This is a genomic window from Paenibacillus xylanexedens (assembly GCF_007676705.1).
In the GTDB taxonomy this organism is placed as follows: domain Bacteria; phylum Bacillota; class Bacilli; order Paenibacillales; family Paenibacillaceae; genus Paenibacillus; species Paenibacillus xylanexedens_C.
Genome location: NZ_VEBF01000006.1, coordinates 173,015 through 230,685 on the forward strand (window position 1 = coordinate 173,015; position 57,671 = coordinate 230,685).

Annotated in this window: 45 protein-coding genes and 1 riboswitch (1 of these 46 cut by a window edge); of the genes, 15 read left to right on the plus strand and 30 right to left on the minus strand. The window is 45.5% G+C overall.

The genetic code is table 11. The annotated features are described in order from the left end of the window. Positions 1-517: the 3' portion of a UbiD family decarboxylase gene (locus FS628_RS24980; RefSeq protein ID WP_145325673.1), read on the plus strand. The gene continues 101 nt to the left of window position 1, outside the view; 517 of the gene's 618 nt are visible here — the last part of the coding sequence; its start codon lies off the left edge, out of view; it ends in the stop codon at positions 515-517. Positions 518-581: 64 nt separating this feature from the next. On the opposite strand, the gene serS is transcribed toward FS628_RS24980, so the two are convergent. Then, positions 582-1,880, minus strand: a complete 1,299-nt coding sequence (serS, locus tag FS628_RS24985; RefSeq protein ID WP_145325674.1) for a serine--tRNA ligase — start codon at positions 1,878-1,880, stop codon at positions 582-584. Between the two features lie 388 nt (positions 1,881-2,268). On the opposite strand from serS, the gene FS628_RS24990 reads away from it, so the two are divergent. Beyond that, a complete protein-coding gene (locus tag FS628_RS24990) occupies positions 2,269-3,504 on the plus strand; it encodes an MFS transporter (protein WP_145325675.1) in 1,236 nt (411 codons plus the stop codon). A 198-nt stretch (positions 3,505-3,702) separates the two neighbouring features. Here FS628_RS24990 and FS628_RS24995 read toward each other — a convergent pair whose 3' ends face one another. Together FS628_RS24995 and FS628_RS25000 are read right to left on the minus strand one after the other, a co-directional pair. Further along, on the minus strand, positions 3,703-4,122 hold the full coding sequence (locus FS628_RS24995; RefSeq protein WP_313958630.1) for a hypothetical protein: 420 nt from the start codon (positions 4,120-4,122) through the stop codon (positions 3,703-3,705). A gap of 199 nt (positions 4,123-4,321) precedes the next feature. Then, on the minus strand, positions 4,322-5,611 hold the full coding sequence (locus FS628_RS25000) for a phospholipase D-like domain-containing protein (RefSeq protein WP_222125290.1): 1,290 nt from the start codon (positions 5,609-5,611) through the stop codon (positions 4,322-4,324). Positions 5,612-6,085: 474 nt separating this feature from the next. Then, positions 6,086-6,198: riboswitch (TPP riboswitch) on the plus strand. 220 nt (positions 6,199-6,418) lie between these two features. On the opposite strand from FS628_RS25000, the gene FS628_RS25010 reads away from it, so the two are divergent. From FS628_RS25010 to FS628_RS25030, 5 genes are all read left to right on the plus strand, one after another. Continuing rightward, positions 6,419-7,459, plus strand: a complete 1,041-nt coding sequence (locus FS628_RS25010; RefSeq protein ID WP_145325678.1) for an ABC transporter substrate-binding protein — start codon at positions 6,419-6,421, stop codon at positions 7,457-7,459. 222 nt (positions 7,460-7,681) lie between these two features. Then, a complete protein-coding gene (locus FS628_RS25015; protein ID WP_105601532.1) occupies positions 7,682-7,972 on the plus strand; it encodes an MTH1187 family thiamine-binding protein in 291 nt (96 codons plus the stop codon). Continuing rightward, positions 7,972-8,730, plus strand: a complete 759-nt coding sequence (locus tag FS628_RS25020; protein ID WP_145325679.1) for an ABC transporter permease — start codon at positions 7,972-7,974, stop codon at positions 8,728-8,730. The genes FS628_RS25015 and FS628_RS25020 overlap by 1 nt, the downstream gene beginning before the upstream one ends. Positions 8,731-8,875: 145 nt before the next feature. After that, entirely contained in the window at positions 8,876-9,790 is a 915-nt protein-coding gene (locus tag FS628_RS25025; protein WP_186327958.1) for an ABC transporter ATP-binding protein, read from the plus strand. A 105-nt stretch (positions 9,791-9,895) separates the two neighbouring features. Further along, a complete protein-coding gene (locus tag FS628_RS25030; protein WP_260871181.1) occupies positions 9,896-10,702 on the plus strand; it encodes a TatD family hydrolase in 807 nt (268 codons plus the stop codon). A gap of 121 nt (positions 10,703-10,823) precedes the next feature. Here the strand turns inward: FS628_RS25030 and nfsA are convergent, their stop codons facing one another. The 9 genes from nfsA to FS628_RS25075 all read right to left on the minus strand — a co-directional run bounded on the left by nfsA (position 10,824) and on the right by FS628_RS25075 (position 18,508). Then, complete coding sequence (gene nfsA, locus FS628_RS25035) at positions 10,824-11,567, minus strand: oxygen-insensitive NADPH nitroreductase (protein ID WP_145325680.1); 744 nt, start codon at positions 11,565-11,567, stop codon at positions 10,824-10,826. Then, positions 11,560-12,159, minus strand: a complete 600-nt coding sequence (locus tag FS628_RS25040; protein ID WP_145325681.1) for a TetR family transcriptional regulator — start codon at positions 12,157-12,159, stop codon at positions 11,560-11,562. The genes nfsA and FS628_RS25040 overlap by 8 nt, the downstream gene beginning before the upstream one ends. A 156-nt stretch (positions 12,160-12,315) precedes the next feature. Further along, a complete protein-coding gene (locus tag FS628_RS25045; protein WP_145325682.1) occupies positions 12,316-13,476 on the minus strand; it encodes a YhgE/Pip domain-containing protein in 1,161 nt (386 codons plus the stop codon). A gap of 356 nt (positions 13,477-13,832) precedes the next feature. Next, positions 13,833-16,319, minus strand: a complete 2,487-nt coding sequence (locus FS628_RS25050) for a heavy metal translocating P-type ATPase (RefSeq protein WP_440131312.1) — start codon at positions 16,317-16,319, stop codon at positions 13,833-13,835. A 217-nt stretch (positions 16,320-16,536) separates the two neighbouring features. Continuing rightward, on the minus strand, positions 16,537-16,737 hold the full coding sequence (locus FS628_RS25055; RefSeq protein WP_017691004.1) for a copper ion binding protein: 201 nt from the start codon (positions 16,735-16,737) through the stop codon (positions 16,537-16,539). A gap of 55 nt (positions 16,738-16,792) precedes the next feature. Next, complete coding sequence (locus FS628_RS32795; protein WP_260871182.1) at positions 16,793-17,194, minus strand: metal-sensitive transcriptional regulator; 402 nt, start codon at positions 17,192-17,194, stop codon at positions 16,793-16,795. 123 nt (positions 17,195-17,317) lie between these two features. Then, positions 17,318-17,806, minus strand: coding sequence for a GNAT family N-acetyltransferase (locus tag FS628_RS25065; RefSeq protein ID WP_186327959.1), 489 nt, complete (start codon positions 17,804-17,806; stop codon positions 17,318-17,320). 123 nt (positions 17,807-17,929) lie between these two features. Beyond that, positions 17,930-18,115, minus strand: coding sequence for a hypothetical protein (locus tag FS628_RS25070; protein WP_017691007.1), 186 nt, complete (start codon positions 18,113-18,115; stop codon positions 17,930-17,932). Between the two features lie 105 nt (positions 18,116-18,220). Beyond that, positions 18,221-18,508: a hypothetical protein gene (locus FS628_RS25075; protein WP_145325684.1), complete on the minus strand. Its 288-nt coding sequence runs from the start codon at positions 18,506-18,508 to the stop codon at positions 18,221-18,223. Positions 18,509-18,643: 135 nt separating this feature from the next. Between FS628_RS25075 and FS628_RS25080 the strand changes: the two genes are divergently transcribed. After that, positions 18,644-18,829, plus strand: a complete 186-nt coding sequence (locus FS628_RS25080; protein ID WP_076329734.1) for a hypothetical protein — start codon at positions 18,644-18,646, stop codon at positions 18,827-18,829. Between the two features lie 65 nt (positions 18,830-18,894). Here the strand turns inward: FS628_RS25080 and FS628_RS25085 are convergent, their stop codons facing one another. From FS628_RS25085 to FS628_RS25115, 7 genes are all read right to left on the minus strand, one after another. After that, positions 18,895-19,506, minus strand: a complete 612-nt coding sequence (locus tag FS628_RS25085; RefSeq protein ID WP_145325685.1) for a hypothetical protein — start codon at positions 19,504-19,506, stop codon at positions 18,895-18,897. A 250-nt stretch (positions 19,507-19,756) separates the two neighbouring features. After that, on the minus strand, positions 19,757-20,515 hold the full coding sequence (locus FS628_RS25090; protein ID WP_145325686.1) for a nucleoside phosphorylase: 759 nt from the start codon (positions 20,513-20,515) through the stop codon (positions 19,757-19,759). Between the two features lies 1 nt (position 20,516). Further along, positions 20,517-21,188, minus strand: coding sequence for a sulfite oxidase-like oxidoreductase (locus tag FS628_RS25095; protein WP_145325687.1), 672 nt, complete (start codon positions 21,186-21,188; stop codon positions 20,517-20,519). 47 nt (positions 21,189-21,235) lie between these two features. Further along, the gene (locus FS628_RS25100; protein WP_017691011.1) at positions 21,236-22,159 is read right to left on the minus strand and encodes an ABC transporter permease; all 924 of its coding nucleotides are present in this window, start codon (positions 22,157-22,159) and stop codon (positions 21,236-21,238) included. Beyond that, positions 22,143-23,210, minus strand: coding sequence for an ABC transporter permease (locus FS628_RS25105; protein ID WP_100528174.1), 1,068 nt, complete (start codon positions 23,208-23,210; stop codon positions 22,143-22,145). Before FS628_RS25105 ends, FS628_RS25100 begins: the two co-directional genes overlap by 17 nt. Next, positions 23,207-24,706, minus strand: a complete 1,500-nt coding sequence (locus tag FS628_RS25110; protein ID WP_145325688.1) for an ABC transporter ATP-binding protein — start codon at positions 24,704-24,706, stop codon at positions 23,207-23,209. The genes FS628_RS25105 and FS628_RS25110 overlap by 4 nt, the downstream gene beginning before the upstream one ends. 123 nt (positions 24,707-24,829) lie before the next feature. Beyond that, a complete protein-coding gene (locus tag FS628_RS25115; protein ID WP_145325689.1) occupies positions 24,830-25,861 on the minus strand; it encodes a BMP family lipoprotein in 1,032 nt (343 codons plus the stop codon). Between the two features lie 278 nt (positions 25,862-26,139). Here FS628_RS25115 and FS628_RS25120 point away from each other — a divergent pair, with 278 nt between their 5' ends. The 3 genes from FS628_RS25120 to FS628_RS25130 all read left to right on the plus strand — a co-directional run bounded on the left by FS628_RS25120 (position 26,140) and on the right by FS628_RS25130 (position 30,755). Continuing rightward, positions 26,140-27,561, plus strand: coding sequence for a hypothetical protein (locus FS628_RS25120; protein ID WP_145325690.1), 1,422 nt, complete (start codon positions 26,140-26,142; stop codon positions 27,559-27,561). A 241-nt stretch (positions 27,562-27,802) separates the two neighbouring features. Beyond that, the gene (locus FS628_RS25125; RefSeq protein ID WP_145325691.1) at positions 27,803-28,393 is read left to right on the plus strand and encodes a DUF5317 domain-containing protein; all 591 of its coding nucleotides are present in this window, start codon (positions 27,803-27,805) and stop codon (positions 28,391-28,393) included. A gap of 529 nt (positions 28,394-28,922) precedes the next feature. Continuing rightward, positions 28,923-30,755 carry a bifunctional diguanylate cyclase/phosphohydrolase gene (locus FS628_RS25130; RefSeq protein ID WP_145325692.1) on the plus strand — a complete coding sequence of 611 codons (1,833 nt, stop codon included), beginning with the start codon at positions 28,923-28,925 and terminating at the stop codon, positions 30,753-30,755. Between the two features lie 132 nt (positions 30,756-30,887). Here the strand turns inward: FS628_RS25130 and FS628_RS31510 are convergent, their stop codons facing one another. After that, complete coding sequence (locus FS628_RS31510; protein ID WP_017691019.1) at positions 30,888-31,055, minus strand: hypothetical protein; 168 nt, start codon at positions 31,053-31,055, stop codon at positions 30,888-30,890. 305 nt (positions 31,056-31,360) lie between these two features. Between FS628_RS31510 and FS628_RS25135 the strand changes: the two genes are divergently transcribed. From FS628_RS25135 to FS628_RS25150, 4 genes are all read left to right on the plus strand, one after another. Further along, on the plus strand, positions 31,361-32,191 hold the full coding sequence (locus FS628_RS25135; protein ID WP_145325693.1) for a sensor histidine kinase: 831 nt from the start codon (positions 31,361-31,363) through the stop codon (positions 32,189-32,191). Between the two features lies 1 nt (position 32,192). Further along, positions 32,193-32,849: a response regulator gene (locus tag FS628_RS25140; RefSeq protein WP_145325694.1), complete on the plus strand. Its 657-nt coding sequence runs from the start codon at positions 32,193-32,195 to the stop codon at positions 32,847-32,849. 197 nt (positions 32,850-33,046) lie between these two features. After that, a complete protein-coding gene (locus FS628_RS25145; protein ID WP_145325695.1) occupies positions 33,047-34,762 on the plus strand; it encodes a copper resistance CopC/CopD family protein in 1,716 nt (571 codons plus the stop codon). 377 nt (positions 34,763-35,139) lie between these two features. Then, positions 35,140-35,916, plus strand: a complete 777-nt coding sequence (locus FS628_RS25150) for a YcnI family copper-binding membrane protein (protein ID WP_260871183.1) — start codon at positions 35,140-35,142, stop codon at positions 35,914-35,916. 232 nt (positions 35,917-36,148) lie between these two features. On the opposite strand, the gene FS628_RS25155 is transcribed toward FS628_RS25150, so the two are convergent. The 10 genes from FS628_RS25155 to FS628_RS25200 all read right to left on the minus strand — a co-directional run bounded on the left by FS628_RS25155 (position 36,149) and on the right by FS628_RS25200 (position 57,420). Further along, entirely contained in the window at positions 36,149-36,421 is a 273-nt protein-coding gene (locus tag FS628_RS25155) for a hypothetical protein (RefSeq protein WP_145325696.1), read from the minus strand. Positions 36,422-36,473: 52 nt separating this feature from the next. Further along, positions 36,474-37,814, minus strand: a complete 1,341-nt coding sequence (locus FS628_RS25160) for a hypothetical protein (protein WP_260871184.1) — start codon at positions 37,812-37,814, stop codon at positions 36,474-36,476. Positions 37,815-37,830: 16 nt separating this feature from the next. After that, complete coding sequence (locus FS628_RS25165; RefSeq protein WP_145325697.1) at positions 37,831-38,112, minus strand: hypothetical protein; 282 nt, start codon at positions 38,110-38,112, stop codon at positions 37,831-37,833. 407 nt (positions 38,113-38,519) lie between these two features. Next, entirely contained in the window at positions 38,520-39,776 is a 1,257-nt protein-coding gene (locus FS628_RS25170; protein ID WP_145325698.1) for a DUF445 domain-containing protein, read from the minus strand. A 229-nt stretch (positions 39,777-40,005) separates the two neighbouring features. Further along, the gene (locus FS628_RS25175; protein ID WP_145325699.1) at positions 40,006-40,989 is read right to left on the minus strand and encodes an NAD-dependent epimerase/dehydratase family protein; all 984 of its coding nucleotides are present in this window, start codon (positions 40,987-40,989) and stop codon (positions 40,006-40,008) included. A 152-nt stretch (positions 40,990-41,141) separates the two neighbouring features. Continuing rightward, entirely contained in the window at positions 41,142-41,411 is a 270-nt protein-coding gene (locus tag FS628_RS25180; protein WP_145325700.1) for a 2TM domain-containing protein, read from the minus strand. 68 nt (positions 41,412-41,479) lie between these two features. After that, the gene (locus FS628_RS25185; protein WP_145325701.1) at positions 41,480-44,506 is read right to left on the minus strand and encodes an efflux RND transporter permease subunit; all 3,027 of its coding nucleotides are present in this window, start codon (positions 44,504-44,506) and stop codon (positions 41,480-41,482) included. Positions 44,507-44,523: 17 nt separating this feature from the next. Beyond that, positions 44,524-45,315: a thioesterase II family protein gene (locus FS628_RS25190; RefSeq protein ID WP_145325702.1), complete on the minus strand. Its 792-nt coding sequence runs from the start codon at positions 45,313-45,315 to the stop codon at positions 44,524-44,526. Further along, positions 45,312-51,854 (minus strand): non-ribosomal peptide synthetase, encoded by a 6,543-nt coding sequence (locus FS628_RS25195; protein ID WP_186327961.1) that lies wholly within the window; start codon positions 51,852-51,854, stop codon positions 45,312-45,314. The genes FS628_RS25190 and FS628_RS25195 overlap by 4 nt, the downstream gene beginning before the upstream one ends. A 1-nt stretch (position 51,855) precedes the next feature. Further along, complete coding sequence (locus FS628_RS25200; RefSeq protein ID WP_145325704.1) at positions 51,856-57,420, minus strand: type I polyketide synthase; 5,565 nt, start codon at positions 57,418-57,420, stop codon at positions 51,856-51,858. Between the last annotated feature and the right edge of the window lie 251 nt (positions 57,421-57,671).

Sequence of the window (57,671 nt, forward strand, 5' to 3'; positions counted from 1 at the left end):
GTTCTATGTTATGGGTATTATTACTCCTATTCTTGATGAATTAGATGCAGATCCAGCCATTATTGTTGGGGGACACGCTGTTGAACTATACACTTCTGGAAGTTACAAGACAGCTGATGTTGATCTGGTCATGATCAGAGATGATTTAGCCCGAAGTTTATTTGATCATCTGGGTTTCGTCCGCGAAGGAAGACATTATTATGTCTCCGAAATGGACATCCCTATCGAAATACCTTCTGATACACTGGAAGGTTCAAAAGATAAGATTATCAAATTATTAACACCTGAAGGCTACTGCTACGTAATTGGAATAGACGACCTTATTTTGGATCGATTGAGAGCCTCCGAGTACTGGACAGATGCCCGAAGCTTGGAATGGGCACGTTACCTGATTTACAGTCAATTTGATACGATTGATTTAACATACATGAGAAAAGTTACAGCCGAGGAAGATCCCAAATTGGCAGCTCGACTTGAACAAGAGTACCAGTGGGTAACAGATCATATGTTTAATTAGAAGGAACCCCGGTCAAGGGGTTCCTTTTCTGATTCTTCACTTCCATAGGCGTTACCTAACCTCTCTACTTCACTTCATTCTGCTCTGGCAAAATCAAGCTCTCGGCACCGCCCATATAGGGCCGCAGGGCTGCCGGAATGCGGATGCTTCCATCTTCCTGCTGATGATTCTCAAGCAACGGAATCAAGATACGCGGCGACGCCACCGCCGTATTATTCAGCGTATGACAATAAGCCAACTTGCCTTCGGCATCCACGCAACGAATATTCGAACGGCGAGCCTGGAAATCATGCAAATTCGACGACGAATGGGTTTCTCCATATGCACCGCGGCTTGGCATCCAGGTCTCGATGTCGTACTGTTTGTACGTTTTCTGCGACATATCTCCGGTACACACGGCCACAACACGATAAGGCAGTTCAAGTAATTGCAGCAATTCCTCGGCGTGTCCCGTAATCTCTTGCAACATGCGCTCCGATTCTTCTGCATCAGGGGCACAGAGAATGACCTGCTCGACTTTGGCAAACTGGTGCACACGATACAATCCGCGTACATCACGTCCGCCAGAGCCAACCTCACTGCGGAAACATGTCGATACCGCGGCCAGCTTCACCGGCTCTTGAACATCGACAATCTCATCCGCATAATACGAGACCAGCGGCACTTCAGAAGTTCCCACCAGCCACTTGTTCTCCCCTTCGAGTTCGTAGACTTGATCTCGACCGGTTGGGAAGAATCCGGTGTTCACCAGCGCATCCTCCCTGACCATCAGGGGAACCTCCATTGGTGTAAACCCGTGCTTCAGTAACAGATCCAGCGCAAGTTGCTGTACTGCCCGATGCAATAATAGGCCAGCACCTTTCAATATATAGCTTCGCGTACCGCCAATCTTCACTCCACGGGGAATATCGATCAGATCGTGCAGTTCCCCAAGTTCTACGTGATCTTTGGTAGCGTACTCGAACGCTGGTAACTCTCCCACACGTCGCAGCTCTACATTATCTGCGTCCGACGAGCCATTGGGGGTATCTGGAGATACGATATTGGGCACCAGCCATTGCAACTTGGTTACTTCCTCCTGCACAGGGGCAAGCTTGGCTTCCACCTGTTCCAACTGTGCATTGAGCTGCTTCACTTGCGTCCGCAAACCCTCAGCCTGTTCCCGTTTACCAGCCTGCATTAGCCTGCCAATGTCCGCAGATAACGTATTGCGCAACCTGCGTCCTTCTTCTGATTCCTGCAAAAGTGTTCTGCGTTCTTCATCCCGCTCTAACAATGTACGAATGTTGATCTTGATTTTTTTACCGTCTGCCGCCGCCTGAACCTCTTCTGCATGTGCCCGAATCCACTTCATTTCCAACATGGTCACCGTCTCCTTTGGCTGTAAAAATACAAAGAGCGCCCTCATCCCTTGGGACGAGGAGCGCTCTGCTCGCGGTGCCACCCAACTTGCTGAATCAGGATATCCTGATTCCAGCCTCTTGGTCCGCGATAACGGGCGGTTCCGGTTAACTTGGGGAAATATCGCTCCCCTGGCGAAAACGCCTCCGAGTTGGATGCTCTTCAACGGCATGTTCCGATCTGTAATTGTTGTGTCTCAGTATATACGAACGCCGGACCTATTTGCAACCTTCTGTATCTATCAGGAATTCATGGCACAACTTAACATGTCCTGTTATGATAGACTTTGTCTCCAAGATTGCGCTTTATTGTGATCCTCAATTTATGTATATAAGTAGAAGGAGTTCTGTATGAAAAAATTACTTTGGATCGGATGTCTATCCTATTTCCTTATTGGACTTGCCCACGTTGTGCTCGGTTCCATTCTGCCGGTTGCACTTGTACATTACGGCAAAGATTATAGTCAGGGCGGGACGCTGATCTTCGCTCAATTTGCCGGATTCCTGGGCGGTGTATTGTTATCCCCATGGCTGAACCGACGCTTCGGTAAACGGGGAGGCCTGTTAATCGCCACAGCACTGCTCTGTATCGCAGAATTAGCCTACATGCTGCTGCCACCCTGGGGCTGGATGTTCGTCATCGCACCCGCGGCCGGCTTCGGATTCGGAATGGTTGAAGCTGTCATTGGCACGATTATCATCGCTGCTATCAAAGATAATACGGCCGTTGCCATGAGCCGACTTGAAGTGTTATTCGGAATCGGGGCGATGGTCATGCCGCTCATTGCCAGCGGTCTGATTGCTGCCGGATACTGGCGCCTCTCTTTTCTCGTTGTTGCGATCTGTGCAGCGCTGACCTTTGTCTTCTGGGCGAAGGGATCATTCGGTGAACTGGATCAAGTATTGGATCGACGGAAGCCAGTGGATGCTTCGGGACATACTCACACTGCCCGGACATCAGGTGAACTGCATTCCGCAGCAGTCAGCACACCCGGTCCAACCTATCGTGGCCGTAACCTGACTCTTCTGGTACTATTCGTCCTGTTCTTCTTCCTGTATGTTGGCACGGAGATGAGTCTTGCGAACTTCATGCCAGCGATCCTGATTGAGAAAATGAACATGAAGGAAGCTGGAGCAGCTCTTAGCGTCACCTGTTTCTGGATTGCCATGTCTGTCGGACGACTCTTCGCCGGATATATCGCAGAGAAATTCCAATACCGCGTGTATGTCCTGTACAGTTGTCTCGCGTCTGTTCTTTTGTTAATGGTATTCCCATTTACAAACCAAATCTGGTCTGCATTTCTCATCATCTTACTGCTTGGACTTGCGATGTCAGGCATCTTCTCCATTGCCCTTGTCTTCGCTAGTAAACTGCTGCCTGGAACAGAAGAATCCACACCAAGCATCTTGATTGCCTCAGGCGGGGTCGGCGGTGCTATTCTGCCTTTGACCACGGGATGGAGTCTTGATCATCTGGAGGTTAATCAATCTGCATGGATGCTTGCCATCTTTGCAGTTGGCCTGCTTGTCATTAGCGTGATCACGTATCAATGGCAGAACAAACGTATAGCCGATCCTGCGACTTAACAGTTATGTATTTATCCTTTCCTGAGGATTACCTATTAAATATATCAAGATGTCCACCTTCATGACCTGATGGTGGACTTCTTTTTTTGTAGTGTTATTCTGTTCTAACGAGACTAGCACACACTATAACCTCGAATGCTTGCGTTGCACAAGATTGCCCAGGAAATACTGTGGGCCCAGCTGCATCACACACTTTTGTTAACAACAGGCAACAGGCCTGTTATCCTTGATGAATTTACCGAATACATATCGCACGAGGGGCCCCAAAATGATCAATTGATATGGAAGCCCCAGGCTGAAGTTACGAGCGATTGTATGAAGGTACGTACGGAGTACAGATGCCCCATTTAATTGATCCGCCAGATATGCTGAAACCATCCCATACAAGGACATGATCAGAACCATGCCAATCACCATGACAAATGACATGGCGAGCACACCCAGCATCTTGTTGGACTTTTCAAAGGGCAAGGAAAAGGCAATCTTTCTCGCTATAGGTCCAACAATGAAGGACTCCACCAGAAACGCGATGACAAAACACATTATGAATTGAAGCAGTATCTCAAGCGGGGACATCTTACCGAGTAACCCACTGTGCCATAAATTGAAAGTCATCATGACGACGACCATTCCTATACACATCATTAATCCGAAAATAATTTGTTCCTTCTTGCTTGTTGGCAATTCTCTCATCCTCTCTGTTTACCTTCGTAATTATAGAGATGACGAACCCCTCCACATAAGTGAACATTCCGTGAACAATTAAAATTTGTGAAAGTAGCGCAAAAATTCAACTCAAAAGAATGTGGGTTCTTTCCTACAACAGAAATTTCCAGAGAAAAGACAGTTTGGATAAAGCTGTGATTGCCATTCGTTTGAAAACAGAGCCTTTCTGATTCGTAGATTCTGCTGGATGCTCACCTTTATTCACACGCGTACTATGTGCACGTTTGATATCCATAGCCTCTGTTAGTTCGTTGGCGAATGCAGAACCAGAAATGACCACAGCAGATTCGGTATTTAGAAAGGCGGATCTGGGATCAAGATTATAAGAACCAACCATGCTGAGGTAATCATCCATGACAAATGATTTGCCGTGTATGGAATAAGGGCCTTGGTATTCATAAATGGCCAGACTGGTATCAAGCAACCGTTTCTTAGAGCTTAAGTATCCCGCGAAAGCCAAAGGGTTAGGGGTCTGCTGAATTGAATTGGTTAGCATGATCCATTCTGCTTTTGGATTCATCGACAGATGTACTGCTTTCTTCATTTTCTTGGTGGGAATGGCATATGGCGTCTGAAGGTACACTTTCGACTTTGCTTGATTGGCAAAATGAACAAATGCTCTCCACATGGTCGGATCTTTATACAGCCTTTGGATTGGATTGTGAATGAAAGCGACGTGGTCGGAATGAAGAGCTCCTTGAGCCCATTCCTTCGGCAACACTTTAACAAAAGGATCGCTCTGAGCCCAAGCTTTTTTATATAACTGAGCCAGCCGAGCCAGCTCTTTTAACCCCTTTGCATGATGCTGACGTTTTGCATGTTTTTCTGGTTTGGTGAATGGATGGTTCCATAACCGATTTATATATTTTTTCATTTCAACAACCGTGCTGTTCGTATTATGGTTTGGATTGTAAACAAGGACATCCCGATCGAATACATAGTCTTTTTGGGGTTGCAATGCCATGTATCTATCACCAATATTTTGGCCGCCAATGATGCCATATGTGTTGTCGACAAGAAGGATCTTGTCATGCAGACGGTTATGCCATGTCCATGGCATAAATATGTGGAGTGGTTCATAATACCTTAACTCCACATTGGGGTGAGCTGCAATGGCATCTGGAATATCACGCAATTCTCCGCGCATGTTGTGAAAAATCCCGTCTAAAATGATTCGAACATGAACACCCCGATCAGCTGCATCGAATAAAGCAGCAAAAAAGAGTTGAGATGTTTTTCCTTTTTGGATGGAGTAATAAGCCAGGTCGATGCTTGTTTTCGCCTCTCGAATGGTCTGGATTCTCACCTGACCGGATTGAAAGCCGTCCTCCAAGAGCAATACGCGATCTGTCGTACTTCCTGCTGTTAACGATTTTTGCATATCCGTACTTTCAATAGTAGATGGAGACGGAACCAAAAATAAAAGGTAAGCTGTGAAAAAAACGTAGACACAATAGGACAGAATAATTGCGAATATGGTTTTAAGGATCATTCAGTACGCCCCCATTTTTATGTAAAAAGTAATTATTTGTATAGCAGTACTATCTCCTTCTGTATCTAAATTATGTTGTTTAAATTAATCAAGCGACTCCGGTCAAGGTCAAACGATCAAAAGCTCAGCTCGGAGCGACTCAGAAACAGGTAGGCTATGACCCGAAATCCGATGTTTGTGCACTCAGTCAGATTTCCTTATATGATTCGCCACGATAATTGATAAAAATCACACATCTAGAGAGGTCGTTATATGCATGTATAATGGCCTCTTTGATTAATTCATACGTGCCCCCATCCAGTTCCTGACTGGACATGCATGGGCCTCTGGCCTATAATTACACCTAGTAATGCCCGTAACTTCATAGTTTCCCAGGGGAGTCGGAATAGGCCGGCTGAGAGTGTATCCCACCAAGATACTGACCCTTAGACCTGATCTGGATCATGCCAGCGTAGGAATCGGAGTATATCGAATTGGCCCAGCCTCTTTGCTGAATGCCACATCTCTAACGCCTGCACGCGTCCCGGATTAACGGGGCGCTTTTTTAATGTTCTTTTATATAGCCAGAGAGCTAAAAAAAGTGACGTTATCCGGATCATAGCTGGTATAAATCTGTCGATTTATGCAAGAAGCTTGGATATGAAGCCAAGGAGTACCCGTGCCACTGGCCGGACAACATGAAGGAGAGAAATGAAGATGAGATGGCGTAAAATGATGGGCCTAATGCTCTTGTGCGTACTACTAGTGGCTGTGGCTGCATGTGGCGGCAAAGAAGCTGCACCTTCAGGAGAAAACGGCAGCAGCAATACCGAAAACAGCAATGAAGGTGAAACTGCCGCCATGAAAGATATTAAAGTGGTGCTCGACTGGACACCAAATACGAATCATACCGGCCTGTATGCAGCTGTAGATCAAGGTTTTTACAAGGCTGAGGGCTTGAACGTAGAAATTGTACAACCAGGTGCCGGTGGCGCAGATACAATGGTTGCCTCCAATGAAGTGCCTTTTGGCGTAAGCTATCAGGAGAGTGTAACTCAAGCCCGAACACAGGGTGTTCCATTGGTATCCATCGCAGCAGTTATTCAGCATAATACATCCGGGTTCGCTGCTCCGGCGGATCGGAATATCAAATCACCGAAAGACTTTGAAGGCAAAACCTATGGCGGTTGGGGTTCCCCAGTGGAAGAAGCCGTGATGCAATCCATTATGGAAGGCGACGGAGCCGATGTATCCAAAGTGAAAAATATTAACATGGGTGATGCCGACTTTTTCACCGCAGTGAAACGGGACATTGATTTCGCGTGGATTTTCTACGCCTGGACAGGTATTGAAGCCGAACTGCGCGGAGAACCGATCGATATGTTATATGTGAAGGATTATTCAGAAGCATTAGATTACTACACGCCTGTCCTCGTAACGAACGAGCAGACGATCCAAAACGATCCTGAACTGGTGAAAGCATTCCTGAAAGCCACTTCCGAAGGGTATCAATATGCGATTGATCATCCCGAAGACGCAGCCAACATTCTGATCAAGGCCGTACCGGATCTGGACAAGGAATTGGTACTGGCAAGCCAGAAGTGGCTCAGTCCGAAGTACACGGATGACGCCCCTCGCTGGGGGGAACAGAAACAGGAAGTATGGCAGAATTACACCGACTGGATGTTTAGCAAAAAACTACTGGATGAACAGATCGATGTGAGCAAGGCATATACGAACGAGTTTTTACCCCAATAAAATTTCTCATATAAAACGAACTTAATATTTACACGAGGACGGAGAGGACAGAAATAACATGAAAAAGCGAAGCGGTCGCCTTTATCACCGGATTTTCCCTTTGGAGAAGGGAATCAAAAAATCTGGGGATAACAGCGATTGGAAGGTTATTCTGTCATCGAAGTGGCAAGTGTAACAGTCATTAGTTCATTTTATATATTTCGAAAGGAGCCGTGATCTATCATGGCAAGCACACTGCTTAGCATTCAAGTTATTCCGAAAACACCAAATGGCGAGAACTCTTACCCTTACGTAGATCGCGCCATTGAAGTTATTCAGCAATCCGGCCTGAAATATCAGGTGAACCCGCTCGACACCACCATGGAGGGGGAACTGGAGGAACTGTTGGAGGTTGTCCGTAAAATGCACGAGGTACTCGTGGAGGCTGGCAGCCCAAGCATCATCTCCCAGATCAAAATCGCCCATAGCCCTACTGGCTTCAGCATGGATACCCTGACGGAGAAATATCGCTAATGCATGCTTATTTCAAAAGCGTATGGCCGCCCTTCGTGGCGGTTATTCTCTTTATAGCGATATGGCAGGGGGCCGTTTCCCTGTTCCATATTGAGAAATGGATGCTGCCTGCACCGTCCGACATCGCCCGCGAAGCGGCAACCCAGGCCGAACGGCTTGGCATGCACGCCTCCGCAACCATTCAGTTAACCCTGATCGGATTCGCGGCTGGCACAGCGGTTGGATTGCTAATTGCGATGGTGCTGCATTTGGTTCCTTTTCTCAAGTCGGCCCTGTATCCTTTACTTATTCTTAGTCAAAATATCCCGACCATCGCGCTGGCGCCGCTCCTGTTAATCTGGTTCGGATTCGGCCTGCTGCCCAAGCTGATTACCATCATCCTGGTCTGCTTCTTCCCCGTTGCGGTGGCGGCTATGGACGGCTTGACCCGTACTGACGCGGCCATGATGAACTATATGCGCATGGCTGGTGCCAAGCGTCGTCATATCTTCTGGAAGCTGGAGCTTCCCCATGCGCTGCCATCAGTATTCTCCGGTGTCAAAATCGCTGCTACCTATAGCGTGATGGGTGCCATCATCGCCGAATGGATTGGTGCAGACAAGGGCATTGGTTATTATATGATGCTGCAAAAGTCAGCTTATCGCACAGATCGTCTATTCGTGGCAATCATGATTATTGTCGCGCTCAGCTTACTGCTCTTCCTGCTCATTGCACTGCTGGAGAAGCTGCTCGTGCGCTGGCGTCCACAGAAGAGATAGTAAAACGTGTGGATATACCAAGCAGTACACAGTGGAATGATGCCATAGCAGTTGTGAATAGCACGTATGCACATTTCACAAGGTGAAGCTGTGACGACATTTAAATAAGAAGATGTAATCTGTATATTTAGGAAGTGATGATCATATGAATCGGCAACAGGACGAACAAGTCCAGCCTGGACGAGGAGCACGCGCAATGGAGCCAAATCACGGTGAAAAGCTCCACCCGGCTACCCCTAATCGACCTGCCAATACTGCTAATGCTCTTGCTCCGGTTCCGCCTGCACTGGACGTCGTTGACGTTCATGCGTCATTCCGCGAACGGCGGAGCAGGCTACCCGTTCTGAACGGCCTGTCCCTGACTGTCAAGCAAGGCGAGTTTGTCGCTATCGTTGGGCCATCCGGCTGTGGCAAAAGCACCCTGTTCCATATCATCGGCGGTCTGCTGAAGCCACAGGAAGGCCAAGTGCTTATGAACGGTCAGCATGTAACGGGACAGCGTGGCAAGATTAGTTATATGCCACAACAGCCTGCTCTCTTCCCTTGGCGTACCATTGAAGACAATGTACTGCTTGCTGGTGAAGTAGCTACAAATGCTCCACCTCGTGCGGAAGCACTTGCGGAGGCTCGGAAGTGGTTAAGAAGCGTGGGTCTTGCCGGGTTCGAGCAAGCCTATCCTCATATGCTGTCGGGCGGAATGCAGCAGCGTGCTGCATTTCTGCGCGCCCTACTCAGTCCGCAGGAACTCATGCTGCTGGACGAACCTTTCAGCGCGCTGGATGCATTGACACGTAGCGACATGCAGCGCTGGCTGCTCGATATCTGGGAGCAGAACCGCCGCTCGGTGCTGTTCATCACCCACAATATCGAAGAAGCATTGCTGCTTGCGGATCGGGTCTATGTGTTATCCAACCGACCTGCAACGGTGTTGCACGAGGTGCATGTTCCTTTTGATCGCCCAAGACGAGAAGAAATTGCGGAAGAATCCGCATTCCTTGAACGTAAACGGCAGATTGCACAGTGGATGAGAGAAGAACAGCAGAAAGCCCGCCTATCTTGATAGTGCGGGTTTTTAAGTTATTATTTTCCTTTAATGGGTGATCCGCCTCAAGAAATTCTGCGTAACATCGTTAAAATATATATGAACACAAGGAGGAATTCCCTCATGCATTCTCAAGCCTTTGCATCATTAATTGATGCTCATATTCACTTGGATCAGTACACCCCTGACGAACAACGTGAGATGCTGCTCACTTTCCCTTCTCGGCAGGTTGAAGCGGTCATTGCGGTATCCATGAATCTAGCTTCTGCCCAGGCCAACCTGGAGCTTGCAAAGCAACACCCCCGCACCATCTATCCGGCCTTCGGTTTTCATCCGGAACAGGAACTGCCTTCCGCTGCAGAAATCGACCTGTTCTTCCAATGGATCGAGAAGCATATTGGACAAGCTACAGCCATAGGAGAAGTCGGGCTCCCCTATTACAACCGTCAGGAAGCGGAGCAGGCAGGGCAGCGCTTCGATCAGAGCGGGTATATCGAGTTGCTTGAACGTTTCATCCAGCTCGCCATAAAGCACAACAAACCACTTGTCCTTCATGCGGTATACGAAGATGCGGATATCGTCTGTGATTTGCTGGAGCAAAATCAGTTCCGACGCGCCCATTTCCACTGGTTCAAGGGATCTCGCGAAACCATAAGGCGCATGGCTGATAATGGCTATTTCATCTCTTTCACGCCAGATATTCATTACGAAGAAGAGATTCGTGAACTCGCCCGGCAATATCCATCGGAGCAAGTCATGGCCGAGACCGACGGACCTTGGCCCTTCGAAGGGCCGTTCCAGGGACGAATGACACACCCGGCCATGACCAGACAGGTCATTCAGGCATGGAGTGAGATCACCGGCATGGGAACGGAACGGGCAGCTCGTCTCTTTTATCAGAACACAAAGCGTTTCTACGGCTTAACTTGAGTACAATCAGGTAGCAGCAAGTACACTCGCTCGTCCTGCCAATACAGCACAACACATTACAGCTCAGCACAAAGAAGCCAGTCGGCTTGATCCCGACTGACTTCTAATATTCATATATAATTTATCGCTTCAAGAATCCTTTGCCTTCCAGAAACGGTCTCACTTGCAACCTTGTCGGCTCAGTCAGGCGCTTCGCCATCAGTTCGGACCATGGAGTCGTTCTTTCACCGTTGGTCCGTTCTTTCATGTACGCCGTCGTTGTCTCATCGTAGCGCTCAACACCTCGCAGGCTCTGCTCGGCATTATAGCGATTATGATGCAGAACTGCATCCAGTGGCAGACGTGGCCGAATTCCCGTTTCCTGATCTGCAACACCAATACACATGCCATACACCGGATATACCCCCTCCGGCAATCCCAACAGCTCAGCGACTTCCTCAATCCGGGTACGAAGCCCGCCAATATATACGATTCCGAATCCGAGTGACTCCGCTGCAAGAGCGGCATTCTGGGAAGCCAGTGCAGCATCAATCGTGGCTACCATGAAATTCTCGGTTGAATCGGCATACGATTCCTTTTCAGGAAGATGACGTTTCGCAGCATCACTCAATCGATATAGGTCAGCACACCATACGAGAAACACCGGACATTCATTGACGTAGGCCTGATTGCCTGCCAATTCAGCCAGCTTGGATTTCTGCTCTATGTCAGACACAGCAATCACGGTATAGGCCTGCACACTACTTGAAGAGGAAGCCATCTGCCCAGCCGCTACGATGGCTGCAAGCTGCTCATCACTCACCGGGTCTGGCTTGAATTTACGTACAGAGCGGTGCTTCATCATCAATTCAATGGTTTCATTCATGGCTGTTCACTCCCAATCCTCGAAGTACGAACTCAATCGTCTGCTCAGCGAGCTCGTCTGTATTCATATCCTGATAATCAAAGCCAAATCGAGAGTTCTTGGCCCGTTTGTGTGCCAAAGCCACACCCATCACCTGAAGCATCGCATAAGATACGGACTCGATCTGGAACAATCCCTGGTCCTTTCCTTCTTGCAGAAGCTCCCTCACTCGGGTCCAGACAGGGTCCAGGAAACGAAATACGGTAGCTGTGCGATGTGTACGAAGTGTAATTTCAAGCTGCACAATATCGCTCATCTCCCGATCCGTCATCGTGAACTTCACAACTTCACCAATAATTCGTCGGATACCTTCCACAGGCGAGGACATGGACTCTTCCGCCAGCGAGTTCATCATATGCCCAGGGAAAAAATGCTCAAATAAGGCTTCAAACACCTTTTCTTTGCCGCCAAAATGGTATGAGACCAGTGACACGTTCGCACCCGCCTCATCACAGATTTGACGAACACTCGTCCCGTCATACCCCTGCTGTGCAAAAAGCTTCTTGGCTGCAAGCAATATCCTCGTTTTGATATCCAATTCCGGTTCCGTCATTCCGTCCCGCTCCCTCTTGTCCGTTCATTTCATCCGCTCCAGCTCAAGGGCTGTAGTCAGGTACTGTATCTGTCTATTATATTACACCAAGCACCCCGATGAAAATCATCGGGGTGCTTGTCCTATCCTATGAAGCAATGGTATACATCTGCTGTATTAGTTGTTTGCTTGAGCCGGGCTTGGAGCCATAGCTGGCATGCGTTGTTTTTTCAACAATGTCACGACCAATGATAAAGCAACTGCAACCAACAGTACAATCACGATGGAGCCCGCAGCGGATTGTACTCCTGGGCCTCCCAACTGCACGCTCAGAATACCCTGAACGGCGTATGTTGCAGGCAGGTACTGGCCAATGCCGCTATAGAAGCTGTTCAGCAATTCACGCGGTACCATGGCACCGGAGGATACCAGTTGCAAGGACAGTGAGATGATGTTGAACAGACTTCCTGCTGGTCCAAAGCAGATCAGGAAGAACTGGGAGAAGAACATGAACGTGCACAGGAAGAGCGCCTGGAACAACCAGAATGCGACGAATCCTTGTTCAATCTGTCCGCCCAATGCCACGATCAGTGATGATCCCAGCAGGGAAACGACCAATGCAGAACCCACGTTAATGACTACTCTCGCGCCAAACAAAGTCAAACGGGAATAGGTAGATGACAACATGCCCATCGCTGTCTGGAGATTCATCCCCATGATCATCGCCCCTACATACGAAGCCAGTACCATCATCATTGGCACCATCTGATTATTCATCCCGTTAACCGGATTGATGGACGTTGTCGTTCCTTCCACTCGGGTAGTCAGGTTCGTAGCGGCTTCAGCAGCCTGATCCGCAGGCGCACCTGAAGCGGTCAACACGGTCTGTACCCCTTGTGCTGTAGCTTGTTTGTTAATCGTGTTTGTCACACTTTGTGATACACCTTGCATCATACTTTTAATCGTAACCGGGTTCGCTTCATTAATGGTGTATTTAATCTCAGCGGTGGAGCCGGCCGTCTGAAGCAATTCGTTAAATCCAGCCGGGATATCCAGCACCATGTGTACTTGGTGATGATTCAGCTGGTCCAACGCTTCAGCCGCACTCAGATTGGATATGGTATGAAAAGGCAGTGTTCCTGCGAGTGAATCCGCTATTCCTTTGGACATTTCGCCGTCCTCGTTCACAATCGCAACCGTCAATTCCTTCGTACGGTCATTTACTCCAGAATATGCGGTCATCCAGATCACGCTAAAGATCACTTGGAACATAAGTGCTGTTACGATCCCTACAATCACTGGCGGTTTTTTAAACAATGTACGTAAAGCCTGTAACATAAAAGGTGTCCTCCATTACTCAAATAGTTCAAATTTGATTTAAACAGTTGTTTGAATCAAACGATCGTTTAAATTTTATGTGAATATGTCCCTATTGTCAACTCATTTTTGAAAAATTCAGAAAACATAAGCTTTATTCATGAATGTAATTGATCTATTTTCATAAAGGAGCATTACGCTATCCTTTTCCCCTAGAAAAGGACATCTATAGCAACTGTATCAGCGATTCAGGATGAAACTTTTGGCGACTCAACTGTATTTTTCTCAACAAAAAAAACGGTCCGCCGCAGCGAACCGCACATATATCCTCACTTTATTACAATGAGACCTTGGATATCGATATAAACAAAGATCGTTCAGTCATTTCTCTTCAGTTTCATGCGTTGCAGACGCAGGGAATTTAGTACAACCGACACGGAGCTGAACGCCATCGCCGCCCCTGCCAGCCATGGAGCCAAGAAGCCAACTGCCGCAATAGGAATACCAATAACGTTGTATCCGAGTGCCCAGAACAGATTTTGTTTGATGTTACCCATCGTACGCCGGCTCATCTCAATCGCATCTGCAATGCTGTTCAGATCACCACGCATCAGTGTAATATCTGCCGCTTCCATCGCTACATCCGTTCCTGTTCCGATGGCCATCCCAATATCAGCTGTAGCGAGTGCCGGAGCATCATTAATACCATCACCCACCATAGCGACTTTCAGGCCACTCTCCTGAAGTTTCTTCACTTCCGCGGCTTTACCTTCCGGCAGCACCTCAGCCAGCACTTTACCGATCCCTGCCTGTTCTGCTACAGCACGAGCAGTGCGTTCGTTGTCTCCCGTAATCATGATGACATCGATCCCCATCGCCTGAAGACGACCGATGGCTTCGCGAGAGGTATCCTTGATAGTGTCAGCCACCGCCACGACCCCTGCCCAATGACCATCCACCGCTACCAGCATCGCTGTACGCCCTTGTTCCTCCAGACGGTTCATCTGCTGAACGGTTTCCTCAGAGACATTCACCTTCCCATCCGCAAGCAAACGACGCGTGCCGACCAGAATTTCCTGCCCTTTTGCTGAAGCTCGCACACCGTATCCCGGTATGTTCTCGAACTTCTCTGTTGGGGTTAACTCCAGACCCTTGGCACGAATACCTGCAACAATCGCCTCTGCCAGCGGATGCTCGGAACTCTGTTCGGCCGCGCCTACACGCTCAAGCAGATCGGATTCCGTCCAATTCGGAGCCGTGATAACATCGGTAAGGACCGGTTTACCTTGGGTTACTGTACCTGTTTTGTCGAGCACCACGGTCTGAATCTGTTGTGCCGACTCCAGATGTTCGCCGCCCTTGAACAGAATACCATATTCAGCCGCGCGTCCTGACCCAGCCATGACAGAGGTTGGCGTTGCCAGCCCTAGTGCACATGGACAGGCAATGACGAGCACAGCAATGGCTTTTTCAAGGGAACCAGCGAAGTCACCCGGACTTGCGAACAGGTACCAGATCAGGAATGTCAACGCGGCAATACCAACGACAATCGGAACAAATATGCCTGATATGACGTCTGCAATCCGCTGGATCGGTGCTTTGGAGCCCTGAGCTTGCTCAACGACTTTGATAATCTGGGACAAAGCCGTGTCGGAGCCCACTCGGGTCGCCCGAAGACGTAATACCCCATTCTTATTCAGCGTTGCCCCTGTAACAGGATCTCCAGGCTTTTTATCCACGGGGAGGCTTTCTCCGCTAAGCATGGATTCATCTACTGAGGATTGCCCTTCTTCAACGATACCATCCACCGGGATGCTGTCCCCCGGCTTCACCAGGACCAAATCACCTACCGCAACATATGCGGCAGGAACCATCACTTCCTGTCCATCACGAATGATACGAGCTTCACGTGGAGCCAGTTCAATCAGGCTTTTGATTGCCTGTGAAGAGCGACCTTTCGCCACAGCTTCGAACCATTTTCCCAGTAAAATTAACGTAATTAGAATCGCACTTGTCTCATAATAGAGTTCTACCGAAGGCATGGCGGCTGTGCTCGTTCCCATTGCGCCGTGATCCATCGTCGTAGAGGGTAAATACCCACTGGATAGCGTCAGATACAGACTGTAGAAAAACGCTGCGCTGGTACCCAGTGCGACGAGGACGTCCATATTGGCGCTACGGTTGCGTAGTGCTTTGTATGCTCCCACATAAAACTGCCACCCAATCACGAACTGTACTGGTGTGGCCAGTAGCAGCTGGAACCAAGGGTTCATGAACAGCTCAGGTACATAGATTCCGGATGTGAACGAGAAATGCCCGACCATTGCCCACAGCAAAGGAATCGATAACAAAGCAGATATCATCCATTTCCACTTTTTGCGTTGTAGCTCCCGCTCACGGACAGATGTGGTCTCTTCTTGCGTCAGTTGTGGTTCAGCACCATACCCCATCTGCTTGATCTTGGCGGTAATATCCGAAGGTTTGAGTGCGCCGGCCGCATATTCGACATGCCCTGTCTCCAGCGCCAGATTCACATTCGCCTGAGATACCCCCGGCAGTCGGGAAAGACCCTTTTCAATCCGAGCAGAACAAGCAGCACACGTCATACCGGTGATATTCAAATCAACCGATTCTGTCACCGTACCGTAGCCCAATGCTTCCACCTTATCTCGCAAGGCACTCACGTTGGTTATCTTCGGATCATAGGAAACGGTCGCCTGTTCAATGGCAAGATTCACATTGGCCTGCTGCACTCCTTCCATACGAGACAAGCCCTTTTCGACTCGCGTTGAACATGCGGCACAGGTCATCCCCGTGATGTGTAGTGTTGTCTTTAATCCCGGTGCGTCTGCCATAGGCGGCATTGGTGTGGGTTCGGATGATCTATCCATTGGCTTATTCGTTGAGTTATCCATCATGTCAGCTCCTTTCATGTCGATTCAATTTATTGTATGTTGTATCCGACATACCCCCAAGGGGTATGTATCAGACAGAAAATTAGGCTTAAACCTGACTCTTGGGAAAAGGTACTCTGACCTCTTTTTCGCCCATGAGCATGTTCGGTTTAAGCCTGTGATCCCGTTAGACTACATCGTATCCCTGATCTTCAATGGCAGCTTTGATCTGATCCACATTGACTGTCTGCTCATCATATTCCACGGCTACCGTTCCTGCTGCCAGATCAACCTTACCACTCGCACCGGTATTCTTCACAGCTTCTTCAACTGATTTCACGCAGTGATTGCAGGACATTCCCGTAACGTTCAACGTAACATTAGACATTGTAAATTCCTCCTTGGGGTATATTAAAATGATAGCTTGATTGAATTGACCTAACTTACTTCATTAACTTCCGCATCGTAACCAGCAGTTCATCCACAACCTCATGTTCACCAGCCTGAATGCGCTCAACGATACAACTCTTCATATGGCCTTCAAGCAGAAGCTTGCCTACCGAATTAAGAGCAGACTGAGCCGCGGCAATCTGTGTCAGCACATCATCACAGTACGTATCCTTCTCAATTAATCCCTTGATTCCGCGAATCTGACCTTCTACACGGTTCAAACGAGATACCAGGTTACTCTTCATCTCCTGCGAATGGTGACTCTTGCGCACATGCTTCCCATCACTGCCCTCGGCATGACAGGATGCCGCTTCTGGAACTGTATCCGAAGCTTCAGTTGTTGAATCAGTTACGGAGGATTGCAAAGGTTCCTCGGGATGGCTCTGATGATCCATCATGAACACCCCTTTTCTTTCGTTCTTTTCTAAGAGTAACATACCCCATGGGGGTATTCAATACTATTTTGGTATTTTGATAAAAATGGTTGAATTCTCTAACTTTAAATAGAGCGGTGCATCTTACAATGTATATTCCATCCTGCTGCTGCGGACTACAAGCCCCATCTGTTCGTAGAAAGCCTGCGCGTCAGAGTTAAACGTGGAAACTGTTAATTCCAAGCTGTCCGCCTGAAGCTCTCTCCCTAACTCGATGAATGCTTCTAGTAACTGTTTACCTGTTCCTTGGCCCCGATGTTTGGTATCCACTACAAGTTCATGGATGTACAACATCTTGCGATCCACCATCAATGGGTTATCCTGAATTACACTTAACTGCGCACTCCCATAACCCAGAATCAAGCCCGTCCCCGAAGACTCGGCAACATACAGATAACGCTTGTCCGTTTCCAGTAGTTCGGTGAATTCCTTTTCCTCCATTCTGGTCTCTAACGCTCTGTATATATCCGGGCGCGCCTCGACATGCATCTGGTGCAGCTCATCCATCAGCAATGACACACCCGAGTAATCCCTCGGTTCTGCCTTTCTGATGTAAATCGTCCCCGTACTCATACCCATCACTCTTTCATCTAATGAATTTTACATTATTATACAACGAAAAAGCAGATACCATCAGGGTACCTGCCTCGCTAATTTTGTTTTCATTTCACAAAGTGAATGGAATGCGCATGTTGATTATTTTTTTGAAGAAGCATTTCCTTCATTAAAAGCAACAGGTGATGGCTTCGCTGCCCACTCGTCTGCCTGCGGCTCAATGTCCACTCCGCTCAAAATCTTCTTTTTCTCCATCAAGGAATCCCCGTCTTCATCAAGCTTGTTACGAATTTCCGCCTCGTCCTGAGGTTGATTGTTCTGTGTCATCGTAGAATCCTCCCTTATGTGTTCATCTTCAATATGATGTTCCTTTATATAACTTACCCATTTTTTGCTTTATCATTCTTTGCGAGGGACATGCCATCCCACATGTTATGTGTTATTTGAAGTAAACATTAACTTTATTAAGCTAAATCCATCTTTAAACCCCTGCTCATACATTACTGACTCTGCTGTACCCTGAAGAAGAGTTATTACATTACAATAGTCTAAAAATAAAGCCATCCCCTCTGGCTTAACATATTCACATAGCTCCATAAATAAACGATCACTTTCTTGACTCAATCTTTTATATTCTTTTGAATTATAAATCACAAGATTTCCGATACTCTCAATACGAAGAGCTTTGAACTGGTTAAATATTTCTTCGAAGTCCTCCATGATCCCCTCCACAAAAGTGACGTCACTATGAATATAAATACTAAAGTGACATCACTTAGATGTCAATATGATTGTATATTGAATTATTTTGTAATGATACAATATGAACATTACTTTTTGAGGAGATTTTATTTCATGGCTACAGATAAAAGAGTCTTTACACTTAGGCTGCGAGAAAAGAATTTCGAGAAAATTAAAGTGATTGCGGACAAAAACAAACGATCTATCGCAATGCAGATTGAGTATCTTATTGAACAACATATTGAAGAATTTGAGAAAGAACAAGGTGTTATTTCCCCAGATACACATAATGACGTATAGATTCTGCGCCCGTTGTACATGCGCATTATCCATACGTCATTTTTCATGATATATTCTGTTCCCCGTTAATCGAAATCAACCTGTTTATCCAAAATGATTTCCTCTACTTTGTATTCCAACTCTGGTATTGAGGGAATCAAGGAGAATCGAACGTTTTCCAGAGAAGAAGGAAGGGCAGGAACCACTCTGAAACTAATTTGCGTCTCCCCACCTCCTCCACGACTGCCATGTCTCATGGTTACATGTCTCTGTTCGCTAAATATTTCTAGAGCCAAATGTGGAACCATTTGTATACGCTCAGCGTCATTCCCCTTATATTGAATTTCCACGTAAACGAGGCTTTCGCCTTCATATTGCATTGAATGCGTGATCATATACTCACACGAATCTTTGATCATTTTCTTCATGATTGGCACCACACTCATCAATTGGAGAGGTTCACTTGGATAGTAGTGTCTTTGCGGCATCGGCTGCACGCTACGGAGAACATATCGGATATCTTCCTCCTTCATATCCAGTAACCTCACCCATTCATCGATGGTATTTTGAGGGGGTTGGTATTGGACAGCTCCGGTTATGTCCTTTCTGGCTGCAACCAGTTTCAAAAGTTGCTCATCAATCCGCTGTACCTCATCACTGTATTCATTAGGAATTTCACGTAATTCACTCCAGCCCATACTTTATCACTCTCCCAGTTTAATGACATGCCATGCAAATACAATTCGCTATCGTACCTGCATCCCCTCTTCTTTTTCAGTTTATTTAAAAGGCTCCACTTAACCATAAACGGAGAACTCAAAAAGGACGCCCCCTAGGTCATATTCATGACCTTACGGGACGCCCTTTTTATATTGTCCACCTCAAATGGACATCAACTACTGGTTTGCTTGTAACACTGAGCAAGAATGCATACTTGCCTTAACCAACCTACGCCTGATCCTGGCGAGCAAGCGCAGCTATCGCACGTAGCGCTGCATTAATCTCGCGCTCCACCGCTTGTCCAACCGCATCCGTATGCGGATCATACTCGGCTGCCAGATCACTGTCCGCGAATCCATCGATCGCGACAATCGCTCCGGCGCGAGCGCCACGCAAGGTGCTGACGATGTAGAGCGCCGCAATTTCCATCTCGGCCGCAAGTGCTCCAGCCTGCTTGTATTTGCGATGTGGGATCTCTTCCACGCCTGCGAAGAATGCATCCAGCGTTACGGTGATACCAACGCCCACTTTGCCTGCAAACGTCGTAGCCTCCTCGCTCCCATGCTCACGAGCAGCCTCGATCAGTGCTTGCGTCACCCCAATATCCGCTACCGCTGGGAAACCATCCGGCACCAGTTGGCGGGTCAACCCGTCCGAACGAACGGCCGCTGTACTCACAATCACACTGCCTGCCGGATAATCGGCTGTATACGATCCCGCTGTACCTACACGAATCAGGGTTGTAACACCCGCCCGAATCAATTCCTCGAAACATACAGCTGCTCCAGGCGAACCTACACCATGGCTGACCACAGCGATCTGTACCCCTTCATACAAACCAACAAACGTGCGATACTCCCGACTGAACGCCAGTTCTCTCGCCTGCTCCAGCTTGCGGGAAATCTTCTCTGCACGTGCCGGATCACCACAGACGATGGCATATGCCGGCATGTCCTCCGAATGAATCTGTAAAATAGGCATCAACATCTTAATCGAACTCCTTCTTCGTCCACTCGTCTTCCGGAATCGGCAGATCTTCACCCGAGAAGCGTTGTTCCTTGAACGGATCGGCAAAATGGTGAAAACCATTCACTTCCCAGAATCCGTTACGGTCTTCTGTCATAAACTCCAGACCACGTATCCACTTCGCACTCTTCCAGAAGTAAAGTTGTGGCACGACCATACGCAGCGGAAAACCATGCTTGGGCGTTAGTGGCTCGCCGTTATATTTGAATGCAAGCAGTACATCATCATGCATCAATTCTTCAAGCGGTACATTCGTCTCATAATCATGATCTGCATGGATCATGACGTATTTTGCTTCTGGCTTAACCCCAAGAAGCTTCACAAAATCAGAGAAGCGAATACCTTCCCATGACGTATCGAATTTTGACCAACGGGTAACACAGTGAATATCACTCACCGTGTTCACCTGAGGCATCGCCTGAAGCTCAGCTAAAGAGAACACCTTCTCTTCTTCCACTTCACCGAACACCTTCAAGTCCCATGTGGAAAGGTCATATTCCGGCACTTCCCCTTCATGCAGAATCGGGAATTTCTCCGTCAGCATCTGTCCCGGCGGCAGACGATCTCCGTGATCGTTGCCTGTTTTGGTTGCCGGGGTTTTACTTTTTTTCAAACGTTCAGCCTTGTTATGCAAGTGGGATTCCTCCTTCTTTATCTGCCTTTAACTTAGGCATTCAGGAATTAACGCGAGCTTCCGCCCGCTTTCAGTGCATCCTGTGCATAGGTACGGTCTTTGAAAAAGAACATCGCGACCAGCGTCACAATATACGGCAGCATCAACGTGAAATGGGTTGGCAGGGAGAATCCTTGAAGACGAATACTCAATGCTTCCATGAATCCGAACAGCACACTGGAACCCATGACGCCAAGCGGATTCGCTTGTCCCAGCATCGTTGCCACCAGTGCGATAAAACCACGACCAGCAGTCATGCCTTCGGTAAACATCGTCACCTGACCGAGCGACAACTGTGCGCCAGCCAGAGCACACAACACGCCGCACATCAGAACGGCACCATACTGGATGCCACGTACCTTGATTCCGATGCTCTGTGCTGCAATCGGGTTCTCACCGACCGAGCGCAGACGGAAGCCGGATACACTTTTGAATAGATAAAATTGCAATGCAATCACGAGCACAATGCCGAGGTAGACTAGCGGACTATGTCCCGATATTACATCGCCCACCCACGGAATGTCCTTTATCAGCGGAATATCCCACTTGGGAAGTCCCACCATGTCTTTGTCGTAGTATGCGCCTTTTACATCAAAAATCGCACGCAGTGCAAAGGTCGTCACCCCCGCAGCCAGGAAATTGAGCGAGATTCCGACCACGATGGCGTTGGCCTTCAGATTAATACTTATAAAGGCAAACAGCGCCGAGAATAACATCACAATAATAATGGAAAAGAGTACAGCCAGTAGTACATTGCCAAACAGATAATTACCGACAATAGCGGAGAACGCACCGATCAGAACCAGTCCTTCAAGACCGACGTTGAACAGACCGACACGAGAACATAAAGCCCCACCGAGCGCTGCAAGCAGGATTGGAGTCATAATCCGCAAGGTTGAGCCAAACATGGCTGCATCAAACAGTTGTTGCATTGGACTTTTTCTCCTTTCTCCGCTTCAGGAATGAATAACCGATCTGGGCTGATACAAATAACGTCAAGACCGCCTGGATAACACTGCCGACTTCCAGCGGCACATCCGTATTCCGTTCCATCCCCATGGCGCCTGTCTGTAGCGCAGCCAGCAGAATGGCTGCCACAGCTGTACCGAGTGGATGCGAGCGGGCAAGCAACGTGGCCATAATACCGCTCCATGCATAGCTTGCGGATGACAGCGAGCCATCAAGGAAACGGTACTGGGTACCGAGCACTTCTCCTGCACCCGCGAGGCCTGCAAGTCCGCCACTGATGACCATGGACAGCATCATCATGCGAATGCGGCGAACACCACCGTAGGTTGCAAATGAAGGATTGCTACCAAGCATACGGATTTCGTAACCGGTCACTGTTTTGTGAGTGAACCAGTAGATTAGAATGGCCGCTACAATGGCAATAATGAAGCCGGCATGCAGCCCCATGCCTTGGAACAGCTTCGGTAACCAGATACTCTGATCAATCATCGGAGTCTGTGCCATTGCCGCTGATCCTGTACGGTCCTTGAATGGATAGGAGACCATGTATCCCCCGAAATAAATGGCTATATAGTTAAGTAGTAAGGTTGTGATCAACAGATTCATGCCGAAACGAGCATCCAGCCAACCTGCAAACAGGGACCAGATTCCCCCGGCAAGAATACCTGCCACAATCGCAGCAATACACACGAACCAGCCTGGTCCTGGCAGATAGAGCGCGGTGAGCGCAGCACTGAGTCCGCCAAGAATCATCTGGCCTTCGGCTCCCATGTTAAAGAATCCGGCACGGAATGCCAGCGCTACACCCAGTCCAGCCAAGATGATTGGTGTGGAACGAGCCAGCGTATTGGTGAAGAAGTAGAAGTTGCCGAAGGCCCCTTTCCACATCTCCGCATACGTATCCACCACATTACCGCCAACGATCAGAATCGCCACAGCCCCTGCAATCAGACCGATGAATACGGCAAGCAGCGGCTGTACGAGTCCGCGAAGTGTTTCTTTTACCCGATTCATATCCGCTCTTTCCCTCCTGCCATTAACAAGCTGATCTGTTCCTCAGTCGCTTCCTCTGCTCTCAGTTCTCCGGCAATTTCGCCTTCATACATCACAATAATCCGATCAGATAATTGCAAAATCTCGGACAACTCTGATGAGATAAGCAGAATGCCCGCACCTTCACTACGTTTGCGTAGCAATTCGGCATGAATCGTCTCCATCGCTCCGATATCCACACCACGTGTTGGTTCGGCTGCAATCAGAAACGGTGTATCCTGTGCAAATTCACGAGCAGCAATCAACTTTTGCAAGTTTCCTCCGGACAGAAACTGTGCCTTGGTCTCCGCAGAACCCGTCTTGATGCTGAACTGTTGGATCCAACTCTCTACCATCGTTCTAGCTGCTTTGGCTTTGATGATGCCACGTGACTGCAAACGATGATGGTGGCCCATCAGTCCGTTCTCGCGAACACTCGCATCCTTGGCTGCTCCCCACATGTAGCGATCTTCCGGAATATGAGCAAGTCCATGCTCCCGGATGCGCCGTACAGGCCAGTTCGTTGTATCCTGCCCGGAGAGCAAGACGCGACCACTGTCCGCCTTACGCAGTCCGGCAATGACCTGAATCAGTTCCGACTGGCCGTTACCCGAGATGCCAGCTATACCAACAACCTCACCTTTTCGAACCTCCATGTGGATCTCCTTGAGCGCTGAACGATCCTTCGCTCCGGACAGATTGACTGCCTCCACTTGAAGCACGGCTTCGGCTGGAACCGATGGCTGCTTGTCCATACGCACAAGTTCACGACCAACCATCAGACGGGACAATTCCTCCACATGTGTATCTTTGGCTTCCAACGTACCTGTCACCTGACCATCCCGAAGCACCGTGATTCGGTCGGCTACATCCATAACTTCTTGCAGCTTATGTGTAATCAGTACAAAGGTTTTGCCCAGCTTGGCGAGCGATTTCATGTTCGCGAGCAGTTCCTTCACTTCCAGCGGTGTCAGTACCGCCGAAGGTTCATCCAATATAATGATGTCTGCACCCTGATGCAGCACCTTTAGAATTTCAACACGCTGCTGCATGCCAAGCGGGCACTCGGACACTTTTTTCCACGGGTCCACCGGCATGCCATATTTTCTGCCAAGCTCGTTTACCTGAGCCGCTGCTTTTTTGCGGTCAAATGCACCTGCCTTAGCCGGTTCACGTCCGATCACGATGTTCTCCGCCACCGTAAAGGAAGGGAACAGCATGAAATGCTGATGCACCATGCCGATGCCACTTGCCATAGCTTGGGACGGCGTGGCAAAATTCACCTCGCGTCCACGGACTTTGATCGTGCCTGACGTGGGCTGTTCCATACCATACAGCATGCGCATCAGGGTTGTTTTACCAGCTCCGTTCTCACCCACAAGGGCATGAATCTCTCCCTCACGCAAATTAAAACGGATGTCCCGGTTAGCGGTGAAGCCGCCGTATTTCTTCGTAATCTGCTCCATCTCCAACAGCATATCTCGCGTTCGCTCCCCTCGGTCTCGGTCATTTAATAGCAGCAAAACCGGCTGCCTGATCGGGCAGCCGGCTGATCCATTCCATTACTCAATCATTGTATAGAACATTCGAGACATTCGAAACTATTGTTGCAATGGATCTTTAACTACGATTTTACCTGATACGATATCATCGTTGATTGCTTTCACTTGGTCGATTACTTCTTGTCCAACGAAAGCATTCAATGGAGATTCACTATCACGTGTAACGTAAGTCAGGCCTACACCGTCTTCTTTCAAGCCGTAGTTTACTGCGCCTGCTTTGAAGTTGCCTTCTACGAAATCTTTCACAGTCTCATAAGCAACCGTATCCGTTGACTTCAATTGAGACAATACGATATGTTCCGGGTCTTCAACCGTACGGTCCGTATCCTGACCGGATGTGTAGAAGCCTTTTTCTTTGGCTGCTTCGAACACGCCGAGATCGCCTACAGCGGATGCGCCAGCGATGAAGTCAGCACCTTTGCCGAATTGTACCAGCGCCAATTCTTTGGCTTTGGCCGGGTCATTAAATCCACCTACATAGTTCACGAGGAATTCTGCATCCGGATTCACGGATTCCAATCCAGCTTTGAAACCTTCCGTATATTTCTTGATCAATGGTACATCCATTGCTGCGATCATGCCGACTTTGTCTGTTTTGGTGGACAATCCAGCAGCTGCACCGAGCAGGTACGCCCCTTCATATTCACGGAAACCAACGCTACGAACGTTAGGCAGATCAACGGTTGTATCTACAATCGCAAAGGATTTGTCCGGGTTTTCTGCAGCGACTTTCTTCAATGCATCTTCTGCCTGGAATGTTGCTGTAATAATCAGATCATAATTCTCAGCAACCGCAGCGCGCAGATTTTGTTCAAATGCTGCCGGGTCTGTCGATTCAATGGTCTTGGTGTCTACTTTGAATTCTTCGCCTGCTTTTTTGAAGCCTTCATCCATCTGTACAAAGAAAGGGTTAACCCCTATTTTTTCGGGAAGTACGAGGGCCATCCGAAGAGATTTCTCCGAATCACTGCCTTGGGCGGATTGTTCGTCTTTTGAAGCCGAATTCCCACAAGCTGCCAACAAAATAGCCAACATGATGATCGATAAGACGAACGATAAACCTCTTTTCATTTTGAAAATACCCCTTTTCAACATTCTTTTTTCTTATCCTAGCGGATACTGTCGATCCTTGTCAATAAATCTTTGAGCGTATACACTCAAATAGAATATAATTGACGATTTGCTTACGACCATGCTCTGGAAACCGCTTTATATCAAGCTTTTTTTTCGTTGACATCCAGCGCGTCTCCGTGCTAAAGTCAATCCAATTATTCTAATCTGATAGGATTTGTCAGAATTATAACCCAGAGCTGATTATTTTCCAACCCATTTTAAAGGAGGCTATTCATTTGAAAAAAATCACCCAGATCACACTGGCGGCTCTACTCGCAGCTCCGGTAACACTCGGCAGCCTAAACTTGCCCGCTTCCGCTTCTGCAGCATCTGCAACTCCGGCTAAACCAACCACCTCACAAAGCGTCAAAGGACCAGTAGCTCAGGCCCCAGTCGCTTATACGGAAAGCGCAGCGGATTTTGCTCAATTCTTGCAAGCGAAATACAACATTCAACTGCCGCAACAGATTACCAAAGGTGATTTCATTCAAGCCATTGCAGCCATCACGGAAACAACTCGAGCAAGCGACAGTGAAGCCCAGGCTCCGGCCTTTACCGATCTGGCATCTGGTGATTCTTCTTATGATGCTGCCGTATCCTTATACAATAATGGGGTTCTTACGGGTACAGAAGTACGTGCCAAAGATCAACTGAGCACTTATGCAGCGGTCTTCATCGCGGTGAAAGCCGCCGGATTCAAGGAACTTGCTTACACGTACCCCGCAGAGAAAACAGCCAAAGCTCTTGCCAAGGTTGGCATTAGCCCGAACCGTGTTCAGGGACAAGCTGCACAGGAACTGGCAGCAGCCATCGATACGGGCCTGATTCCCGAAAGCCTGTACCCTTCTCTCCTTAAAGGTGGCGTAGCAAGCAAGGATTTCGCTAACACACTGCTTGGACGTGTCCTGATCAGTCAAGGAAAATATAAACACGAGATTGGACGTTCCGGCGATGCGGACATTTATTCCAAGCTGTATGCTGCATATCGCACAGCAGATCTAATTGAATCACCTGAACTGAGAAAGATTGTGGATCAGGCTTTGCGCGATGATCTCGTAACAGGTTACAACCTGAAGGATAGCCGCTTTGATTCCAACTTTATCGATGAGCTGACACTTACTTACGGCCACGATAATATCCAGCACGCTGTACAGTTGATTGGTTTGCTGCGAAGCGAAGGTATTGATGCTGATGTGCAATTCCAACCCAAGACATCTGCCTTCATTTATTTGAAGGAATGGGGCGAACCGAAGGAAACGCCAGACTATAAAGTGACACAGATCGAGAACGGCAATTATATTGCCTCTGCGAAGGAATATGACATTCAATTCGAGTTCAACAATGCGGCAGACAAAGTCCGCTTCAATGATATTGTGCTGAAATATGCCAAGAAGAACAGTGAAAGTACATCTCCACTGATTCTCAGTTCGTGGTGGCAACCGTTGTATTATTCACCAACCGCTTTGGCCAACTATCCGGTCATTTCCAATAATAAGATCGCGCTTGGCAATTACTATGCTCAGTCCTTCTCTCTGAAAGAGAATGCCAAAACCATTCGTGAAGGGTTCTTGAAACTAGCTCCTGATGCCGACATTACTACGTATGACTTCTGGGTAGATCAACCTTTCTTCAATTATCTGAACGGTGGATCCGAATAACATAAACTCCCTTTCCATCCGAATTTAAGCTCGTATTTTGGCAACACAAGCAGCCGTCTTTACCGAATTTTAGAAGGGTTTCGACCCATAGATTCGTAAAGGCGGTTTTTTGTTCAGCATTTTGCAAATTTCTTCCTAATAATCATTTTTTCCATGCAGGAATTGCCAATATAAGGTCGAATGTCTTAAGTACACAAACACGCAATCAACTTACACATTTCCGAACGAACAGGGGTTACACATGGTATACGACGGTATTCTTCTAGGCTTGATCGTTGGGTTTTTCCGGGGTGGGTTGCGGCATGGGCTTAACCAGTTTGCAGCACTCAAGTTGCGAAGCGGCTGGATTTTCCCTGTATTGCTGCTAATCCAGTTCTTTATTTTCTATCTACAGGAACGCTTGGAATGGGTGGCATCCATCAATGGTTATCTCTTTGCCGCTGTCTACATTACAGGGCTCGCATTTCTGTGGCTCAACAGGCACCACACTGGTTTCATGCTCATCTGGATTGGGGTGTTTCTCAATTTTGCGGTGATGGCTGTCAACGGTGGACGTATGCCTGTTTCTGTAGAAGCTTCTGCTGTATTGGGACCCTATTATGTAGATATGCTCCGGGAAGGCGGAGCTGTATCGAAGCATTTCATGATGGATGCGTCAACACACCTGCCTTTCCTCGGTGATATCATCCCGCTGTCCAGCCCTTATCCACGGACTCAGGTGATCAGCATCGGTGATGTTGTCATGAACGTTGGCATATTCCTTTTTATCCACTACATGATGGTAAATCGGGACAAAAAGGCTGTGCAACCTGCTAAAACTCATCAGGCTTAAGAGGTTCGGTCAGACTCCAAGGAAGGGAGGTCTTCTACATGAAAAAATTTGAAGGTGTGAAATATTCCCGCATTGTCATCAACGCAATTATCGTGGCTTCTGTCGTTGTGGCACTAACTTCGGGATACAAGCTGGGCGGCTAGTATCCATACCGCCAAACAAGACAAACAGGCTGCCAGCGGCCTGTTTTTTCTTTCTGGATTTTTGGTAGGCAACTTGGTATGTTATACATCTATATAGTATGCCTTTATACAAGCACACCAATTATATATTGAACTGAACATTACACGTTACGGAGAGGACAGAAATAACCTGAAGAAGCGAAGTGATCGCCTAAAAGCTTTCTAAAAGAAAGCTACATCGGAAGCATATGCTATCCCGGGATTTTCCCTTTTGGAAAAGAAATCAAAAAATCTGGGGATAACAGCGATCGGAAGGTTGTTCTGTCATCGAAGTGTAAGTGTTAATACCCATCAGCTCAATTTATATACACACCAAGAGTAGACTAAACCCAAGCAGGAGATTTTTTATGAACTTTATTCGTAACCTTATCCATAAGGCAGATCGAAGCAGTCTGTATGTTATTTTGCTTAGTTGCACGGGTATCGGTGTTTTTCTGTACATGAACAAATGGTCTTATCTTCATCTGTCCACCTCAGATTGGGTTATGGTCTACACCATGCTGGGGGCAGCATTGATTCTGGATTATTTTACATTTCAGATTCCACCCAAAGGCAACCAGCAATCCATGGACTCATCGGTATACCTAGCCTGTATATTCATGTTTGGCGGAGCTTTCAGTCTGTCTGTGCTGCTCCCTGTCTCCATCATCCTGCTAATCAAAGAGCGCAAACTCACCTGGTGGAAACACATCGTCAACTTCAGCATCTATAGTCTTATGATTACAGGGGCAGCTGCCGTGTTTGAGTGGACTGGCGGGCAATCGGGAACATTGGACGGATATAACCTGTTTCCGTATTTCGCTGCGCTCGCAGCCTACTTCATTATTAACACGATCACACTCGGCTTGTTCTTCCATTTCTCCACGAAGGATGCATTACAGCAGATGAAGCGGGCATTCGTCACTGAATCCCTGTTAGTTTATCTATGTACGCTGATTCTGGCGCTTGTCCTGACGATTCTCGTTGTGCATAACGGCGTACTCGGTCTGCTCTTATATCTGAGTCTCAGCATTCTGCTCTCCCACGCATTCAGGCAGTTGTTTGTGATGTATCAGACGATTGAGGAGAAGGCCAACACGGATCAACGCACAGGTCTGTTCAACCATAGTTATTTCGAAAGTATGTTGGAAAGCGAACTGGCTAACGCACGCACACAGGGAACCCCGCTCTGTCTGGGACTTATTGATATTGATGATTTCAAAAAGTATAACGACCGCTTTGGTCACCTTCAAGGTGACAGTCTGCTGGCCCTGCTTGGGGATTTTCTGGTGCGAAAAACGGAAGGTACACCGATCACAGCCTTTCGTTATGGAGGGGAAGAGTTCACGTTGCTCATGCCAGGCATGGAGCTGGACGAATCCTACAAGTTCATGAACAAGCTGCGCAAACAACTGAACGACACGCCGTTTGAAGGCGTTGAAGTGTTTCCACACGGATGTCTCTCCTTCTCTGCTGGCGTCGCCCCTTATCAGGTGGATATGTATAACAAATCCCAACTCGTGGATCAGGCGGATAAAGCACTGTATTATGCGAAGAAACAGGGCAAAAACAACGTGCACCGCCACGGCAGCAATGATGGCATGGAGCATGAGATTGACCTGGTACAGGATGTACGTGACATCGAGCAGCAGCTCAATTTGTTTAGATACAAGGATATGGATACGTTCAAACATTCCAAACGGGTCTACAAATATGCACTGGATATCAGTGAATTGCTTAAGCTGGACAATGCGGAGAAACGACGTTTCGTGCTGGGGGCACTGATTCATGATATCGGCAAGCTCGAGATTCCCTGGTCCATCCTCAACAAGAAGGACAAGCTCACCGCAGAAGAATGGGAAACGATTAAAGGACATGTCACCTGGGGCAAAAAAATGGTGATCACGAACGATCGCTTTGCTGATCTGATTCCGTATATTGAATTGCACCACGAACGCTATGATGGCAAAGGGTATCCTTACGGCCTGAAGGGGAAAGAGATTCCCCGGCTGTGCCGGATGCTGACCGTGATTGACTCCTTTGATGCCATGACGACAGAGCGGCCGTATCAGGAGACCAAGAACGTGGAGGAAGCCATTCGGGAGCTACGCGCATGTTCGGGTTCACAGTTCGACCCGGAGCTGGCTGAGTTATTCATTCGATACATTGAGAAAAGAACCGCTCAGCAACAGTTGCTGTAAAATGACGGAGCTTCTTCTACATCTCCTGAAAAGTCAAAAGCGCTATCCCCGGTCTGATCGGAGATAGCGCCATTTTCATTTTCATGGAATGAATCGTACACCAGACACCTTCATTCTCGTGCAGATTCTACATTAAGATTTGGTATTCAGTTCATGTGAGGTCTGATGCAGCTCTTTAATCATCTGCTGCAAAAACATGTTGTCCTGGCGACTGATACCGTGCTGATTGTCTTGAACAAGCATCTGATGAATGTTCTTTTTGAGCAATTCACTGCGACGTTCCAATACTTCTTGACTCATGTTGTTGCGTCACTCCTTAACATGTTTTGTAATGAATTCACGTTCTTTATTAAGTATAGAGGACCTCACCCAATAGGGAAAATGGACTCAGCCTTCCTCAGCTGTGCACACCAACCCTCACCTAGCGTGACAACATTTCACCCCTTATCGTTCTTAGATATCCTTCTAAATACTCCCTGATCCTCCCCAAGTTCCTCCAGAGGTCCAGACTAGGGTCTTGGACAACCTTGCGTTATAATGGTCCCATCCCCACATCATTAAAGTGCGTCATTAAGCTAATCCTAGATCAAAGGAGTTCTGCATTCATGTCCTATAAACAAATCAAATGGATGATCCTGCTGATCCCCACTTTCACAGTAGGCATCTGGGAATATATTCGCCATCAGTTCCTGATGCCGTACCTTTCGATGGATGCCGGGAACTGGTTAACACCTGTTATTGTGTATCTCGTCAGCGTGACACTGCTCAGCCGATTGTTCCGCATGCTTGAAGGCGCAAGGGCAGCTCTGGAGCAGGAGCGGGCTGCCAAGGCCGCACTGGAAGCCCGCGACCAATTGGCCCGAGAACTTCATGATGGCATATCCCAATCCCTTTTCCTGCTGTCGGTAAAAACGGACAAAGCAGGCCGTAGCTTGGCCGGAAGCGGACATGAGCACGAGATCCAGGAGATTCAGAAAACCGTGCATGAAGTCAATACATATGTGAGGCAAGCCATTGCCCAGTTGCGTTACGTTCCTGCCTCTGCTGAGGTACATGAGAACATCTCACTGCATGCGCAGGTCGAAGTGCTCGTCAAAGAAACGGTACCTGGAGCACAGATTCATTGGGATCTAAACGGTGTAACGTTCTCTGCCAAGGAGCAAGTGGAACTGCTGGCCTGTATCCGGGAAGGTCTGCTGAATGTACGCAAACATGCGCAGGCTACCCACATTCAGATTCACGCGCAGGGTAATCCGATTGCCTGGTTCATTTATATTCAGGATAATGGGAAAGGACTAGATGGAGATCCTCTTCATCTGAAGGATCGGTACGGACTGCGAATTACGAAGGAACGTGCTGCCGAGATGGGTTGGTCATTTACCCTCGATTCAAGACCCGGCCATACGCGAATGACAATTGGAAAGGAGCATGCTTAACATGGAACATGTACGTGTATTAGTTGTTGATGATCATGCGCATGCGCGTGAAGCGATCTGTAGCATTTTATCCGAGGACAGCCTGTTTGAAGTGATTGGTACAGCTTCGAATGGACAGGAAGCGCTGGAGATGACCGGACAATGGATGCCTGACCTGATCCTGATGGACGTTCAGATGCCGGACATGGATGGGCTGGAAGCCACCCGTCAGATCAAGCTGCGCTTTCCTTATGTTATTATCGTAATGGTCACGGTATCGGATGATGTGACCTTTCTGTTCGAAGCACTGAAACAAGGCGCTCAAGGATATTTGCTTAAAAATCTAACGCCTTCCACCTGGCTTGAATACCTGCGCGCCATCGTCAGTGACGATGCACCGCTCAGCAAGGAACTGGCTTACCGGATTTTGCAAGAGTTCCCCGCACCACGCAGCGAAGATATCCAGGATAATCCGCTAACGGCACGGGAGCTTGAGATTCTGCAATGGGTATCCGCAGGATATACCAATCGGGAGATTGCTGATCAACTCGGCATTTCAGACCAGACGGTGAAGAATCATCTGAAGAACATTTTGCAGAAGCTGCAGCTTGAAAATCGGGTGCAACTTACCCGCTACGCACTGGAGAGCGGGCTTGCAGGCCGCAAGCTTCGCAAATAATCCTGCTGCTCCGAAGCAGGTGAATCGGTACGAAGTAGCATAGCATTCATGCTTTTGTCACAATTATGCAGGCCAATTCGTTTTTTTATAGCCCAATGTAGTCATACGCACTCATTTTGGACAAAGTTATAATGGGTTAGATTATGTTCAAAAGGCCATGATTGACTACAAATCTATAACCTGAGGGTGATGATTTTTTGATTTTTACAAGCTTTACCCTGAAATGGGGCAAACGGCACTGGGCATTCGTCACCTGCCTGATGCTCGTGTGTTGCCTTGTTATGCCACAGTGGGCATCTGCCCATGCTTATATTGTTAAGGCTTCGCCTGGAGAGAACGAGATACTCGTAACCGCTCCGGAGCGGTTGACGCTGGAGTTCAACGAATCCTTGCAGACGGCCTTTTATGATATCAAAATTACCGGGCCTGACGGCAATCAGGCAGACGACGGAAACGTGCAGATCGATGCGAATCGCCCTCATATCCTGGAGACTGGTCTGCAGGCAGGACTCGGAAACGGAACATATTCCGTCAATTGGAAAGCTGTATCTGCCGATGGGCATCCGATTCAGGGAGCTTATGTATTCCACATTGGTGAACCTTCCGGATCGCCTGCCGGGCTGAGTGATCTTACATCGGGTTCCGGTTCAACAGGTGGGCCGCTGAAATGGATTGTATCCTTGACAGACTGGATTCAGTATCTCGGGCTGTCTATCATTCTGGGTACACTCGCATTCCTGCTGCTGCGGATCGCCCCAACTTCCATGGTTAGAGAACCTATGGACGTTCCAGGTAGCTACAAGCTGTTATGGATCAGCTATGCTGCTGCTTCTTTGGCCGCTCTGGTCAGCTTGCCACTGAACACATTGTATGAATCGGGTGTGGCGCTGGGCGAACTGAGCTGGGCACTAATCGGAAGTGCACTGAAGCTGACATCCTTTGGTCAGATCTGGATTGTACAGATGTTGATTGTCATGCTGCTGGCAGTTACCATTCTCTCCGGTTATGATCGGGATCGATCCATCCGTGTTCGTATCTGGTCATCCTATGGTTCACTTGTGCTCGTGCTCGGCTGGTTGTTCACGCATGCCATGACAGGACACCCGGCTGCTGCCGATCAACGAGCGCTGGCGATCGCCATGGACTTCATACATCTGATTGGTGCTGCTTTCTGGATTGGCGCACTAACCGCCATGGCGATATGTCTGCCTCCACTGGCGGATAAGTTGCCATCGAAGGTTCGAGGAGAAGTCTACTGGGTTGCCATTCGCAGGTTTACCGCTTGGGGAATTGGCACCGTAGCCGCTCTGGTTGCTACAGGGATATACAGCAGTCTGATTATTCTGCCTGCACCCGTGCTGACCTCCTTGTTCACTACAGCCTATGGCCTTGTATTAATCGGCAAGATCGTCCTGCTTGTTGTGATGCTTGTCTTCGCCTGGCGTCATGCCCGACTGGCAAGAGCAGCAACGGGAAGCAGATTATCCGGCAGCCTCAAAGCCGAACTTGCCACTGGTGCTGTGATTCTCGCTCTGGCTGCCGTGCTGACACATCTGTCACCGGGACAACCAGCAGCAATCGGGCCGTACCAGGAGACGAAGACTACGGAAGATGACTCGGCGATCACACTTCAGGTGAGTCCTAATGTGACGGGAGAGAACCAATTCGAAGTGGACGTCAAACGTGCAGATGGCAGTATCGTTACTGATCTGGAACAGATCACGCTGTCACTTACACATCTGGACATGGATATGGGGATCTATGAGATTACCATTCCGAAAAATGACACGGGTGTGTACAAGGCTGAAGATTACATCTCCATGCCTGGACGTTGGAATATCAAGGTACATCTCCTGACCAAAACGTTGGATGCACTGGATGCCGAATTCGAGATCGACACCGCCAAGCCATAGTTACACAACGTTTATATTGAAAAGTGACCCAATCTAAAATCAGTGTTGCTACAAACTGCAAATGTAGCGAAGGGGACGAAATTGATTCTGGAGAAGCGAAGCTAAAAGCTTTCTGATCTACACGAGAACGGAGAGGACAGAAATAGCGTGAAGAAGCGAAGCGTTCGCCTTTATCCCCGGATTTTACCCTTAAGAAAAGGGAATCAAAAAATCTGGGGATAACAGCGATCGGAAGGTTATTCTGTCATCGAAGTAGCAAGTGTAACCTGCTTTTAAAGACCATTCGTAACCGAAACGTTGCCTTTGCAGAACGTAGACACTTATTTAAGAAAATGGGCCGAATCATATATGATAAGAACTGAGAGGGGTTATTTATTTTGAAGAAAACATCATGGATTTCCAAACTAACATCCACTATTGCAACAGGTACCGCAGCATTCATGCTATTCGTTGGATTCGCCAGCGCTCACGTTACGGTTAGCCCATCCGTTGCACAGACAAGCGCATGGCAGACGTATACGATTAAGATTCCTTCCGAGAAAGAATTGCCTACAACCAAGATCACGATGAAAGTTCCGGAAGGTGTTGCTTTCAAGCAATATCAACCACTGGCAGGATGGAAAATCACCACAGAGAAGAACGATTCCAATGAAGTAACATCCATTACTTGGGAGATTGATGGCGATAACGAAGGCATTTTGGCAGGACAATTCCAGCAGTTCAACTTCGTTGCACAGAACCCTAAGGCTGAAGCTGAAGTAGCTTGGGATGCCTTCCAATATTACAGCGATGGCAGCATTGTAGAATGGACAGGCCAGCCTAGTGACGCCAACCCGCACAGTATCACGACGATTAGTGAAGATCCGGCTGCTGCCGGTAATGCTGCGGCAGGTGGAGGTCATGCCAATGAAGGGCATGATAGTGCAGGTACAGAAGCAGCCGCTGGTGATAACGCGGCTACTGACGATAGCAATGCAAACAATGATACTACACTGGGCGATGCACTTAATGACACCGTTACAGGAGAGCCGAACAACACGGATTCAGATCCAGGTACACTGAAGCTTCAACAAGCAACATTGATTGTATCCATCTTGGCTCTGATTCTGTCCTTCTTGGGAATCGCTTTGGCGACACGTCGCAAGAAACGTTAAGAACCAACTTGCAATTTACGTTAACTCGATACAGATTGAGATTAGAAAAAAGCCTATGGCATCGGGATCAACCCCGATGTGCCATAGGCTTCTTTTAGCTATCTGCTTTCTTTATTTGGCTACCCATGTTCATTTCATTCCATGGTTTATGCGCTCAAGCATGCACGATCCACGTTCACACTCTTCTTAACGCTGATTGCCATCCGCAATATGGCTACAGCCTTGACGCTCGTTAGCGTTCCTGATCCGTCTGGATCATAAACTCAATGTATTGAAGCAAGCTCTTCTTCTGCTGTTCAATGGATTGAATACGTCTGGACAGGCCCGCAAAAAACTCTTCAATCTGCTGTCTTGTATGATCTGCGGACTGGCCTTTCCAATCGTTCAAGCGACTGTATAGCGTCCTTGCTTCCTGCTCATCGGCTTGCAGACGGGCAAGCAGCTGTGTCAGTTCTTTTTCCGCAATCCGAAGATCATTCAATTCCACCAGCAATTGTCCACCCACTCGTGTTCCCCTCCCCTATGTACGTGATATCAACGCTAGCCACCCAGAAATCCTAATTAAAATGAACCGGACTCTCGTCCGCCTGCCGGAAAGCATCCGCCTTCTCATCAATAAAGTTCAGGAACTGGCTGGTGTGTTTCATATGCCATGTGCCAAGCTCATGAATGGACGCGTCCAGTTGGGTGACAATTGGCTCCAGCCTGCGACTGCGGCTCGTATGCAGGTATTGGGCCATGCGGCTGCGCACCTGATTCAGCTCCGCATTGCACTGTTGTGCATTTTGCTTCCACCGCGAAGCGACACTTTTCAGTTCTTCCGGCGTTACCTGAATCAGTCCGGAAGCAGCAGCAGCCGAAGCCATACCTCCACCGCCACCAGACTTGGAACGTAACGGACCGAAGTTCTTGCTGAACGGTCCCATGTGATCCATAAGGCGCGGTGAATAGCGGATTCTCTCTCCAGTAATCGGATCGTACAGGTCATTGGATATGTAACCATTTTTGAAATCATATTGATCCAGACTGTGGTAGTTTTCCCCGCCAAACGAGTTCTTGGCTTTATCGATAATACTCACGCCATCATTCGCCGAGTCATAATCGGAGTTGATGTAATAGGTCGATCCCACATGCCGATCATATCCTCCGAGCGTTCCGCTAGCTACCAGATCACTGGGATTTGCATAGTTCACAACCTGCCCGTCAAATGCACCCGCTTCAGCCTGGCGCCGCACTTCTGGCGTCAAATTACCCATTACAGATGGTGCACTAAACGTCACGGCTGGAATTCCGGTATAAGCGGATGCATATTGTGCATTTCCACCGCCCAAGGAATGTCCGGTCATCGAGAAATTCAGATCCTTATACTTGTTCTGCATGTGACTTGCATAGTCCTCGGATTGGTACATTTGGTTGGCCCAGCCTGTAGGGGAGACGGTTTTTTCAATATCTTTTACGCGATCACCCGTCCAGTTCTCCACGTCTCTTACTCTGTCACCAGCCCAATCCTCCACTTTGGATACGCCGGTGAAGTCCTTGACGCCTTCGACCCCTTTGTCGAGCCAATCCGGCGTAAGATTATTGACAAAATTCCCGGCCTCCTGCTGGCCCTTACGAATCAACTCTCCGCCCCCGATGCGGCCATCCATGACAAAGTCAGGTACAGAGCGATCCAAGGACGCACTTCCTTCTGTACCACGATAAGCAATGACAGCTTCCTTGGTCTCTGGATTATAAAATGTTACGGCATCAAAACCGGAAAAATTGTTGCTTTCCGTCCCCTCAAGGACCTCCCATCCGGGAAGTTCCGTTAATCGATCTCCAGCCTTTTGATCCTGATAGGCTAGATCAGACATCGTTTTATACGTTTCATCGTCAATATTGGACCCGTTACTCAATAACTACACCTCCCATTTATTTGGCGTATGGATCATGTCCCTTGGCCATCATTGCTTCCTCAATTTCAGGGCTGATAACCAGGTTCTTGGTGACCTTCTTTTTGTAGTCGTACGAAATGCCAAAGCTCTGATCTTCATGATCTTTCACATGACCTTTCAGTCCAATCTGGGAAACTGCCATTTCCGGCAACAACTCTTTGCTTGTAATCACAACATCCAGTTCGAACTTCTGTTTGAAGTGCTGGATTACGGTTGCTTCAGCCTCTTGGTATAGAGCTTCCTTCTCACTTGCATTCATGTTCTGACAACCCCCCAGAAATATAGTAAACACCATCATCAGTGTGAATAAACCCTTTGTCCATGTACGTTTAATAACGCTCCCCCCTCTTGGTCCAAGCGCATGTAACCTCAACGAGGCTTATGCCTTTCTCATGCTAGAACAGGGACATTCACCCTATGTGATACACACCCTATTCATCTGTTATCTGCATCATAGTACAAAATCAACATGACCCACATCGGCTGACAGGATCGTTTTCATGTAACTTTCTTCCTATATGATTCAAATAGGACACTTTGGTGTACATTACCCGCTATCCTGAATTTTGCATCATAATTGTATAAAAGTACTATGAAATTTCCCTTCCACGACAAAAAGAGCCTGCTCTTCGAAAGAGCGGCCCTCCTTTTTACCATGTTGAACTGTTATGCCAATGCCATCTGCAGCGCAGTCAGCGCAATCCCGATAACAAATCCGGTAACGGCTCCGTTGATCCGAATCCATTGCAGATCCTGTCCAACCTTATCTTCAATCATCGAAACCAAAGTAGCATTGTCCATTTTGTCCACATTTTCACGTACCAGTTTACCAATTTTGGAATGGTTTTTCTCCAGTAGTGTAGTGACACCCTCCACAATCTTGGCGTTCATGCTTGTCATCAATTCATGATCTGCACGTAAGTCAGATAATACCCGTTCAATGGCTGGCAGTGCATACGTATCTACATACTGTCCGTCTTCCATCGCGGCGAGCGCCTTATCTCTCATTTCAGTGAGCTTGTTTAGCACAGTCTCCTCCGCGTTCCAGCCCTCAAGCATGTTGTTCTTCCAGCTATTCATGCCCTCTTGCACACCTTCGCTCATGGCAATGCGCACCGTCTGGGTACGTACCATATCAAGCACCTTGTACCTCAGAGCACTGCCTTCACGCTTCATATCCTCTACCCGGTCGAAGAGATATCCTTGCAAAATACCACCCAGACGCTCCTCGTTCATATAACCCAGGAACGCATTCATCGCAAATTGCATTAATCCGTTCATCTGTATGCCGCTAATGGCTTTCATGCCGCTTTCACCCAAAAACATAATCGTCTCGGGTTTAACCAGCCACTCCTCGGCTTGCTTCAATCCGTAGTCCAGCGCTTTCGCGTCATAACCTCGCTCTGTCATCTGGTGAGCAGCCCGTTCCAGAATCGGGCCCAGATCGAAGGCACCAGCCTGTGACTTGATCTCACCCGCTACGAGCGGAGCAATCTGCTCTAATGGCAGACCCGCCAGAATTCGTTTGCAGAGCGTATCAATCATGGTCTTGATCCCGTCACTGTGAAGCTCACGTGTCAACGTATCGAGCACCGTCTCTGCTGCTTTGAAATCTGCGATCTTCTCGGTGATGCTTTCTTTGTTGAGCAAATTATTCTCTACTGCGGAGACCAGACCTTCCGTCATTTTATCGCGATTTTTCGGCAGCAATGCCGTGTGTGGAATAGGAATGCCGAGCGGGTGACGGAATAGTGCCGTAACTGCGAACCAGTCCGCAAGTCCACCCACAAGTCCCGCTTCAAACGATCCTACCAGCAACTTCCCTACAGGAACGCCCTGGAACGGTAATGATGCAGCAAATCCCACACCCATCACCACGAGAGACCAGGCTGCAGCTTTTTTGGTTTGTTTAGGTTTAGCCATTGTAATCTTGCTCCTTTATGATTAAATCGCACGGCCCGGAATAGTCCGATTCCGCACTTCGTCTGTTCTTATGTAAAACTCTCCACTAGCGAAGTCTTAACTTCCATATTTCGTATACTTCATCTTATCACCCACAAGCGTCAAAACCAAACCTCTATCTAACGACCATATGATAAAATTAAAAAACCCCTCTAAATAAAACAGAAGGGTTAAGCAATAAATTAACATGTTATTTTGTATGAGTCCGATTTTCAAACCATTCCATTGTTTCTAAAATAGCATCTTCATGTGAAGTTACATTCTTATTAAACCTTCTCTCATATTTTTTCGTATCTACAATAAAAGGCTCTTCATGCAAATAAAGCATCTCTTTTATTTCCCTCATATCGGCATTAAAAAGGGACATCAAGTTGACAAATAACTTAGGTGCTACACGAAATTTAGGCTCCTGATTTTTCAATCTATAAATGCGCGTGATGATGTCCCTGGTAGTCGTTGTTTCTGCACTTGGGATATGCCAGATCTGGCCATAAGCCTCATCATCCTCTCCCAACTCAACAAGACCCTTAGCAAAATCCTTAATATAGATATAGGCATGTGGTACATCTATATTGCCCAGAACTTCGGAAGGTTTTCCTTCAAGGACAGCTCCAAAAACACGTTCGCCCAAAGTAGAATCCAGTACGCCTGGACCATAAAAATCCGGTGCTCTGCCAATCACAGCTCTCACTTTACCTTTTTTATGCGCGTCCATTAATGTCTCCGCCATTTTGGCGCGGGTCAAACCCTTACGTCCAGTGGCTAGGTTAGGTAGACTTTCAGATACTTTTAAATGTGTTCGCCCGTACATATACAAGTTGTCCGCGTATACGATTTTGGCATTTTCACCTTGAGCTACTTGTATAATCCCATCCATAATTGGAGGAAACTTATCTGGCCACTCTGTATAGGGAGCCTTGGCACAGTTATAAATAACCGAAGCACCCGAGCAGGCTCTCCTAAACTCTGATTCGTTTGTTGCATCTCCTCTAACTACTTCTACGCTAGTCGCTGTGTTTATCTTGCCACTACGGTTAACCATACGCACTTTTTTGTTTTTTAATAATAATTGCTCCATGACTGCTATTCCCAATGGTCCTGTGCCAACCACAACATGCAATTCATTGTTTTCCGTTATAAACAACTCCTCTGGCTCACAATTATGTATACACATTATAAATTATATACATTGCTCGCACTTAAGTAAATATATTGAAAGTGTTACAACTACATACTATTCACCTGTTTACGGAATTCTCAGACGCGGAATTTTCAAAAAAACTCGCCCATTTTTTTATTTTTGAGCGAGCCCTGATATAGCATTAATTATTTTTTATTCATGTACTTGTCGATCTTTTTCTTTTCCCATTCAGCACCAAACATGGATCCACCGCCCCATACGGTAAAACCATGTGCTATAACTCCGATTCCCCAACCTAACAAAGTATATATAAACCAAATACTTTCCGGGTAAAATACTAAGTTGTATATAATCAAACCAACATTCACAAGAATATAGACAACTAGATGAATATAAAAATCCTTAAGAGCCTTAACTTTTTTTAGTGCCTGTTCATACTCTTCATTATTTTCCAAGACTATTCCCACCTTCTTCGTTTTTTTGAATCTTATTTACTGAAATGCTAAATACTCATATTCATAGGTTACTTATTTTCATTTCGTACTTTTCGATAATGGAATACCTCATAGAGGGTTGGAATAATGAACAATGTAAGAACGGTTGATGTAATCAATCCACCAATGACAACAACTGCTAGTCCCTTGGAAACCAGTGAGCCACCTTCACCTACGCCCACTACAAGTGGTAGTAACGCTGCGATTGTAGTGACTGTGGTAATGATTATCGGGCGAACTCGTACTTTACTCGAATTAATTAAGGATTCACGGATCGTAGAACCTGACATACGCTCTTGTTGTACTCGATCCACCAGTACAATTGCGTTAGTTACAACAATCCCAATTAGCATTAACAAACCAATTAAGCTAGCTATAGAAATTGGCTGTCCTGCTAATACGGTACCAAGAATTGCTCCCGTAAATGCCAAAGGGAATGAGAACAAAATCGTGAACGGAATTTTCCCGCCGCCAAATGTCACAACCATAGCCATATAAACAAGTCCAACAGCAATAATAATGGCGAGTACCATGTCTGTAATCATTTCTTCAACCTGTTTACTACTTCCTCCTTGGACAAGATCTACACCATCCGGAAATTGAATCGAGTTTAACTTTTCTTTGATCTCTGCATTTACAGCACTGCTATTTTCTCCAGTTATTTGACCTGTAATTACAGAAAACTGCTCTTCATTTTGGTATTGAATTAATCCTAAATGCTCTACTTCAGTAATATCAGCAATATCCTTTGCTGTAATCCACTGACCAATAGGTGACAAAATAGGGAGATTTCTAAGTTCATTTATGGAATAATTCTTTTTATCATACTGTACTACAATATTAGAAGCATTTTGTTGATTTCCCAATTTACCCACTTCATTTTGAGAAAACATCGGATTAATTAATTCCCAAGCCTGTCCGGTTGTGAGTCCATATTTCAAAGCATCCTCTGCTCGAACATTAATGTCCACTGCTTTGGTGTAATCCGAGATACTACCTGCAATATTTGTTGTTCCTTCAATTTTTTCCAACGAAGCAATCACTTGTTCAGTAGAGACTTTGATGTCTTTTAAATCTGTTCCGTTGATTACGATTGAAATATCAGGTCCTTGTGGTCCATCAGTAATCTCTCTGATCTCTAGATTATTTCCATCCATATAATCTTTTAATTGATCTTTCGTTTTAGTAATAAAACTCTGAATATCTGTATCATTTTGTAACGCAATAAACCACTCAGCTTTATTACCAGTGCTGGCCAAGTAAGTATTAGGATCAAGTTCACCTGGAAGTGAACCAGAGGTTACAACTGCTTTTTTTACGTCCGATGATTGATTAATCAAACTATCGATCTCCTGTGCTTTTGAGTCTACCTCAGCAAGACTCACACCTTTGGGAAGGTTATACACCAACTTAATATATTTACCGCTTTTCTGAGGGAAAAACGTGATTTCTGTCAATCGAACCAAAGGAATACTAAGCAAAATAAACACTAGTGCCCCGATAAGCACTGTTTTTTTGTGCGTAATAAACCAATTTAGAGATTTTACATAACTTTTAATAAGAACTCCCTCTTCTTTAAGTGGCTCCACCTTAGAGTTTCGAAGAAGTACATAACTAAGCATAGGCACAACAGTAAGTGAGACTAACAATGATGCAACCAGAGCCACAATAACACTTAGGGAAAACGGCGCAAATATCTTACCGATATATCCGCTAACCACACTTAGGGGCAAGAAAACAGCAACTGTGGTAACGGTCGAGGCAGTTACAGCTTTGCCAACTTCCCTCGTAGCTTCAACAACCAAGTCCTTAGTTAATTTCTCATTTCTAGATCTTCTTATAATATTTTCAATCACAACAATGCTATCATCAACTACCCTGCCAATGGCAACCGTTATTCCACCAAGAGTCAATACATTCATTGTAATATCTGTGAAGTATTTCAAAAATGCCAAGGTGATCAGGATTGACAATGGAATAGATACGATCGCAATTAATGTAGCTCTCGCATTTCTTAGAAAGATAAATATAAATAAAGAAGCAAATATAGCTGCAAGTATGGCTTCGCGAGTTAGACCTCCAACTGATTCTCTTACATCCGTTGCACTGTCATAGATTATTTCCATTTTAATTTTACTTGGATCAATATCTTGGACAATATTCTGAATTTTATCAGATATTTCCACAACATTTGCATTTGCATCCTTCATAACGTGTATGAGGCTACCCATTGTCCCGCCCTGTCTAGTGATTGTATCTTGTTGAGCAAAACCTTCACTTATAACAGCTACGTCACTAAGCGTCAATTGCTCTACAGGATTGAGTACAAATTTTTTCAAATCATCGATGGTTTCAATGTTTCCACTGATTTGAATTTCAGTAGAAGTATCATTTAGCGTTATCGTTCCAAATGGTATCGTTGTATTCGTTGCCCTCAGTAACTGAATAACTTGTTGAGGAGCAATTTTATTAGCCTCCAACTTAGTTGGATCAAGCTTTACATAAATACTTTTGGAGGCAAGTCCATAAACTTTTAATTCACTTATACCCCCAACATTCTCTAGCTTAGGCATTAATTCAGTGGCTATAGCTTGTTGAAATTCACTATCCTCAACCTCACCTTGTTTACTAAGGGATAGATACATTATGGGCTTATCGTCTATCGTGAATTTACTGGTTTGAGGTTTCTCTGCACCCGCTGGAAGAGTAACTCCCCCTAATGCTTCCTCAACCTCCTTCAACTTTTCATTCATATCCTCTTTAAAACCAAATTCCATAGTTATATCGGAAAAATTTGCTGCAGAAGTGGACTGGGAAACCTTGATTCCTTCAACGTTTTTTAAGGCGCGATTGATGGGCACTGTGATTTCATTTTGTACCTCTTGCGAAGATGCCCCGCCGTACACTGTAGTAACGTGTAAGTAAGGTATCTCTACATATGGTAGTGATTCCTGTTTGTAGCGAGGCACGGAATAAATACCGGCAACAACTACCAAAACGATTACAATACAAATAGCAACTGGATTATTGACACTAAATCTCGAAAGAAAAGACATACGCTCTACTCCTCTTATTACGATTGTTTGACACTAGACAATATAATTTTCCTCATTGCCTTGTATATCTCAGGAACAAGCAACTCTTCTGAGCTATGTATAAAAAAGTGATCGCCTGGCAGTAGCTTCATTTGAAAGTCGGACATCGTATGTCGCTCCCATGCTTTAATACTATCTTCGCTGATCTCAGGATCTCTAGTCCCGCCAAAAGCATGTATAGGGATATTTAATATGGGGTGTTCTTGATAGAAATAACATTCACAAAGTTCAAGATCTGCCTTAATCGTTGGCAAAGAAAGTTTAACAAGTTCAGGCTCTTCAAAGAACCAGTCAGGAGTGCCGTTCAGTTCTTTTAATCTCAACATCAATTCGGCATCGGGCAAATTATAATATATGGAATTATCCTTCCTAGGTAGATAGGGTGCACGATGAGCAGAAACAAACAGCGCCTCTGGTTCCATTTGATAATGTTTCTTTAGATATTGTGTGAACTCGAAGGTCAACAACGCACCCATACTATGACCAAAAAACACAAACGGTACGTCCCCCGAAAATTCCAGGAAATCTTTACTTAACCCATCCATAATTAGCGGAATTGAAGAAATAGGTTGCTCCGAAAAACGATTCCCTCTACCAGGAAGCTGGATACAACAAACCTCAATATCTTCCGGAAAATAATCCCCCCACTCTTTGTAAGCAAGGGCGTTTCCCCCGGCGTAGGGGAAACAAAAAATGCGAAGCCTGGGCGTTATTACAGGATGAAAGCTTACAATCCATGAATTATATTTGATCATAGAAATTTGATTCAAGAATTAGCAACTCCTTCATTAGCAAATTCAACTAGTTTATTATTTTCAATTCCATAATTCTGATTTAAACATACAGCAAGCTTCTCTATTGTCGGGTTTTGCAATAACTCTCCCATAAGTAGATCAACCTTGTAATACTTACGTAACTCCGTCAACAACTCTACTAGTTGTAGAGAGTCCCCTCCTAATTCATAAAATGTATCTCCTACACCTGGAAGAGCGATTTGGAGTATACCTGATATTATTACAGCGATGCTGTTCTCTAATTCTGTTGAAGGAGCCTGATAATTATTGACTATATGCAACGTCCAATCTATATCCCTTCTTAGTAAATCGTGATCAACCTTGTTGTTAGCAGTAAGCGGATAAGATTCAACCCTTACAAAGGCTACAGGAATCATATAATTAGGCAATTTCAAAGCTAAAAAGCTCCTTAATTCATTATTCATATCTTTTGAATATTCAGATGCTTTATAGTATGCTACCAATTTCTGATAAGCCTTTGGCTCGCCCACCGACAATACAACTGCCTCTTCTATTAAAGGATGTTTGAGAAGCTCGTGACATATCTCATTTGGATGTATACGATAACCCTGAATTTTCAACTGCATATCTATTCTACCTAGAAATTCAATATTTCCATCTGGTAGGTATCTGCCTAAATCTCCAGTTCGATAGATATATTCGTTACCGTGATAAAGGAAACTTGACTTTGTATCGTCCTCATTCTTCATGTATCCTTTAGCCAAACCAACTCCTCCGATGTAGATTTGTCCAGTCACCCAATCAGGACAGGGCTCTAGTGATTCATTCAGCACATAAACCTTTTGTCCTGAGAGGGCCTTCCCGTAGGGTATGCTTTTCCAGTTTGAATTTACTTCGTGAATTTGGTAGAAGATCGACCATATCGAAGCTTCCGTCGCCCCCCCCAAACTGACAATATCTTTTACTTCTGATACAGATCTAATTCGGCTCGGCAAAGATAGAGGAATCCAATCGCCGCTGAGCAACGTTAAGCGAAGGGTCTTTGACTTTTTACTGTGCATTTTCAAATACTCCACATACATACTCATCAGTGCAGGCACAGAGTTCCAAATTGATACTTTGTTTTCTTTGATGATATCTTCCCAATGTGATGGTTCTAGTGATCTATTATGATCTGGAATAACGATTGTAGCCCCTGCAGCCAAGCTCCCAAAAATATCGTATACTGAAAGATCAAAGTGAAATGCCGATAGAGCTAACACCTTATCGTTCTGATCTACACCAAACCGTCTGTTGATATCCGTAATCGTATTAACAGCTCCTGCATGATCAATCATTACAGCTTTCGGTTTACCAGAAGTACCTGAGGTAAAGATCGTATAAGCCAGATCATCTGGACTCTGAATGGTTTCCAAGGGTTCATCGGACCAAACTTCTAGCGATTCTCTACCAATATCTAGCACAACAATATTGGTAAACATCGTTAATTTGTTTGTTAATTCATTCAGCGTTAGGACATATTTTATTTCGGTGAATTCAAGTAATTGCTTCAATCGCTCTTCGGGAAGATCAGGATCAATCGGTACATATGCTGCACCTGATTGCAAAACTCCCAGCACACCTGCGACCTGTTCCCAACCCTTATTCATGAATATTGCCACCAGATGATTAGGTAGGATGTTATGCGAGCGCAGTTGTCTACCAATCTGATTAGATATTCTAAAAAGTTCGTCGTAGCTTAGTATGTTATTAACGCAAACAATTGCAGGATGGGTTGGTTGAATACGCGCACTCTTATTAAATAATGTGTGCAACAGATCAGAAGGTTGCAAGGATTGCTCCAAATCAGATTCGCTTCTTCTTTCAAGTTGCTCTACAGGGACCAGCGGTATAATTTGTTGATCCCATATTTCATCGTTTTGCGCAAGCCGTTTCACTAACGACCAGAATACATGAAACATTTCTTGGATAAACCCTGGAGGGTATAACTCCTCAACGACATCCCAATTGCAATAGAGCCCATTACGATCATCCCACACTCCGCAATCCAGCCAAACTTGCGAGGTTTGGGTTACACCAAGATTTTCTACCGGTTTGATAGGAAAAGGCATTTCTCTCTCGTCTGGGATCGGCACAACAAGGGCACTGGTAAATACCACGGGCATTTTAGCCTGAATACCTCCCCCATTTATAGCATTCAATTCCCTAATTACGTCTACGCCGCTGATGTAATTATTTTCGAGATCATTCCACAAATTATTTTGAATTTGTCTAGCGCGATCAATGAAACTGGATGAGCTACTGTTTGTAACTGCCAACAAAATTACGGAAGTAAATTCTCCAACAACCTGATTAATTTGAGCATGGGAAGAATTTCGGTTCAAAAAAGTCAAGTTCAGTGAAAAATCAGGATTCCTGCTCCAATTCCGAATAACTTCTGCGAAGGCAGCCAACAAGATCCCTGTCGTTGTCACACCAATTTTCATTGCTTTAGTTTTCAATCGAGTCCATGATTCAATATCTAGCCTTTCATGGTAACGGACAAATTTTGGTTGAATAATCTCCTTTGGATTTCGTGACAGAGGTAACTCCGGCGCCGGAGGCAACGTAGGGATTCGTTTTTTCCAGTATTCAAAAGCTTCCTTGTAATGCTTTGTTTTCTTAAAATCTTGTTGGGCCATCACATAATCCCGGAACGAGATTTCTAAAGGGGCAAGTTCAGATTCATTCCCCTCATATATAGTCACTAGCTCTCGCATTAATATAACAAAGCTCCATACATCCCACATTATGGCATCTGTACTAAAATGAATCTGTGACTTTTCTTCTTCCAACAAGGTAATTCGAATATCAAAAACAGGCCAATGATGAGGGTCTAGCATTTGATGTGACATTTCTTGTCTCGTTACTTCAATTGCCTTTTTTACTTCGTTTTGTTTTTTCCCCCGAAGATCCGTAACGCGCACTGGGTAAAATGGAACTTCTGGAAATACCTGTTGCATTCCTTCTGATGTAACAACTGTTCTTAACATATCGTGACGCTTGATTAACTGATTCCATGCTCTTTCAAATTTTTCGACATTCAAAAACTGTGCTTCATATTCATCATAACTATGTGTAGAAACGTTCCCTAGTTCATAGGCTTCGTTGCGACCAATCCAATAGGCATGTTGAATATCAGTAAGAGGAAAAGGCGCATACCTATTCAAAGGATCGGCTTGAATCACGAGCATCAAATTTGAACTTTCCTTACTTTTTTGGGTTGGATTGGTATCACGAAGTGTCGAAATTGTCTCTGCAAGTCCTTCTACTGTCGAGGATTGAAACAATGCATGCAAGGGTAACTCAACTTGAATAATCTTGCGAATTTGGGCAACAATTTTCATTGCCAACAACGAATACCCGCCCATCTCAAAAAAATCATCTTGAACCCCCACACGTGGTACTCCAAATACATCCTTCCAAATATCGGTTATAATCTCTTCCAATTCTGTTCGAGGTGGTACATAAACCGTATCTACACTCAGATCAAAAACTGTTGGAACTGGTAGGATAAGTCTGTTTATCTTCCCATTGCTTGTCAATGGAAAGGCCTCCAACACAACAATTGAAGAAGGAACCATGTAATCAGGTAGTTGTTTTTTTAAATGCTCTCGCACATCTCGACTTGTGATCACAGCTCCATTCTCACAAACCATATATCCAACCAAGTATTTCAATGCATGTTTGTCCTCCTTGACAACGACAACACATTGACGGACACCCGGTACACGTAGAATATTCTTTTCAATCTCGTTAATCTCGATTCTATAACCACGTATTTTCACCTGAAAATCAGAACGTCCTACTAACTCTATATTTCCATCAGATAAATATCTGGCTAAATCACCAGTTTTGTAAACAGACACTGTCTGGTTAAATCCTGTGGAAAGCGTTAAAAATCGTTCTTTACTTAAATCTGGCTTATGGATATATCCTTTCGCCACACCGTCACCTGCAATATATAATTCACCCGTAACACCAATCGGAACTTCTTGCCTATGTCTGTCAAGAATCAGCAATTTCGTATTGGGAAATGGTTTCCCTATCGGAACGGTTTCACCGAAATCAGGGAATTCGTTTTCGTATTCATAATAAGAGCTATCTATTGTGGCTTCAGTTAATCCATATGAGCTAATTAATCTAGCTTTCTCTCCACAGAAGCTCTTTAATCTGGAGTACTCCTCCATTGTCCATGTATCCGAACCAACGATGATCAACTTCATAAAATCAAGCTTATGATTGCTCTCATCAAGGTACTGCATTAGTCCCCTGATCACTGCAGGCACAAATTCTGCACAGTCCACTTCTTCTTGACAGAGTAATCTATACAACCCCAAGGGCTCTAGCAACAAATTAGAAGGACATAGTACCAACTTCGAACCGGAGCCCAGCGCTCTGACTAGATCGCCTACAAACACATCAAAGGATAAGCTAGCCATCTGCAAATGAGAAGTCGTATCAGTAGATAACCGATATTCATGTTCCCATCCCTGATAGGCATGCATGAGATTACGATGAGTAACCATTGTGCCTTTGGGCAGTCCTGTAGAACCTGACGTGTATATAACATAGGCAAGATCATCGCTTGAAACAGTACGAGTGCAATTATTATGCTGTACTTGTAACAGGGCGTCTTCAATGAGTACTATTCCTACATCACGAGAGCTAAAGTCCAAGCAATCCACATCATTACCAGTAATCACCGTACCCATCTTCGAATCCATAAGCATATGTTCCAGGCGATTGGCAGGATACGAAGGATCCATTGGTAAAAAAGCAGCTCCCGCTTTAAGGACACCTATTACAGCAATAACAAGGTCTATGGACTTAGGTAGGCATATTCCGATTACACTTCCAATTTCCACACGATTATTAATCAAATATGTGGAAAGTTTATTGGAACGTTCATTCAATTCACGATAGGTAATTTGCTGACCATTAAAACTTAAAGCGATGGAATCAGCCTTATATATGGCGTTTTTCTCAAACAAAGTACAAATAGTTTTATTCGCTGGATAATCAATGTTATCGCCCTGCCACAATTCAAGTTTACTTTTCTCATTAGCAGTTAGATATGTAAGTTGGCCCAAAGGAGAATCTGGATCAGCCGATATTCTTTCCAACAAAATTTCAAAATGATGTGCCATTCGTTCAATAAACGAATAATCAAATAGATCAGTGTTATACTCAAAGATACATTTAGGTGGGTATTGATTCCCACCATCTAGAATATCCAGTGATAGATCAAACTTTGAAGTACCCCCGTCAATAGGTTGATAGTTCATCAAAACGTTATCAAGCTGAAAATTCGGAACGGCCTTTTGATAAGTAAACAGCACCTGAAACAGCGGATTCATGCTTGCACTTCGGTTAGGCTGCACGGCCTGAACAATATCCTCAAATGGTATATCCTGATTTGAGAACGCATCTAAAGAGTTCTTCTTAATAGTTCTAAGCAATTCTCTAAAACTCATGTCTTCTGAAAAAACGGTTCTAATGGGGAGCGTGTTAACGAAGACTCCGATGAGCTGTTGAAATTGCTGCTGGTTACGTCCAGAGACGGGAACACCTAAGGTGATATCAGCCTGCTCAGTATATCGGTATAATAATGCTTTGAAAATGGCAAGAGTGGCCATAAATGCTGTGGATTCCTCGGAAATGCACAACCTCTTCAGTTTTTCATTCAATTCTTTTGATAATTCAAATACGTATGCCGATCCGTTGAATGTTTGTACGGAGGGGCGTACATATGTGGTTGGTAACTCAAGAATTGATGCTGCTCCTTCAAGGTAATCCGACCAATATTTCAATTGTTCCTGCAAAACTTGTTCCGATATGTTACGTTTTTGCCATGTAACATAATCAGAATACTGCACCGCCAGAGGTTCCAAAGGTGAAGGCAACTGTTTATTCAAAGCAGTATAAAGTTTACTTAATTCTTGTAGCATCAATGTAACTGACCATCCATCAAAAATAAGATGATGCATGGTAATTACTAGATAATGCTCATCATGATTCAGACGTATCAGCAGCAGACGCCATAATGTGGATGAAGAAGATGGAGGAATCGGTTTCCCGATTTCCTCCTGCACGATTCGTGTCCGTTCGTTTCGCTGGTCCTCTTTTGGCATGTTCATTAAATCTATAACGGGAATAGATACCTCTACATGATGCATATGATTACGTTTAGGCTCCCCGTCTTCATTAACGATAATGTTTGTACGCAAGATTTCATGCCGCTCTACCAATTCGGAAAAGCAACGTTCTAAAATATGCGGATCCAATTTTCCTAATAACAAAAATGCAGATGGTATATTGTATGCTGCACTCTCAAAATCCAATTGACTCTGGAACCATAAACGCTTTTGCGAAAATGAGAGTGTTTCATGATCGACACTTATTTCAAGATCTTGTGCTTTAGATTCCAGATTCATTTTTGATTGGAGCTTCAACTTTAGTGCTGCCTTTTGTTCTTCAGAGAGAGCTGCGATACGATCATTTAGATTTCCCAACTTATTCACTCCCAGCTGCAATTTCGCTAAGCATTTCATTTAACATATCTTCAGGCAAATCCTCCATCTCGGACAAGAGATCCTCTACAGTTTGATCAAGTTTATCACCTTGCTTTTCAACCAGCATCGCCATAATGCTAATGGCCAAATCTTCGGCCGTTACTCCGCGTAAAAGGTCAACCACTGCGACACTAACCTGTAGCCCTGATTCGATAACTCCCTTCAGTTCCATAGCCATCATTGAATCCAGACCGAAAGAGTTAAGTGGAGAAGCCGCCTTCATATTGGATCGATTCATTCGAAGTACAGTACTTGAAACATCCAATAGATAGGATACAAGCAAATCCATTCTTTCTTCTGCTTTCTCAACAGACATTAACTGATGGACAAAATCCCCTGTACGTGCATCTTCAGATCCTGCTTGAACCTGCAATGCTCTATGTCTGGATACAAGTGATGCAATCAATGGCGGTACATTGCCCAGAGGGTAATTCTTATCCGCGACTTTCGGCCAATCCGCACCTAGCACGGTAAATTGGGCTCTAGTCTGACACAGAACATGGTTAAGGGCGTCAAGCCCCTGAGTATTTGTCATCGCAAATAATCCTCGTGTGTCAAAAAAGTTTAGTAAATCCAATTGTGTTGCCATACCTGATTCAAGCCAAGGGCCCCAGTTGATACTTAATCCATGCATCCCTCTTGCTCTGCGATAGTGCGCAAGGGCATCTAGGAATGCATTGCCCGCGCTATAGTTAGCTTGTCCACTCATAACGACTACAGATGCGACCGAAGAAAATAAAATAAAGAAGTCAAGTGGATCATCCTTAAATTGTTCATGTAAGTTCCACCCTCCTAATACCTTAGGACGAAGCACATTAATGAAATCCTGTTGATCCATCTGATAAAGCAATTGAGGTCTTGCCACTCCAGCAGCATGAATCACACCACGAATTGCTGGCCAACCCGCATCATTGTATTCTTTAATTGCACGTTCAATTTCTTCTTTATTACATACATCAGCCACAGCAAAATGAATTGTCGCACCCAGCTTCTCCAATTCTTTTACAGCGTAAATTCGTCTTCCCTGTAAAGAATCAGGATCAATGTCTTTCCATTCTTTACGTTCCGGAAATTTCCCTCTCCCCATGAGGATCAAACGACGAGCCCCATGCTCAATCATCCATTTAGATGTCAGCAACCCCAATCCACCAAAACCACCGGTGATAAGGTAACCTACATCGCCACGGAATTTGGCGGGAATGGAACTATTCAATTCAATATCTTCTTGCAAACGAAGGATATACCGCTCTCCCTGCCTAAAAGCAATGTGGTCTTCTCCATCCGTATTCCATATTTCTTCAAACATACTTGATGAATTTTCTTCAGCAGAGGAATCATTATCCAAATCGATAATTCCGCCCCATTGATCCATATGCTCCTGATGACCGATTGCTTTAGCTAGTCCCCAAACAGGAGATTGAGAGATCTGACTCAGTGGAGTTGTATTTGCGATTTGCTGCGCTCCTTTGGTCACTACCCATAAGCGAATCTTGTCTTGCAAACGGGTTTGGGTTATAGCTTGTATCAAATAGAGTATACCGATGCTGCCTAATCGCTCTGCCTCGTTCAAGGCATCCGAGTTTATCATGCTATCCTCGGGAATATCTAATGCCCAGTTGTACAATATCCCTTTTATTGGCTTTCCTTCAGATACTACACTTTGAAGCAAACTAACAAAATCTTCAGATCTGGATGGATTTACGATGAAGTTCTCACTGTTACTCTCATACGTTGAACCAGAAGATACACGATAACAGTATTCGCCTTGTTCCTCTAACTTTTGAGTAACTAAAGAACCAATAGATTGCTTATCAGACAATACAATCCATGCACCTTGTTGTTCTGTATGATTAACAGGCGCATAATCAATTGGATTATGTCTTGATTCCAAACTCCACTGAGTCTCATAAATACTTTGAGGTATCTTCACAGAGTTCGAAACAGCATCATCCTTCAATGACATTGCCTCGCATCCTAAAATTTCCATAATTGTGTTACCTTCAGAATCCATAAGGAAAATATCACCTTTAAGCAGTGTTTCACTCTTTTCAGTAAGGGATGCATAGATCCACATATCAGCTTTTAACGGTGCGTGAAGAGCACCTTTGGAAACTCGAACTGGCATGTAAACTGAAGAATCTTCATCTTCTTGCTGGAAAGGTAGTGCGGCAGCAAGAACCTGGAAGCATTGATCCAGTACAGCAGGATGGATCTGAAATTGTCCTATTTCGGAATGTATCTGATCAGGCACCAAAATTTGAGCAAGTGCACATTGCTCCCCTTGCCACAGTCTTTCAATCCCTTGAAATCTCTCTCCATACTCTAGTCCAAACTTTCTAAACTGCAGGTAGCATTTTTCTTTGGCAATTTCTAACACGCATTGTTTCTGCAAACTTTCAAGATCGTGACTTCGTCTATCTGTTCCCGAATCTGTTCGAATTGAACCTGTTGCATGCAAAGTCCACCCTTCGGATGATCCCAACCTCTGACTATATACCTCAATTTGTGAAGTTTGCTCAACATAAATCAGTCTGATTTTGACTATTTCTGACGAAGACAAAAACAGTGCTTTTCTGAATTTAACGTCTTCTCCATAGATATAGCTTGTATCACCAAACAACTCCTTGGCAGCAGCCAACATCATCTCTACATAAGCTGCCCCTGGATAGACGACAGTTCCCTGAATCTGATGATCTTCGAGAAACGGAGAACACCATAAGTCCAGTTCGTTCTCCCAAGTTGGATCAGGTGTATTTAGTCTTCTTCCCAATAAAGTATGTGGAGGGCTAATAACTCTTTCATTTTCCGAAATTGATGATTCCTGCCAATAACGCTCCCTTTGCCAAGGATAGGCCGGCATGGAAATTATTTCTTTTGATTCGGAGTATATTGTAGACCAATTCACGTTATAACCTTTAACATATAATGCACCTAACGAATTAATTAATGTACGGCTGTCTTGTGCCTTTCGACGTAAAGATGTGAACGTCTCACCTTTAGAATTGTGGAGACTCAGACATTCTGTTAAAGAACTTGCCAATACAGGATGAGGACCAATTTCTACAAAATTAAAGATTCCCGACTTAATCATATTTCCCGCAGCTTCTGCAAAAAGAACGGATTCTCTTACGTTCTTCCACCAATATTGCGTTGTGAAATCTCCTTCGCTCATTAATTTACCAGTAACTGTGGAATACAACGGCGTGTGCCCCACAAGAACATTTATTTCTTTCAATCCACTAATTAGATCGTATTCCAAAGGGTCCATATAGTGACTGTGATAGGGGACGTTAACATGTAGATATTTATAAAAGATCTTTTTGTTGTCCAATGACTGAATAACTTCCTCCAATGCTTCTGGAGTCCCTGCTAGCGTTACCGAACTGGGGCTATTAATTGCTGCTATGGAGATATGATCAATATCATGGATCGCAATCTTTGCTTCCTCAAGGGATAGACCAACAGCTGCCATCCGCCCGGTGCCAGTTGTTCTTTGCTGAAGGTGGCTTCGGTAATAAACAACTTTAATAGCATCCTCCAGACTAAGTACACCTGCACAATATGCGGCAGCCACTTCACCAGCACTATGCCCTACGATCGCATCTGGTTCAATACCCCATGCCTTCCAGCGCTCTACAAGGCCAATCTGTAATAGAAAGTTAGCAGGTTGAGAGACTTCTGTATCTTCCATGCGTGAATCCATTTCGTCCGCATTCATTGCGTCGATCAATGACCACCCCGATAATTTCATGAACAGTTCATCACATCGCTCAGCGACTTTCTTAAACACCACATCTTCTTTCAATAACTCTCTTCCCATAGCCCACCACTGTGGTCCCATACCTGTAAAGACAAAGGCTAATGGTTGCCTATATTTTCCATGAGAAACCGCCGAGCTAATTCCTTCTCCAAACTCGCCTTTCAAAAACTGATCAATTTTCACATTCAGATCATCAACGGAGACAGCGGAGATGGACAATCTGTAATCGTGATGATTCTTTTTGAGAGCCAAACCGTATCCTATCTGTTGAAGACTATGTGAAGAGTTCGCGAATTGATGTCTAATAGCAAGCGCCAAATCCTTAAGTGCAGCATCACTACGTGCGGAGATTACGACGGGATAGACCAAATTCTCTTGTGTCGGATATTCCTTGTCCCTATTCTGTGCACGCTCCGTATCTTGTGACAGGCAAATATACTCCTGCAAAATAACATGAGCATTAGTCCCACCAAAACCAAAAGAATTAACACTTGCCATGGCTGGTTCATTTTCTATAGTCGGCCACTCGGTAAGTTTTGTTGGAATTATTATTCCCAGGCTTTCTAGATCAATATCCTTGTTTGGATTCTCAAAGTGTAAATGTGCAGGAATCTGTTGGTTTTTAAGACAAAGGACTGCTTTTATCAATCCAGCTATACCAGCCGCAGCTTCTGTATGTCCGATGTTTGTTTTGACTGATCCTATATAACATTCTTCACCTTTCGCCTGATTTCCAAAAATGCTTCCAAGGGCATTTGCTTCAATCGGATCTCCGACTGGAGTCCCTGTCCCGTGAGCTTCAACGTATTTCACTTGCTGTGGGTTAATACCATTTCTATTGTAAACCTCTTGAATCAACTGCTTCTGTGATTCGCCCCTTGGCACAGTAATACCTGGTGTGTTGCCATCCTGGTTAATACCCGTGCCTCGAATTACAGCATGAATAGGGTCTCCATCTTGAATGGCTTTGGACAAGGGCTTAAGTAATACAACTCCTGCACCTTCCCCCCGAACATAACCATTAGCTCTTGAATCAAATGCTCTGGAACGCCCATCTGGTGACAACATTCCCGCCTTTGATTCAGCGATGTAATATTCAGGTTTTACAATTACATTTACTCCTCCTGCAAACGCCATTGAGCTTTCACCGTTCCAGATACTCTGACATGCAAGATGTACAGCAACAAGTGAAGAAGAACAAGCAGTATCGACTGTTAGGCTGGGACCGCGAAAATCATAGACATAGGAAATTCTATTTGCTAACAATGTCATCATTGCTCCAGTAGCTGAATGTGCATCAACAAGGTGTCTGTTGGATTCGGAAAACTGTAATAGTTTGTAATCCAATGTAAAAGCACCCATAAATACACCTATATTAGTACCCGCCATTTTTTCCTGAACCTGCAGGCCATCCTCCATTGCTTCCCAACAAATTTCCAGCAACAATCTTTGCTGTGGATCCATCAGTGCTGCTTCTCTTGGAGAAATACCAAAGAAAGTAGCATCAAAATGATCTACTCTATCTAAAAACCCACCCCATTTGGATTGTGTCTTACCCATATTTTCTTTATTGGGATTATAGTATGTATTGGCATTCCAACGATCCCTAGGCACTTCAGTAATAGCATCAACTTGGTCTACTAAAAGATTCCAGTATGAATCAGTAGAATTTACCCCACCCGGATAGCGACACCCCACACCAATGATCGCAATCGGCTCATTCTTATGTTCGGTAGAATTACTCATATCACTTACCTCCGTTGTTATATGAAAATTAAAGTAAATCACGAAATAATATAATCATTATGTAATTACTATAAAAATAACATTTTAAGGCACTTTTCCAGTCCTTTCACGATCATTCCTTTCTCTTAACCCTGTTGGTATTAGCCATATCCTTAACCATCCTCTCGGAAACACAAAGAGGACAATATAGGTTATATATACTAAATAGAATATATCATAGTATTTTAGAATTATAAACCATTTTATTGTAA

Coding starts and splice junctions, on each gene's coding strand:
- FS628_RS24995 (WP_313958630.1), bottom strand. CDS start 4,122: ATGATGACTTTCAATTTATGGCACAGTGGGTTACTCGGTAAGATGTCC.
- FS628_RS25045 (WP_145325682.1), bottom strand. CDS start 13,476: ATGTTACAGGCTTTACGTACATTGTTTAAAAAACCGCCAGTGATTGTA.
- FS628_RS25015 (WP_105601532.1), top strand. CDS start 7,682: ATGGCAAGCACACTGCTTAGCATTCAAGTTATTCCGAAAACACCAAAT.
- FS628_RS25135 (WP_145325693.1), top strand. CDS start 31,361: ATGTCCTATAAACAAATCAAATGGATGATCCTGCTGATCCCCACTTTC.
- FS628_RS25100 (WP_017691011.1), bottom strand. CDS start 22,159: ATGCAACAACTGTTTGATGCAGCCATGTTTGGCTCAACCTTGCGGATT.
- nfsA (WP_145325680.1), bottom strand. CDS start 11,567: ATGAATGAAACCATTGAATTGATGATGAAGCACCGCTCTGTACGTAAA.
- FS628_RS25020 (WP_145325679.1), top strand. CDS start 7,972: ATGCATGCTTATTTCAAAAGCGTATGGCCGCCCTTCGTGGCGGTTATT.
- FS628_RS25010 (WP_145325678.1), top strand. CDS start 6,419: ATGAGATGGCGTAAAATGATGGGCCTAATGCTCTTGTGCGTACTACTA.
- FS628_RS25055 (WP_017691004.1), bottom strand. CDS start 16,737: ATGTCTAATGTTACGTTGAACGTTACGGGAATGTCCTGCAATCACTGC.
- FS628_RS32795 (WP_260871182.1), bottom strand. CDS start 17,194: ATGGATCATCAGAGCCATCCCGAGGAACCTTTGCAATCCTCCGTAACT.
- FS628_RS25065 (WP_186327959.1), bottom strand. CDS start 17,806: ATGAGTACGGGGACGATTTACATCAGAAAGGCAGAACCGAGGGATTAC.
- FS628_RS25070 (WP_017691007.1), bottom strand. CDS start 18,115: ATGACACAGAACAATCAACCTCAGGACGAGGCGGAAATTCGTAACAAG.
- FS628_RS25050 (WP_440131312.1), bottom strand. CDS start 16,319: ATGCCGCCTATGGCAGACGCACCGGGATTAAAGACAACACTACACATC.
- FS628_RS25110 (WP_145325688.1), bottom strand. CDS start 24,706: ATGCTGTTGGAGATGGAGCAGATTACGAAGAAATACGGCGGCTTCACC.
- FS628_RS25030 (WP_260871181.1), top strand. CDS start 9,896: ATGCATTCTCAAGCCTTTGCATCATTAATTGATGCTCATATTCACTTG.
- FS628_RS25025 (WP_186327958.1), top strand. CDS start 8,876: ATGAATCGGCAACAGGACGAACAAGTCCAGCCTGGACGAGGAGCACGC.
- FS628_RS31510 (WP_017691019.1), bottom strand. CDS start 31,055: ATGAGTCAAGAAGTATTGGAACGTCGCAGTGAATTGCTCAAAAAGAAC.
- FS628_RS25080 (WP_076329734.1), top strand. CDS start 18,644: ATGGCTACAGATAAAAGAGTCTTTACACTTAGGCTGCGAGAAAAGAAT.
- FS628_RS25200 (WP_145325704.1), bottom strand. CDS start 57,420: ATGAGTAATTCTACCGAACATAAGAATGAGCCGATTGCGATCATTGGT.
- FS628_RS25040 (WP_145325681.1), bottom strand. CDS start 12,159: ATGACGGAACCGGAATTGGATATCAAAACGAGGATATTGCTTGCAGCC.
- FS628_RS25170 (WP_145325698.1), bottom strand. CDS start 39,776: ATGGCTAAACCTAAACAAACCAAAAAAGCTGCAGCCTGGTCTCTCGTG.
- FS628_RS24990 (WP_145325675.1), top strand. CDS start 2,269: ATGAAAAAATTACTTTGGATCGGATGTCTATCCTATTTCCTTATTGGA.
- FS628_RS25090 (WP_145325686.1), bottom strand. CDS start 20,515: ATGTTGATGCCTATTTTACAGATTCATTCGGAGGACATGCCGGCATAT.
- FS628_RS25165 (WP_145325697.1), bottom strand. CDS start 38,112: ATGAATGCAAGTGAGAAGGAAGCTCTATACCAAGAGGCTGAAGCAACC.
- FS628_RS25075 (WP_145325684.1), bottom strand. CDS start 18,508: ATGGAGGACTTCGAAGAAATATTTAACCAGTTCAAAGCTCTTCGTATT.
- FS628_RS25115 (WP_145325689.1), bottom strand. CDS start 25,861: ATGAAAAGAGGTTTATCGTTCGTCTTATCGATCATCATGTTGGCTATT.
- FS628_RS25140 (WP_145325694.1), top strand. CDS start 32,193: ATGGAACATGTACGTGTATTAGTTGTTGATGATCATGCGCATGCGCGT.
- FS628_RS25105 (WP_100528174.1), bottom strand. CDS start 23,210: ATGAATCGGGTAAAAGAAACACTTCGCGGACTCGTACAGCCGCTGCTT.
- FS628_RS25130 (WP_145325692.1), top strand. CDS start 28,923: ATGAACTTTATTCGTAACCTTATCCATAAGGCAGATCGAAGCAGTCTG.
- FS628_RS25085 (WP_145325685.1), bottom strand. CDS start 19,506: ATGGGCTGGAGTGAATTACGTGAAATTCCTAATGAATACAGTGATGAG.
- FS628_RS25185 (WP_145325701.1), bottom strand. CDS start 44,506: ATGTCTTTTCTTTCGAGATTTAGTGTCAATAATCCAGTTGCTATTTGT.
- FS628_RS25000 (WP_222125290.1), bottom strand. CDS start 5,611: ATGCAAAAATCGTTAACAGCAGGAAGTACGACAGATCGCGTATTGCTC.
- FS628_RS25125 (WP_145325691.1), top strand. CDS start 27,803: ATGGTATACGACGGTATTCTTCTAGGCTTGATCGTTGGGTTTTTCCGG.
- FS628_RS25175 (WP_145325699.1), bottom strand. CDS start 40,989: ATGTGTATACATAATTGTGAGCCAGAGGAGTTGTTTATAACGGAAAAC.
- serS (WP_145325674.1), bottom strand. CDS start 1,880: ATGTTGGAAATGAAGTGGATTCGGGCACATGCAGAAGAGGTTCAGGCG.